Origin of the sequence: Mycobacterium sp. E2699 (genome assembly GCF_001666745.1) — a bacterium.
Classification (GTDB): Bacteria; Actinomycetota; Actinomycetes; order Mycobacteriales; family Mycobacteriaceae; genus Mycobacterium.
The window spans coordinates 1-57249 of sequence record NZ_LZJH01000135.1 but is presented as its reverse complement, the minus strand read 5'-3'; the positions used below and the strand labels follow the sequence as shown (position 1 = coordinate 57249).

Below are 57249 nucleotides of genomic sequence, written 5' to 3'. Positions count from 1 at the left end.
CGCGCCGCATCGAACGCTCGCCCCTGCCGTTCGGCCGCCACCGCTGGGTCGCACCCGCCGACGAGCCCGAGCTCGAGATCGTCGCGACGCCGCGGCCGCGCGAAGAATTCGACGCCTGGCTGCGCGAGCAGGCGGCGACCCCGCTGGATGCCGAGCGCGGACCGGGGTTCCACCTCGCGGTGCTCCCGTTCACCGACGGCGGCGCGGGCGTGAGCCTGGTCGCCCTGCACAGCCTGGCCGACGGCATGGCCGGCTGCCTGGCGGTGGTGGAAGCGGCCTGCGGCTACGACAGCGCCATCGACTGGCCCGCGGCCGGCTCGCGCCGGCGGTGGCAGGCCCTGCGCGAGGACGCCCGCCAAACCGCGCGTGACCTGCCGGGCATCCGGCGCGCGGTGAAAGCCGCGGCGAGCGCGGCCCGACGCGCCCGGCGCGAGGGCGGCGCCGAACAGGCCGGCCCCACCGCCGCGCCGCCCACCGGCGTGGACGAGCCCATCACCATCCCCACGGCGACGGTCTTCCTCGACGCCGACGAGTGGGACGCCCGCGCCGAGGCGCTCGGGGGGACCAGCAACGCGCTGCTCGCGGGGCTGGCGGCCCGGCTCGCCCAGCGAGTGGGACGGGTTGGCGCCGACGGCTCGGTCACCCTGGCGATCCCAGTCAGCGAGCGCACCGCCGACGACACCCGCGCAAACGCCGTCGCGAACGTGGACGTCACGGTCGACCCCGCGGCCGCGGCGACCGACCTGCGGGAGATCCGCGCCGCGATCAAGCGGGCGCTGATGCACCGCCGGGAGGCGTCGGACGAGCGGGAGGCGCTGCTGCCCCTCGTTCCGCTGCTGCCCAAGCGGATCGCCAAGCGGTGCGTGGGCGTCGCCACCGGAACTGCGACCGGCGTCGTCTCCTCCAACCTCGGCGCGGCGCCCGCGGAGGTCAACCGGCCGGACGGAACCGACGCGGACTACGTCTCGGTGACCTCGCTGTACCCGGGCATGACCAAGGCGACGATGGAGCGCATCGGCGGAGTGCTGGCCCTGCTGTCGGCGCGCGTGCACGGGCAGGTCTTCATCTCCGTCCAGGCCTACCAGCCGGGACGGCAGAACTCCAAGAACGCTCTGCGGCAAGCCCTTTCGAGCGCACTGGACGACTTCTCACTCAACGCAACCAGCGGCTGGCCGGCCCCCGTAGCCGCGGCCCGATAGACAAAGGAACTCAAGCGCATGAACACCACACTCGACCTCTTCGACCAGACCTTCGCCACCCTGGAGCGAGCGACGAAAGTCCTCGGCCAGCTGCAGTGCGTCTGGGTCTACGACCGCGCGATCGACCTCGACGGCCTGCGCCGGTTCCACCGCAACCTGCGGCGGGGACGGCTGTCCCGGCGGATCGAGCGCTCGGCCCTGCCGTTCGGCCGGCATCGCTGGGTCTCCGCCGGCGGCCAGTGCGACCTCGAGATCGTCGCGACCCCGCGGCCGCGCGAGGAATTCGACGAGTGGTTGCGCGAGCAGGCCGCGACGCCCCTGGACGTCGAGCGCGGACCCGGCTGGCACCTGGCGGTGCTGCCGTTCACCGACGGCGGCGCCGGGGTGAGCCTGGTCGTCCCGCACGCCCTCACCGACGGCATCGGGCTGTGCGACGCCCTGGCCGACGCCGCCCTGGGCCGCCACGACCCGATCAACTGGCCCGCCGCGGGCTCCCGCCGGCGGTGGCGGGCGCTGCGCGAGGACGCCCGCCAGGCCGCGCGCGACCTCCCGGACATCGGCCGCGCCTTGAAAGCCGCCGCACGACTCGCGCGGCCCGAGGACGACGGCCCGGTCCAGGCCGCCCCGCAACCGGCGTTGTCCGCCGGCCCCGACGAATCCATCACGCTGCCGACGGAAACCATCTTCGTCGGCGCCGACGAGTGGGACGCCCGCGCCGAGGCGCTCGGGGGAACAAGCAACAGCCTGCTCGCGGGCCTCGCGGCCCGGCTCGCGCGGCGCGTGGGTCGGGTGACCCCCGACGGCTCGGTCACCCTGGCGATCCCCGTCAACGAGCGCACCGCGGACGACACCCGCGCCAACGCCGTCGCCAATGTCGACATCACCGTCGACCCCGCCCGCGCCGCGACTGACCTGCGCGAGATCCGCGCCGCGACGAAGCGGGCCCTGACCCGGCGCGCAGAGGTCACCGACAACCGGCGGGAATTGCTGCCCCTCGTTCCGCTGATGCCGCAGCGGCTGGTCAGGCGGATCGTCGGGGTGGCCGCCGGCAGCCCCACCGCGGTCGTCTCCTCCAACATCGGCGTGGTCGACCCGGACGCCTATCGGCCCGACGGCACGCGGGCCGACCAGTTCGCCATCAAGGCTCCCCACCCCGACGTCAGCACGGAAATCATGGACCGGTTCGGCGGAATGTTGTCGCTGGCCTCGGGGCGGGTGAACGGCGAAGTTTTCGTCTCCGTCGTCGCGTATCAGCCGGGCCGTTCGCACTCGAATGCGACGCTGCGGCAGGCCCTTTCGGGGGCGCTGAGCGACCTCGCGCTGACCGCCACGATCGGCTGGCCGTGCCGCGAGCCGGCGGGCGCGGCGGGGTGGTCGCGCGGGTGAGCACAATGCGCAAAACCGGGCAATCGTCGCTAATTCCGACTATCGCTGACAAGCGCGACACCACGCGGGCGGCGCCATAGGTTCGCGGTAACCGATAGTCATACGCAGCCAGATGCGAAGGGTCACAACATGTTGAAGTCCGCCGTGCGAAACACCTCAGCCGCCCCCGCGACGCGCATGGGCGCGTTCCCCATGCTGGGCCGGCTCGTCGTGCGCGCGCCCTGGCTGGTCATCGCCGCCTGGGCCGCGCTGGTCGCCGTGCTGGCCGTGGCGGTCCCCCCGCTGACCAAGGTGGTCGAGGGACGGCCCCTGCAACCGCTGCCACCCGAGGCGATGGCCGCCGCTGAGCAGATGGCGAAGGATTTCGGTGAATCCGCACAGAACGTCCTGGTTGTCGTCCTGACCGACAATCGCGGCCTGCAACCCGGCGACAACGAGGTCTACAGCAAGCTGGCCACCACCCTGCGCGGCGACACCGAGGATGTCACCGCCGTGCAGGACGTCGTCGCCACGCCGGCGTTGCGTCCCCTGCTGGTCAGCGCGGACAACAAGGCGTTCTACCTGGCGGTGAACCTCCGCGCGCCCGCCGGGTCGCCCGAGTCGTTGCGGGCCTACCAGCGGATCACCGAGATCGCCAAGCGCTCCACCGCGGGCTCGCCGCTCACCGCCGAGATCACGGGGGAGGGCGCCCTGGCCGGCGACCTGACGATCGTGAGCACCCGCGACGCGCACGTGATCGAGATGGTCACCATCGTGCTGGTGCTGCTCATCCTGTTGGCGATCTACCGGCGGCCGGTGACGGTGTTGGTCCCGTTGATCACGCTCGGGATTTCGGTGCTGTCGGCGCAGGGTGTGGTGTCCGGGCTGGTTGAGGTCGGTCTCGGGGTGTCGTCGCTGACGATCGTGTTGATGACGGCCATGATCATGGGCGCCGGCACCGACTATGCCGTCTTCCTGATCAGCCGCTACCACGAGTACCTCCGCGCCGGCATCGACTCGGACCTGGCCGTGCAAGAAGCGCTGAGCTCCATCGGCGAGGTCATCGCGGCCTCGGCCGCCACGGTCGCCGTCACCTTCCTCGGCATGGTCTTCACCCGCCTGCCCGCGTTCACGAGTATCGGTCCCGCGCTGGCGATTTCGATCGGGATTGCGTTCCTCGCCGCCGTCACGCTGTTGCCGGCCACCCTCGTGCTCGCCGGCCGGCGCGGATGGGTGGCGCCGCGAGCGGCGCTGACCGGCCGCATGTGGCAGCGGTCCGCCGTTCAGCTGGTCCGCCGACCCAAAACGCACCTGTTGGTGAGCCTTTCGCTGCTGGTCGCGCTGGCGGGCTGCGCGTTCTTCCTGCAGCCGAGCTTCGACGACCGCCTGCAGCTGCCGCAGTCGGCGCCGAGCAACGTCGGCTTTTCGACGATGGCCGCTCACTTCTCGACGAGCGCGCTACTGCCGCAATACATCTACGTCCACTCGCCGCAAGACCTGCGGAGCTCGCGGGCCCTCGCCGACCTCGACCAGATGGCGCAACGGGTCTCGCAGCTGCCCAACATCGCTGCGGTGCGCGGCATCACGCGGCCCACCGGCCGGCCGCTCGACCAGGCCAAGCTCAGCTTCCAGGCGGGGGAGGTCGGCTCCAAGCTGCAGGACGCTTCGACGCAGATCAGCGACAAGAGCGGCGACCTCGACGCGCTGACCAACGGCGCCGACCGACTCGCGGCCAGCCTCGCCCGGGTGCGCGACCAGATCCGCGGCGCCGGCGGACCCGTCACCCAACTCGCCGCAACCATCAACCAGGTGCAGCAGCCGCTGGCCGCGGCGGCCAACACGCTGGACAACCTGCGCGGGCTCGCGGACGGGTCGGTGTCGACACTGGTCGACGGCGTCGCCGCGGCCGCCGGCCCGATGTTCGGCGGTGTGGCCACACGCCCCTCGGTGGACGGCATTCAGGCACAGGTGCAGAACCTGACCGCACTGTTGGCGACGGCGAGCAACGGTCTGCGGACCGCCGGCAACAGCACCGCCGGCGTGCAGCAGAAGGTCGCGCAAATGCAGGCGGCCGCCGACCAGTTGGCCGACGGCAGCCGGCGGCTGGCCGACGGCGTGCGGACGCTCGTCGACCAGACCAAGAAGATGGGGCTCGGAATGAACCAGGCCGCCGGGTATCTGCTGTCGATGAAGCGCGACGCCACGGGACCCGCCATGGCGGGCATGTACATCCCGCCCCAGGTGCTCACCTCGGCCGACTTCAAGAACGTCGCGAAGATGTTCATCGCGCCCGACGGCCATTCGGCGCGCTACCTGGTCGAGACGAAATTCGACCCGTTCAGCGCCGCCGCGATGGATCAGGTGGCGTCGATCCTCGCCACGGCACACGGCGCGCAGCCCAACACCTCGCTTGCCGACGCCTCGATCTCGATGGTGGGCATGACGCCGATGTACAGCACGCTTCGCAGCTACTACGACGACGACTTCCGGCTGATCGTCATCATGACGCTGCTCGTTGTCTTCGCCATCCTGGTCATCCTGCTCCGGGCTCTCGTCGCGCCGCTGTATCTGATTGCCTCCGTGGCCATCTCGTATCTGTCCGCGCTCGGGCTGGGGGTCGTCTTCTTCCAGTTCGTGCTCCACCAGGCGATCTGCTGGAACGTGCAGGCGACCGCCTTCATCGTGCTGGTCGCCGTGGGCGCCGACTACAACCTGCTGTTGATCACCCGAATTCGTGAGGAGTCGCGGTTGGGCATCCGCTCCGGCATCATCCGCGCGGTCCGTTCGACGGGTGGTGTCATCACCTCGGCCGGCATCATCTTCGCCGCCTCGATGTTCGGCCTGCTGTTCGGCAGCCTCTCGACCATGGTGCAGACCGGGTTCATCATCGGCATGGGCCTGTTGATCGACACCTTCGTGGTCCGCACGATCACGGTGCCCGCCCTGGCGGCACTGGTCGGGAAGGCGAACTGGTGGCCCGCCAAGGGGATTCGCGCCACTCGCACCCGCACCCATGCCGTGGCGAAGGCGGTGCCGGCGACCGGCGAATGCGTCCACGGTGAGCTGCCGCATGGCTTGGTCAACAGCAACATTCGCCGCTCCGCGGCGAGCCGGCGGCGGAAACTGGCCCCACCCAACGCGCCGGGCGGCCGCCGCCGCGCCTGCGCCGGGGGCATCGAGCCGGCGTACCGGTCGCGACTGGCCGGCAAGGGCGCGCGCTGACCGCGGTCCCGGCGCGCCCGCGCCCGCCCCTCAGCGGGGTGGGCGCGGCCGTCGCTTGTCGGCCGCGGCGAACTCCTGTTCGGGCCGGCCGGTGGTGCCGTAACGCAAGCCGACGCTGACGTCGCCAGTGGTGGCCAGCCCCGCCAAATACCGTTGGGCGGTTGCCCGCGAGATCCCGATCGCGGCGGACACCTCCGCCGCCGACATCGGCGTGTCCGAGGCGCGCAACGCCTGCAGCACAAGCTGTTTGGTGGAGGAGGCGGCAATGGTGGCGGGCGCCGGGGGAGCGAGCCTGGGACGCAGCGCGTCCAGCGCCGCGTCCACGTCGCCGGAGCTCAGCTCCGGACCGGCCAGGATCTTGCGGTAGCGGGCGTAGCCGGCGAGCCGCGCGGCCAGCTCGGTGGTCGCGAACGGCTTGACGAGGTAGCTCAGCGCCCCTGCCGACATGGCCGCGCGAATGGTGGCCGCCTCGGTCGCGGCCGTCAATACCATGCTGTCGCCGGGCAATTCGCGGACCAGGTCGACCCCGGAGCCGTCGGGCAGATACACGTCGACCAGGGCGAGGTCGATGTCGGGCGCCTCGGCGAGCGCCTTGCGAGCGCCCTCGACCGTGTTGACCGTGGCGGTCACGGTGAAGCCGGGAAGCGTGTTGACGACCTCGGCGTGCAAATTGGCGACCCGGAAGTCGTCGTCGACCACCAGCACCGTCAGGTCTGCGTCGCCCATTGCGCCTCCTCAACCATCACGCCCGGCAGCCGGGCGATGAACTCCGCGCCCCGCAGGCGCAACTCCGCGTTGCCGGCGCTGGCCAGCGAGAGGTCGCCGCCGAGCGCGCGGGTGATCTGCCGCGACAGCGCGAGCCCGATGCCCCGCCCGCCCGGCATGCCCGAGTCGGGCTTGGTCGTGGTTCCCTCGGTGAAGAGTTGGTCGACGAAGCCGGGCGCGACGCCGTCGCCGCTGTCGGCCACCGTGATGTGCAGCGTCGTACCCTCTTGCAGCAGTTCGACTTCGACTTCTCTGACGGCGTTGCCGCTCATCCGGACCGCGTCGATGGCGTTGTCGAGCAAGTTACCGAGGACCGTGGTCACGTCGACCGGCAGGATGAGCCGGCCGGGCACCCAGGTGTTCTCACCGATGGACAGCGTCACGCCGGCCTCGCGGGCGGCCGCGCCCTTGGCCGCCAGGAACGCCTGCAGGTACGCGTCGCGGATGGCATCGATACCGGGCAGCGCGGATCCCAGCGGCCCCGACCCCAGCAGCTCCTCCAGATATTGCAGACCCTCGTCGACGTGACCGCCGTGCAACAGGCCGGTCAGCAGGTGCAGGCGGTTGGCGAATTCGTGGCGCTGGGCGCGCAACACCGTGCTCATCACCTGCACCGCGTCGAGCTGGCGGGTCAGCGACTCCACATCGGTGCGGTCCCGGACCACCAAAACCGTTCCCAGCTGGCGTCCTTCGCGTGCTACCGACCGCGCCGAGACCACGACGATGCGCTCGCCCACCGTCGCCAGACTCGGCGTCGCGTCCGCGGCCCGGAACACGTCGAGCACCCGCGGTGTCAGGCCGATCTCGTCGATGGGCCGGCCCGGTTCGGCGCCGATCTCGAGCAGCCGGCACGCCTCGTCGTTGACGAAGGTGGTCTTCCCGGCCGTGTCGGTCGCCAGCACACCCTCCCCGATGCCCTCCAGCACCGCCGCCTGACTGCGCACGAGTTCGGTGATCTCGGCGGGCCGCAACCCGAGCGTCAGGCCTCGCCAGCGGCGGGCCAGCGCGGCCGAGCCGGCGCCGCCGATCAGGAGCGCCACGCCTCCCAGGGCGGCCAGCACTCGCAGGTTCTTCGAGAACTGATCATCGAAAGACTTCGTGGAGATTCCGACGATGACCACGCCCAGAACGCGGTTCGAAACGGGTTCCAGCACCGGGACTTTGGCGACGATCGCGCGCCCGAAAACCGTCGAGTCGTGCGACACCATCTCGTGCCCGGCGACCGGCTGGGCGATGTCCGCTTGAATATGGGCTCCCAACCTCTTGCGGTCGGGATCCGCGAGCCTGACGCCGTGCGTGCTACCGATCACCACGAACTGCACATGCGTGCGCTGCTCGACACGCGACGCGACGCTCTGGATCGGACCGGTCGCCAGCTCGGCGGTCAGTGCGGGGCTTGCCGTCAGGGCGGGATCGTCGTAGCGGGCGATGTTGTTGATGACGGTCGGCGACGAGGCCACCACACGAGCGATATCCAGCGCGTGGACGTGGTATTGGCTGTCCAGGCGCTGCCGGTTGAACCATGCGAACATCCCGAAGGCGACGATCAGCGTGAGCGTCACGATGACGAGCTGCAGCAGCATCACCTGGGTGGCGAGCCGCAAGTCGATGCGACCCCGGGCGGCCATGCGAAAGACAGTACCGCGCGAGTGAGCACAATGCGCGAAAGTCGGGGATCGCGCCAGCCGCACGGGGATCCGGCGGTGCGGGCGGGTGGCAGCGCCTACTATCAGCGCATGCGCGGCTCAAAGATCCTGATCACCGGTCCGACCGGTCAACTTGCCACCCCCATCGCCCTGGCGCTGGCGGCCGACAACGAGGTGTGGGGCATCGCGCGTTTCAGCGATCCCGCCGCACGAGAAGGCCTCGAGCAGGCCGGGATCCGGTGCCAGGCGGTCGACCTGGCGGCCGGCGACTTCACCGGTGTGCCGGATGACTTCGACTACGTCCTCAACCTGGCGGTGGCCAAGAGTGGGAATTGGGACAAAGACCTCGCCGCCAACGCGGAGTCGGTCGGCCTGCTGATGGCCCACTGCCGCGCCGCGAAGGCCTTCCTGCACTGCTCCTCGGCGGCGGTGTACGACCCGCCCGGCGACGAGGCCCGGGCCGAGGGGGCCGCCCTGGGCGACAACCACAAGTTCCTGTTCCCCACGTATTCGATCTCCAAGATCGCCGGGGAGGTCGTCGCCCGGGCGATGGCGCGCATCCTCGACGTCCCGACCACCATCGCCCGCCTCAACGTGCCCTATGGCAACAACGGCGGCTGGCCCTACTACCACATGGAGATGATGCTGGCCGGCATCCCGATCCCGGTCCCGCCCGGCGGACCCGCGCTGTACAACCCGATCCACGAGGACGACATCATCGCCACCGTGCCCAAGCTGCTCGAGGCCGCGGCGGTTCCGGCGACGACGGTCAACTGGTGCGGCGACCAGGCGGTCAGCCTCCAGGACTGGTGCGGCTACCTCGGCTCGCTGGTCGGCAAGGAGCCGATCTTCGAGGAGAACGCCCACGCGCTGCGGGGCAACCCCACCGACGGGGCGCGGATGCACGAGCTCATCGGCGGCACGACGGTCGACTGGCAGGACGGGTTGCGCCGCATGGCGGCGAAGTTCCACCCGGAGCTGGTCGGCTAACTCCTTACCGCGCAACGGGTTTGACGATGCGCGCCGCCGCTTCGACGGCGGCGGCGCGGCGGGCGGCGACAACCTTGGCGTCCGTGGTCAAGGCGGCGGGGTCGGGCCAATGCGCCCAACCCAGGCCGATCGCGAACAGCAGCACCAGCAGCTGCTCCGGTTCCCATACGGGATCGACGTGGCCGTCGGCCTGCGCCTGCCGCAGCGCGGCGATGGCCGCCTCGGGTGGGTGTTCGCCGTCGAACTCGGGCTTGTCGAGCGGAAACCCTTCCAACTGCGCCCACGTGATCATCCGGATGTGTTCGGGTCGGCTCTGCGCCAAATCGAAGATGCCGCCGACGAACTCGGGCACCTCATCGGGGCGCAGCTCGACGGCGCGGAAGAACTCCGCGCCATCGGCGGCGACCACGTCGCGGAAGAGGGTCTCCTTGTCGCCGAAATGCGCGTACAACCTTTCCTTGCTCGCGTTGGCGCTGCGCGCGATGCGGTCGATGCGCGCCCCGGCCAGGCCGTATTGAGCGAACTCCGCGCGGGCGGAGGCGAGTATCTCGCCGCGGAGCTCGGTCTTCGTTCTCATGAGGAACATCATAGTCAGACGAACTAGTTCGTTTGTTATAGTGGTCTCACGCGGCAGGCGCCGTGGCGGATGAAAAGGAGACGACCTGATGGCTATAACCGGCGCTCTCGACCGGGCCATTGCGACGATGCCCAGGGGCGGTCCCGACGCGTCGTGGTTGGACCGTCGATTCGAGACGGATGCGCTGGAGTACCTCGACCGCGACGACGTTGCGGACGAGGTCAAACAGAAGGTCATCGGCATGCTGGATCGGCTCGGCACCCTGACCGGTCAGCATGAGAGGTACGCCCGGACGGCGCTCGACGTCGTCGCCGACATCCCCAATCCGCGCATCCTGGAGCTCGGCGCCGGGCACGGAAAGCTCTCGGCGCAAATCCTCGGGCTTCATCCGACCGCGACGGTCACCGTCAGCGACGTGAACCCGAACTCGGTCGCCAACATCGCGGCGGGGGAGTTAGGCAACCACCCGCGGGCTCGCACCCAGGTGGTCGACGCCACGGCGATCGACGCCGCCGACGACAGCTACGACCTCGTCGTGTTCGCACTCGCGTTCCATCACCTCCCGCCGGTGGTGGCCTGTCGCGCCATCGCCGAGGCCACCCGCGTCGGCAAGCGGTTTCTGGTGATCGACCTCAAACGGCGGCACCCGTTGGCGACGATGCTGTTTCCGGTCTTCGCCCTGCCGGTGCACCTGGCGCTGGTGCCGTGGTCGTGGATTCAGCCGGGCCTGCACGACGGGTTCATCAGCGCGCTGCGCGCCTACAGCCCGTCGGCACTGAAAGCCCTTGGGCGCGCCGCCGATCCGGACATGATGGTCGAGACGCTGTCCAGCCCGACCCGGCTCGGCCCGCCCGTGCTCACCGTGGTGTTCTCCCGCCCGCAAGGGCGCGACCGTGGCTGATCTCGCGGCGATCACCGAACCGAGCCCGCGGGTGCAGGCCTTGAGTCGCGTTCTGGACACCGTGACCGACCGGCTGCGACCCGTGCTGAACCTCGGCCGACCCTATGTCGACGGCATCGAAAACCTCCCCGACGACGGGCGATTCCTGTTGGTGGGCAACCACACTCAGTTCGGCTCTGAGGTCTTCCTGATCTCCGACACCGTGCGGCGCGCGATCGGAACCCGGGTGCGCCCGCTGGCCGAACGGGGCTTCGGACGGATGCGAGGGCTACCCGCCGACCTGATCGCCGCGTACGGCGCGGTGGTCGGCGCACCGGAGACCGCGCGGGAGCTCATGCGTAACGACGAAACCATCCTGGTTTTCCCCGGGGGCGGGCGCGAGATCGCGAAGTTCAAGGGCGAGGAGTACCGGTTGCGTTGGCAGGGACGCAGGGGCTTCGCGCGCCTGTCGGTGGAAAACGGCTACCCGATCGTGCCGGCCGGCCTCGTCGGCGGCGACGACGTCTACCGCAGCTGGACCACCCGCGACGGCGCTTACGGAAGGCTCAGCGAGGCCTTGGGCCGCAGGCTGAACCTGCGCCCGGACATGGGGATGCCGTTGCTGCGGGGGATCGGGCCGACGCTGATTCCGCGACCGCAGCGCATGTATCTGCGCTTCGGTTCGCCGATCGACACGAGCAGGCCGCCGGGATTGGGCGTGCAGCACTGGGTGGACGTCGTCAAGGAAAAAACCAAACGGGCGCTCGAGCAAATCCTGACGGACCTGCGCGCGCTGCGCGCCACCGACCCTTATCGCAACCTCAACCCGCTGGCCTGGCGCGACGCGAGGATCCCGTAGGCGCTTTCGCGACACATAACCAGTTGCGAAGAAACGCCGACGCGCTTCGCAATGGCTTACGTTTCGGCGCCGCCGGTCCTGGTGGCAGCATGGCAAACGTGACCGCAAGCTCCGCCGAGCAGCGCCTGCGCGACCTGGCGCTGCTGCGCCGGGTCCGCGACCACATCGACCGGGATTACGCGCAGCCGCTGGACGTCGAGGCGCTCGCCCGCGGGGTGCACATGTCCGCCGGGCACCTCAGCCGTGAATTCCGCCGCGCGTACGGCGAATCGCCGTACTCCTACCTGATGACGAGGCGCATCGAGCGCGCGATGGCGCTGCTGCGTCGCGGCGACATGAGCGTCACCGAGGTCTGCTTCGCGGTCGGCTGCTCATCCCTTGGCACCTTCAGCACGCGGTTCACCGAGCTGGTCGGCATGCCGCCCAGCCTGTTTCGCAGGCATGCGGCCGACGCGACGGCGGGCATACCGCCGTGCGTCGCCAAGCAGGTGACCCGACCGATCAGGAATCGAGAAGCGTCCGCCACCGGGCCGCACCTAGCCTGAGGCCATGGACATCACGATTCACTCGAGCTTCCTCCCGCACGACGACCCGGACGCGTCGCTCGCTTTCTACCGCGACACGCTCGGCTTCGAGGTCCGCCTCGACGTCGGACAGGGCAAGATGCGCTGGATCACCGTCGGCCCGCCAAGCCAGCCCGGTACGTCCATCGTGCTGAACCCGCCGGCGGCCAATCCCGGCATCACCGACGACGAGCGCCGCACCATCGCCGAGATGATGGCCAAGGGCACCTACGCGATGCTGCTGCTGGCCACCAAGGACCTCGACGGCGCCTTCGAGCGCCTGCAAGCGGCCGACGCCGACATCGTCCAGGAACCGACCGAGCAGCCGTACGGCCTTCGCGACTGCGCCGTGCGCGACCCGGCGGGCAATCTCATCCGCATCCAGCAGCTGCGCTGACCCGCCGAACGGGAAAAGTCCCGAACCCCAAGGGGATTCGGGACTTTCCAGTGCAGCGTTCACGACCCCTTGAAGTAGCGGGTCAGGAACCCGAAGGCCACGACCCCCGTGATGACGCCGATCACGCCCCACAGCAGCACCTGGGGAATCATGGCGCCGGTGACCCAGCTGAACGTCATTGCGAGGTAAAACCCCCAGATCACGCGGTAGAGGCTCCAGACGGCGACCAACGCGTTGGCGATCCCGATGTACAGGGCGCGCTGACGGTCGACGCGGTTGATCTGCTCTTCGAGGCTGGCGGGTACGAGCTTCATCTGTCTGACTTCCTTTCGGGTGGCGCCGCCTGGTTGGCGTCGTCGTTGCGGTAAGTACAGAACGCCGGATCGGCTACCGATCCCAACAACGCCGGGCCGCGAGCGGGTCAGGCGGCCTGGTTGAGCTCGTCCCGGAATTGGCGATACCGCTCGGCGCGGCCGGGCCGGCGCCGCACGACGAGCCAACCGGCTGCCAGGACCACGAACCACAACGGAAACCACGCCAGGGCGATTGCGGTCTCGGGTTCGGTGCACAGCGTCCAGACGACGAACGCGAAGAATCCGAGGATGGCCCAGCACATCACCGGGCCGGCGGGCATCTTGTAGGACGAGTCGGCGTGGCGTTGCGCGTGGCGGCGCCGGTAGACGAGGTAGCTGACGACGATCATCGCCCACACGAACATGAACAGCAGGGAGGCAACGGTCGTCACCAGCGTGAAGGCATCCATGACGGAACCGCCGACGTAGAGCAGGGGAATGGATGTCAGCAGCAGCGTCGCAGTGACAAAGAGCGCGACCGCCGGCACGCCGCCGCGGTTGAGCCGACGAAACGGGGCCGGGGCGCTTCCCTTGTCGGCAAGACCGAAAAGCATGCGGCCGGTGGAGAAGACGCCGGAGTTGGCCGAGGAGGCGGCCGCGGTGGTCACCACGAAGTTGACGATCGACGCCGCGGCGGCAAGGCCCGCCAGGGAGAACATCGTGACGAACGGCGACTCGCCGCCGGCGATGTGCCGCCAGGGGACGACGGTCAGGATCGCCAGCAGCGCACCGATATAGAAGATCGCGACCCGTAGCGGGACGGCGTTGATCGCCCGGGGCAGGGTGTGGCGCGGGTTCGTCGTCTCGGCCGCCGCGGTGCCGACGAGTTCCACGCCCACGAACGCGAAGAACGCGATCTGGAACCCGCCGACCAGGCCCATGAACCCCGTCGCGAAGAAGCCGCCGTCGTTCCAGAGGTTCTCCACCCCCGCCCGATGCCCTTGCGGCGAAACGAAATCCGTCGCCACCAGCACGGCGCCCACCACGATGAGGCACCCGATCGCGGTGACCTTGATCAGGGCGAACCAGAATTCCATCTCCCCGAAGTTGCGGACGTTGAAGAGGTTGAACGCAAGGATCAGGCAGCCCGTCACCAGCGCCGGCAGCCACAGCGGCACGTCGGGCCACCAGAACCTGGAATAGCCGGCGATCGCGACGATTTCCGCGATCCCCGTGACGATCCAGGCGAACCAGTACGACCAGCCGACGAAAAAGCCCGCGGCGGGGCCCAGCAGGTCGGCCGCGAAGTCGACGAACGACTTGTACTTGAGGTTCGACAACAGCAACTCGCCCATCGCGCGCAGCACGAAGAACACGAAGAAGCCGATGATGCCGTACACCAGCAACACCGCCGGACCGGCGTGGGAGATGGTCCGCCCGGATCCCATGAACAGACCGGTGCCGATCGCGCCGCCGATCGCGATCAGCTGGAGGTGCCGATTCGCCAGGCCCCGCCGCAGTTGTCCGACGTCGTCGGCGGCCTGGGGACCGCTGACTTCATTCAACACGTGCGGCGCCCCCGTCAGCGGGGATCCGTTTTGACCACGAGTTTGCCGACGTTCTTGCCGTCGAACAGCATGTTGATGGCCGTGGGCAACTGCTCGAAGCCCTCGACGACCGTCTCGAGCGGCGTGAGCTTGCCCGCGGCGATCAGGCCGGCGATCTCGTTGGCCGCCTCCGGCGCGCGACCGAGGTGGTCCAGCACGATGAAGCCCTGCACCGTCGCGCGCTGGATGAGCAGGTTGCCGAACGCGCGCGGCCCCGGCGGCGGATCGGCCGCGTTGTAGCCGGAGATCAGACCGCAAAGCGCAACGCGCGCACCAATATTCAGCCGCGCGAACACCGCGTCCATGATGTCGCCGCCGACGTTCTCGAAGTCGACGTCGATGCCGTTGGGGGTGGCTGCGGCGAGCTGGGCCGCCCAGTCGCCGGCGCGGTGGTCGACGGCGGCGTCGAGGCCGAGCTGGTCGGTGAGCAGGGCGCACTTCTCGGGTCCGCCGGCGATCCCGACGACACGCGCGCCGGCGGCCTTGGCGAGCTGCCCGGCGACCGACCCGACGGCGCCCGCCGCGGCCGAGACCACGACCGTCTCGCCCGGCTTCGGCTTCCCGATGTCGCGGATGCCGACCCACGCGGTCAGCCCGGTCGATCCCAGCGCACCCAGGTAGGCGCTCGGCGAAATGCCCTCGGCGACGTCGACGGGCATCACGAACGCGGTGGGGGAGACGACTGCGTACTCCTGCCAGCCGAGCAGACCCTGCACGGTCTGACCGACCGCATAGTTCGGACTCTTCGACGCGACGACTTCGCCCAGGCCGGCCGCGCGCATGACCTCGCCGATGCCAACCGGCGGCAGATACGTCGGGGTGTCGTTGATCCACATCCGGTTCGTCGGGTCGAGCGAGATCCAGTCGACGCGAACGAGCGCCTCCCCGTCGCCGAGCTCGGGTATGGCCTCCTCGCTCAACTCGAAGGTCTGCGGGCCGATGCGCCCGGTGGGGCGTTCGCGGAGCAGGAAGCGGCGGTTTCGATCGGGCATAAGCGCACCGTACTGGACCCGCGTCGAATTGACGCTCTGCCCTTCAAAAACGCGTTCGCCGGACGCAAAATTGGCTCGATGAACGTGGTGTCGCGAATCTTGGTCCCCGTCGCCGGGCCGGCAGTGCTGACAGCGGCGGCGTTGGCGCCGGCCGGGTCGGCCGCCGCGGACCCGCCACCCACCCGGCAGATCACCGTCGTGGCGGTCGGACCCGGTGGCGAACCGATCAACGGTTACAAAGTGGCGTCCGGACCCGGCAACGTCGGCCAGGCCAGCGACTGCACGACGCCGTCCCCGTCGGCGGTGGCCGACAACGTGTACTACTGCTCGCCGACGGCGGCCGGCGCCGGCACCTGTTGGCCGTCGACGCCCGGATCGCTTCTGTGCGTGGACAATCCTTGGGACAAGAGCATGCATCGCGTCACATACAGCGGTCCGCTCCCGCCCGTGACGGCGACCGCCACCCCGGACCCGTTCGCGCTGGCGCTCGACGACGGCACGCACTGCCTGTTCCGCAACGGCGGCGCCTGGGGTGGCCGCGCCGACGGGTATGTCGCGGTTTACGGGTGCGGTCCCGGGGGCGGCGGCAATACCGCGGTGCTGTGGCTGCCCAGCCAGGGCGCCGGCAGTTGCATCGACCGCTCGTCTCCTGCCTGGACGGTCAAGGTCGGCCAGATCGGCGCGCCCGACGCCGTCCTGCCGCCGCCGCAGACCCGGACCGTGACGGAGGCGTGGTTCGCCGGACCCAAGGCCGGTCAATAGGCCGGGGTTGAGTTCGAAGTGCCTCGGCGCGCCAACTTCCTGTAGGTGTTCGTCGGCCCCGAGCGACTCGCGCAGCACCTCGCGGGCAGCGGGGCAGCTTCCCCTGTGTCGCCAATTCGCAACTACTAATGTCAGGCCCATGACCTCGATCACTCACGTCTCGGACACGGCCCGGTGGACGGCGCTGCACCGGGCGACCGAATCTGCCCGCCCCGACGCGCTTTTCGCCGACCCACTCGCCGAGCGTCTCGCGGGTGAACACGGCCGGGAGATCGTCGCCAAGGCGCCGCGATCGACGCGCAGCGGTTGGTGGCTCGTCGCACGCACCAAGATCATCGACGACACCATCGCCGCAGCGATCGCGGACGGGTGTGACCGCGTCCTGAACCTGGCCGCCGGTTTGGACACCCGGCCCTACCGTTTGGCCCTACCGGCCGAACTGACGTGGGTGGAGGCGGATCTGCCGAAGTTGCTCGAGGAGAAGACGCAGCTGCTGGCCGACCAAGCGCCGCGATGCCGGTTGACGCGGACGGCCGTCGACCTCGCCGACGGCGCGGCCCGGGCCGCTTTCCTCGACGAGGCGCTGGCCGGCGCACGCAAAGCGCTGGTGCTGACCGAAGGCCTGCTGATGTACCTGGACGACAGCGACGTCGTCGGGCTGTCGGCGGCATTCACCCGACCCGAGATCGCTTGGTGGATGCTCGACTTCGCCGGTCCCGGCCTGAAGGACAAGATGAACAAGACAATGGCCGGCATGCTGCAGAACGCGCCGTTCAAGTTCGCGCCCCGGAACGGAGTGGCCTTCTTCGAAGCCCTCGGCTGGCGCGCGGTGGACGTGCAAGCGCTCTATCTCGCCGCCCACCGGTTCCGCCGCCTGCCGCTGTGGATGCGCCCGATGCTCTGGCTGCCCGAGCCGGACCCGCGTCACCCGGGCGGCAGGGTCTGGAGCGCGACGGCGCTGCTTACCCACTGACCCGCCCGCCGGCCACCCGGACCGGACAGTTCAGGAGGTGCGATGGAACGACCTGTTTTCGGCGATGACGCCGGAATGAGTCGAGCCGACGACAAGCTCGACGCCAGGATGCTGACGGGCGTCTCGGAAACCGCGCTGTTGACGCTCCACGGCAGGGCCCACCAGGCGGCCCGCCCGGACCCGATCATCGACGACCCGATGGCGATCGAGCTCGTCGAGGCGATCGACTTCGATTTCGAGAAATTCGGACGCAAAGGCCAGGAGATGGCGTTGCGCTCGTTGGCCGTCGACGGGTGCGCAATCCGCTATCTCCGCAAGCGCCCCCAGGCAACGGTCGTCGCACTCGCCGAAGGTCTCCAAACCAGCTTCTGGCGCCTGGACAACGCGCTGCCGCACGCCCAGTTCCGTTGGGTGTCAATAGATTTGCCGCCCGTTATCCAACTTCGACAGCGCTTGCTGCCGCGTTCCCCGCGGATCACCGAACTGGCGCAGTCGGCGCTCGACTACAGCTGGATACCCAGGATCGACAGCAGCGAGGGCGTGTTCATCACCGCGGAGGGTCTGCTGATGTACCTGCAACCGCACGAGGCCATGGGACTGATCGCCCAATGCGCCGAACGGTTTCCCGGTGGCCAGATGTTCTTCGACCTGCCGCCGACCTTCGTCAAGAGGCTTGCACCGCGAGGTTTGCTGTCGTCCCGGCGCTACCGGGTGCCGCCGATGCCCTTCAGCCTCTCGGTGCGTCAACTGGCCGACCTGGCGAACACCATGCCGGGAGTGCGGGCAGTGCACGACATCCCGATGCCGAAAGGCCGGGGAGTGTTCTTCGGGACCTTGTTCCCCGCGTTCTGGCGGTTCGGCCCTACGAAGCCATTCCGCGGGGCCTACACCCTGCTCGACTTCGGCTGAGTGCCGACCGGCTACCAGACCCGGATCCAGTCGACGAGCATGTCGGCGGGGTACGTGCCCGGCCCCGGATCCGCTCCGCCCGACCCGGCGACCGCGAGATTGAAGACCGGGAAAACGGTGTAGCCGGGGCCGTTGAAGGGCCAATCCGGAAGCGAGCTCGCCGGCACGTCGAAGTACGGCTGGGCCCCGTCGGTGTAGTCCTTCCAGAACCGGATGCCTGCGGCGTCCCACTGGGTGCGCCAGGTGTGCCAGGCGCTGTCCACCGCGATGTTGTGGGTCTTCCACTCGCCGCCGTTGGCTTTGGCGTGCACGGTGGTGGCCGAGGGCCAGTTGCCGTTGCCGTACCACTCCATGACGTCGATCTCGCCCTGGTCGTCGTTGCCGAGCCAATACGCGGGCCAGGCGCCGGCGGTCAGGCAATTGAGCTTGATCCGGGCCTCCCAGGTGTGGCCCACACCGCCACGCCACAGGCTTTGCACCTTGCCGCTGTAGTAGGTGGGACCATCTTTCGCCGCACGCAGCACCAGGTTGGAGTTGCCGTCGAGAAAGACATTGCGGCGATCGTCGCGGTACTGCCCGATGTGGTCGGGCTGCTCCCAATATGTCGGGTCCTTGATCGTCTCCCGGGCCTTGGCCACCGCCCACTTCGACGCATCGGGGGCCGAGCCGGCCGGGCCGTCGAATTCGTCGGAGAAGATGTAGCTTGCGGGCTGGCCGCTGGGCGCGGCGGGCGGCGGAACCTCGGGCTCTCGTCGGCGTGGGTAGGCGCGGGCCTCGGCGACCGGCAGCGTGGCTGCCAGCACCCCGATCCCGACAGTCAGCATCATGCGGCGGCGGTCGATCTCCGGCATAAGCAAGGCACGATAGCAGCCGGCGCCCTCCGGGCGCGAAACGGGAAACCTGTCGGTGGCCGTCGTCAGGGTGTGGATCGCGGCCGGCGGAAAGTGGACGGCGGCGGGTAGTGGTTTTGGATTGCGCCAAAATTCATGGCCAATTCTCACGTTGGCGCGTGGTTTGGTCTCAGGATCCCCAGGGCATTCTGGAATCACGAACCGATAACCACTGTTGGTAGGTTTTGCAGGTCGCTCGGGAGGAGATGGAAATCGTGACGGATGCACCGGGGGCGACGGTTATTTTCCTTCAATCCCATCCGGCGTGGATCGCGGCTCGGCGGCAAGAACGAGAGCGCCGGGCGGCAATGCGTCGCCATCCGTCGTCCCTGGCCCGACGCGCCGCCGCCGGCGGCAGGGCCGTGCCGGGCGTCCGCGACTTCAAGCTCTACTCGAACGGCGATACCCCGGCCTGAAGCCGCCGACGCCACATCGCGATAAACAACGCCGCCGCACCTTTTGCGGTATCCGGCATTTCGCCGCCGAGCGTCCCCGATCACCAATAACGGAATCGCGTCCCAGACGGGCAATTAACGAACGCTGCGAGAACGCCGATGCCGGGGGATAATCCTGCGCGTGGCAGAAACACGCAGGACGAAGGCGCTCGCCAACCCGGCCCAACCGCACAGTGCACTTCTGCGCGAACTGGAGCGCTACATCGAGGCGCACAATCCCGGCGTGACGGATGTCAACGTGGTGAGCGCGACGGACACCGGTCAGGCCGACGCCGGCCACAAGCCGGTGCGCCACTGGTATCAGGTCACGTACGAATCCTGAGATCGCCGCAGGCCCGACGGCCGGGAACCGGAAAAACCACCAACGACACGGTGACCATGGTGTATGGTCCAGCCAGTTCTGGGTTGATCAAGCAGTCGGTCCCCCGGGTGTTCATTGACACGCTCCGTGCGGGGCGAGGGGGACCCGATGGCTCTCACAACCGGCGACGCACCCAAGACAGCCATCCTGCCGCTGGGGGCCAGGCTGTCGCGCACGACTATCCGTCTCGCCATCGCGGCACTTCAGCACCGCTATGGGCTGGATGAGCAGGCGGCCTTCGAGGTATTGCGGGACGTCTCGCAGCGTCGCAACGCGAAGCTGCGCGCCGTCGCCTCCGAGTTGCTGTCGCCCGGAGGCGACGGGCGAACGCGGCCCACGGGCCCGCCCCCGCCGTTGCCATTCACGATCGGGGGCCGCGCGTGCTCGAACCGCAGCGAGGTGCTCGCGGAGTTGATGCACGCCGCGCTCACCCGCTGCGGCGCCGAGCGGGCGACCGTTCAGCTGCGCGATCCCCTGCACGGTGGGCTGCAGATCGAAGGCAAGCGGGGTTTCGGTCAGGAGTTCGTCGACGCCTTCAGCTACCTCGACGAACATGGAACGCCGTGTGGGCGCGCGTTCGTCGATGCCCGGCAAGTGGTGGTCGCCGACGTGGACAGCTCGCCGTTGTTCAGCGAATCCGCCCGGGAGATATTGCAGGCGAACGACGTCCGCTCATGCGTGTCCACCCCTATCGTCGACGGCGACGGGAAGGTCCTGGGCATCGTGTCGACCCATCAACGGCGCCGCGATGCCGTCCCGGGCGAGGCCGACCTGCGGCATGTCCGGATGCTGGCCGGCCAGTGCGGTCGCTGGCTGCGGTGGTACGACGAGACGGTGCTGCCTTTGATAGCGGACGAGGTCCATCAGGCCGCGGCCGCCAAAGCCAAGCGCGCCAGCGCCCGGCGGACCCCGGACCGGGTCGACCCGTCGGCCACCGTCGCCGCCGCGGCCCGACTGCTTTCGGACCGCTATGGCGTCGAACCGAGTCACGCCGGCGACGTGCTCGCCTCGCTCGCGGCCCAGCGCGGCATCGCGCTCGAGGAGCTGGCCGCCCAATTGGTCGGTTAGAGCTTGCCGGCGACGAAGTCGGCGGCCTGGTTGGCCATGCCCGCATCGATGTAGGCGCCGGCGAGGTGCTGCGGCCAGTTCTCTTTCCAGGTGTTCGGGTCGGCCGGGTTGCAGATGGGATCCGCACCGTGGCACAACTCGATCGTCCGGTCGTTGTAGATCGGGTTGAAGTTGGTGATCGGACCCACCCACTGGCTTCCGTTGCCGAACAGCGCGACGGCGGCGATGTGCTGATCGATCCCCGGCGGCAGGGGGCTGTCGAATCCGAACGCGCTGATGGGCGCCGCGAGCACCACGTCGGTGACCGCCGCGCCGAGCGAGTACCCGCCCAGCACCAGGCGGGTGTTGGGACAGTCGTTGGCCATGCTCTGGATGTGGCGGCTCATGTCGTTGGCGCCGATGTCGATCTGCGTGTCGGCGGGGTAATTGACGGCGTAGACGCCGATGTTCTTCGACACCTTGGAGCGCAGCGAGCTGATGAACGCGTTGCCGAGCGCCCCTACACCCGGCGATTCGTATCGGCCGCGGGCGAAGACGACCTGCACCGGGGGACAGCTCGCCGCGGCGGCGCGCGGCATCGTGGACGGCAGCGTTGTCAGCCCGGCTGCGATCACTACCACCGCCAAGCCGGCATCAACCCATTTGCGGGCGGACACGCGCACAGCACGATGGTAAAGCGATCGCGACCGGGCCGCTCGCCATTGACCACCCCGAATGGCCGCTGAGGCCGACCGATAGGTTCGGCTGATGAGCCGCGCCGACGTCAGTTCCACCGAGCGCCTGTTCGCGATGGCCGAGCGGGTGCAAGGTTTCATGCCGCCCGACGAGGGGCGCACGCTCTACGACGCCGCGCTGCGGTACCTCAACGGCGGCGTCGGCGTCGAGATCGGCACCTACTGCGGCAAATCCACGCTGTTGCTCGGCGCTGCCGCGCAACACACCGGCGGTGTGCTCTACACGATCGACCATCACCACGGCTCGGAGGAACACCAGCCCGGCTGGGAGTACCACGACGCCTCGTTGGTCGACGACGTCACCGGGCTGTTCGACACGCTGCCCACGTTTCGTCGCACGCTCGACGCCGCGGGCCTCGACGACCACGTCGTGGCCGTCGTGGGCAAGTCACCGGTGGTGGCGCGCGGCTGGCGGACACCGCTGCGGTTCTTGTTCATCGACGGCGGCCACTCGGAGAAGGCCGCGACGGAGGACTTCGACGGCTGGGCGCGGTGGGTGGAGGCCGGCGGGGCGCTGCTCATCCACGACGTGTTCCCGGACCCGCGCGACGGCGGGCGCCCGCCGTACCACATCTATCGCCGCGCGCTGGATTCCGGTCAGTTCCGCGAGGTTTCGGCCACCGGGTCACTGCGGGTGCTCGAACGCACCGGCGGGTGGGCGGGTGATCCCATCACCACCCCGGACCGCTGACCACGCATTCGCAGTCGAAGTCGGTCTGCAGCCCCATCGGCAGCCCGTTCCCCCGGAAAACCCCACTTCCGGCGGTGGTGTCCGACAGCGCGTCGGCGGCCAGGATCATCGCCGCCCCGGTCCAGGTGGTGCGTTCCTCGGGCCAGCGCTTACCGTCGGCGAAAACCAGGCCCGTCCAATAGGACCCGTCCTGCTCGCGCAGGTGCTGCATCGCGGCGAACTGCCGATGCGCGGCCGAACGGTGGCCGATGGCGTCGAGTGCCAGCACCAGTTCGCAGGTTTCGGCGCCGGTGACCCACGGCCGGTCGCCGACGCAGCGAATGCCGAGGCCGCCCACCACGAAGTCGTCCCAGCGCTCCTTGATGCGCGCGGCGGCCGCCGGCCCGCGCAGGGCACCGCCGAGGATGGGGTAGTACCAGTCCATCGAGTAGCGGTCCTTTTCGGTGAACGCCTCCGGATGCGCGGCGATCGCGTGGCCGAGGCGCCCCAGCGCCAGTTCCCACTCCGGCTGCGGTTCGGAGACCAGAGCCGCCAGCGCCAGCGCGCAGCGGATGCTGTGGAACACGCTGGCGCAGCCGGTCAGCAGGGCTTCCGGCAGCGGCCCGTCATCGCTTTGCGCCCAGGCGATTTCGCCGTAGCCGAACTGTAAGTCGATGACGAAATCGATCGCCTTGTGCACCACCGGCCACATCCGGGCCGCGAACGACTTGTCGCCGGTGATCAGGACGTGATGCCACACGCCGGTGGCGATGTATGCGCAGAAGTTGCTGTCGCTGTTGGGATCTTCGACGACCCCGGCGCGCGTTTGCATCGGCCAGGAACCGTCGGGCCGCTGGGTGCGGCGGCTCCATTCGAACGCGGCCCGCGCGGGCTCCAGCAGCCCCGCGGCCGTGAGCGCCATCGCGCATTCCACGTGATCCCATGGGTCGGTATGCCCGCCGGCGAACCAGGGAATGGCACCCGACGGCTCCTGGGCGTCTGCTATCGAGTGCGCGGTTTGCCGGCATTGCTCGGGCGTGAGAACACCCGGAACGGCCGGCGCGCTACCCCGATGCAACTGAATACCCCAGGGCCGCTTCACTTTCCGTCGCAGGCTTTTTGGTGAAATACATGACGACGCTCTTTCCGACGAGCGGATTGAGCAGCGCCTCCGCCAGCTGGGTTACCTTGGGTCGCCGCATCAGATCCCACACCAGCAGCTTGTGGTACACGGCCACCGCGGGATGCTCGGGATTCGACACGCCCACAGCACATTTCAGCCACCAGAACGGGGAGTGCAGCGCGTGCGCGTGATGGGCGTGCATCAGTTCCATTCCGCCGCCGGCGATCCTGTCGCGCAGCTCGCTCGCCCGGTAGATCCGCACGTGGCCGCCCTCGTTGGCATGGTATTCGTCGGACAGCAGCCAGCACACCCGCTCGGGAAGCCAGCGCGGGACGCTGACCGCGAGCGTGCCACCGACTTTGAGCACCCTGACCAGTTCGGCGACGGCGACGCGGTCCTGCGGGATGTGTTCGAGGATTTCGGAGGCGATGACGCAGTCGAACGTCTCGTCGGGGTAGGGCAGGCTCAGCGCATCGCCGAGGACGACCTTCGCCGACGCCGTCGCGGGCGCCTCTCCGGCCTCGGCCATCGCGCGCAGAATGGTGTCGACGGAACGCAATTCGGACGCGTCGCGGTCGAAGGCGACCACGTCGGCGCCGCGCCGGTAGGCCTCGAAGGCGTGCCGGCCCGCCCCGCAGCCGACGTCGATCATCGTGGTGCCCGGCCCGATGCCGAGCCGGTCGAAGTTGACCGTCAGCATCGCGCGATCGCCCGCTCGTAGACCCGCACGGTCTGGGCGGCCACCGCCTCCCAGCTGAACACGCTGACCGCGCGGTCGCGGCCCGCCCTGCCCATGGTGCGGCGCTTTTCCGGCGAGTCGAGCAGCTCGCCCAGCGCGCTGGTCAGCGCGTCGACGTCGGCCGGCGGCACCAGCTCGGCGCAGGCGCCGTCGGTGCCCAGCACCTCGGGCAGGGCGCCGACCCGGCTGGCCACGATCGGTGTCCCGCTCGCCATGGCTTCCACCGCCGGCAGCGAAAACCCTTCGTAGAGAGAGGGAATGCAGGCGACCTCGGCCGAGGCGAACAGGGCGGCGAGCGCCTCGTCGGAGAGTCCGCTGGTGATGTGGACGATATCCGAGATGCCGAGTTCGGCGATGAGTTTGTGGGTGGGGCCGTTGGGTTCGACCTTGGCCACCAGCCGAAGCTCGAGGTCTCGGCGCGTGCGAAGCTTGGCCACCGCGTGCAGCAGCGTGCGGACGCCCTTGAGCGGGGTGTCGGCGCTGGCGATCGCGATGACCCGGCCGGGTTGGCGGGGCTGCGAACCCGGTTGGAAAAGTTCGGTGTTCACCCCCAACGGCACCACGTGGAGTTGCTCGGGGGAGACGCCGAAGTCCGCGACGATGTCGGCGGCCGACGACGACGAGACCGTCAACAGGTCCGGGATCCGGCGCGCCACCTGCTCCTGCATCTTGGAAAACCCATACCAGCGGTGCACCAAGGGTTTACGCCACCACCGCGCGGCCGCCACGTCGAGCACCCGGTCCCGGGTGATGGGATGGTGCACGGTGGCCACCACCGGAAGGCCCGCGTCGGCGATCGCCAGCAGACCGGTTCCCAGGCTCTGGTTGTCGTGCACCAGGTCGAAATCGCTTGCCCGTTCGGCCAGCAGCCGGGCGACGCGCATGGTGAAGGTGCGCGGTTCGGGGAAGCCCGCTGTCCACACCGTCAGGAGTTCCAGCAGGTCGATCGAGTCGCGGATCTCGCTGGGGCGCGGCACCCGGAACGGGTCGGGCTCGCGGTAGAGATCCAGGCTGGGCACCTTGGTCAACCGCACCCGCGGATCGAGCAGCTCCGGATAGGGCTGGCCGGAGAAGACCTCGACGTCGTGGCCGAGCTCGACCAGGCCACGGCTGAGATGGCGCACGTAGACGCCCTGTCCGCCGCAATGGTCCTTACTGCGATAGGACAGCAGGGCAATTCGCATACTCAACTCTTATCCGCCGACGAAAGAACGCGGGCGACCGCCCCCCAATCCATCGCTCTCAACGGACTCCCGAACCCCGCGACAGCAAACTGGACATGTGTCCAGACTATAGTTCGCCGACCTAAATGACGCAACGAGCCCGGACGGCCCCACAACTAGCCCTGATGTGGGGCGACGGCGGACGCATCGCTGTCCCGATGGGCAGCTCTTCGACGGCCCCGCTCCACGGACCGCAGCAGGTTGTCGATGTCGGCGGCGAGGTCGTCGCCGGTGATCGCGACAGCGTGTCGAGTCGCCAGGCCCTTGATCGGTTCGGGCAACAGCGCCGCGGCCGGGACGTCGGCGCCGTCGAGGAGCACCGGGATCACCACGGCTTCCCGGCGTTGCAGGCCCGCCTCGACCTCCCGGCGCACCCAGTCGTTCGGATCGTCGACGCGCCGGGCGCCGGCGCCGGGCTCGAGCCAGTGCGGTCCGATCAGCACGAGCATGACGCTGCAGCCCCTGATCGCACTGGCGATCTGGTCGGGGAAGGTTTCGCCGTATTCGATCGACGACGTGTCCATGAACACGCTGGTGTCTCCATAGCGTCGCGCGAGCTCTCGCCGGATGTCCCGCGCCTGCCAGGTGTTCTGGCCGCGCCGGTAGCTGATGAAGAAGGCGGGGGGGTTCTGCGGCGGCAGGAGGTCCCCGAGCGCCAGTTCGAGTGCCTTCCGCTGCCGCCGCTCCATATATGCGTCGGCGGCGACCATGCCCGCCGTGGCGGCCAGCAGACCGACGATGGGGTAGACGACCGTGACGATCCAGCCCGCGTTGAACGCGAGCTGCGCCCCGAACACGAAGGCGACCAGCAGGACAACCGATCCCGCCAGCGTGTACAGGCTCGGTTTGCGAGCGCCGAGCGCCGCGGGGATCAGGATGAGGGCGAGGACGAGCGCGACGTCCGCCGGCGTCCCCGCCGACTTGAGCGGGAAGCCGGCGAGGACGGTCCACAGCGCGTTGGCGTGGACCTCGACCCCCGGCATCGGAATCGGAGAGACCGAAGTGACGAACACATCCTCGCCGACCGGAAGGGTGACACCGATCAGCACCGCCTTGCCGGTGAACGCGGTCCGCGGGATCGTGCCTGCCAAGACGTCGGAGAACGAGTAGTGCGGGAACGTGCCCGGGGGCCCGCGAAAGTCGATCCAGGCCTCGCCGCCGGGGAAGTCGCCCGGGTTCACCGCCTGTCGGCGATACATCTCGGCGGTGCGCACGGCGAACGTTTGCAGCCGCTCCTGCGCGTACCCCATCCGGCGCAGCACACCGCCGGGGTCCTTGTCGATCGCCACGCTCGCGGCCACCGCTCCCGGCGCGTCGGCCACATCTGCCGGCACCTTGATCGGCCCCTGGGACCCCACGAGGGTGCCCAGGACGACGGGTCCGTCGCGGGAGATGGCGTCCAGCAGGGTCTTATCGTCCGAGGGATCGGACCGCCCGAAGAACTGCGTGTCGATGCCGATGACGCGTGGCGACGCCGCGCGCACACGATCGAGCACCTCGGCATAAGCCGAACGTGGCAGCGGTGGCCGGGTGCCCATCGCCTGCAGCGTGGTCTGATCGATGCCCACGATCACGATGTCGTTACCGGGCGATCTTGTTCCCCGCCATGCGAATCGCTCGTCGACGCTCTGCCGCTCGACATTGTCCAAAACCCCCGCCGCATAGAGAACCAGCACCAGGACCGCGTCGACGGTCGCGACCGCTCCGACGAGCATGCCGCGGCGGGTGGGGCGGAACCTGGACTGCTTCACGTCGTCACGCGGCGACCACCGTCAGACCCCTGACGTCGACCGGCGTGATTCCGCCGACCCACGGCCCACCCGCAGCGGAGGGATCCCAGTGGGCGGTCCCCGGCGATTGGCCGCTGTCGGCGGTCACTTCGAGTGTGGTCGGGCCATGGGAGCGGAGATAGGCGACCGACGGTGCCGGCAGCAATACACCGAGCGTCGACGTCGCGCCCGCGTTCACCAGAAGGTCCGATCGGCCGCGACTGCCGTCGTTGATCGAGTTCAGGTCAACGATAAGCGCACCCCTGCACTGCACCGGCAGATTGCATGTCAAGGTCACGGGTACGTGGCCATCCGCGTCGAGGGTGACGGTTCCGCGGGCCACAATCGTGACTGCCGGCCGACTGGTGCCCCCGGTGCCACCGATTCCGCCGGCGCTCTGGCAATACGTTCCGCACGCGAGGCGAACCTCCGCGCCGGCACTCGCCGGCTGAGCCGGGCTCGAGGAAGCGGGCCCCTGGCCCGCACTGTTAACACCACACGACGCCAGACATCCGGCGGTCACCAGACCAACCGACGCCGCCGTGATCCATCCAATGGCCGGCCGGCGCGAACTCAGGGCCATGAATCACCCTCCACTGGGGGAGCTACCCAACGCGATCGTACCGAGTAAACCCACAGGTGAGTGTGTCCGATTCTCGGTCAGCTCCGGCCTAGGCGAGCCGGCTGGTTGCACCCTTCGCCTCGCCCTCGCGTGCCGCCAGATCTTGGTGTGGGGGCGCGGGCACCGCGGCGACCGGGACCACTTCGACGCCGAAAGCCGCGCAATTCATCCAGGCCGAGCACCGAATCTGACTTTGTTACCATCGCGCCGTGCGATCGGTCTCACGGCGCGACGTCCTCAAATTCGCCGCACCGGTTCTCCTGGGCCTGGGCGCGGCGGCCGCGCCGGACGACGTGGCGCGGGCCGCCGACGTGCGGCTGATCGATTTCGCCGAGAAAAGGATCGCGCCGGACGAGATCAAGGCGGCGGGCTACGGCGGCGTGGTCAACTACGTGTCCGAGTCGCGGCCCGGCGCGAACTTCGAGGCCAAGCCCATCACCCGCCAGTACGCGGACGCGCTGCGGGCGGCGGGCCTTCAGATCGTCAGCAACTTCCAGTACGGCAAACCGGGCTGGCCCGACCCGTCGGATTTCACCCGCGGGTACGACGGCGGCGTGGCCGATGCGCACACCGCCCTGCAATTGCACAACGCGGCAGGGGGGACGGCCTCGGCCCCGATCTTCTTCAGCGTCGACGACAACATCGACGAGAACACGTGGAACGGCCCTGCGGTGCAGTGGTTTCGGGGCATCAACTCGGTGCTGGGCGTGGGCCGCACCGGCGTCTATGGGCATGCCCGCGCCTGCGGGTGGGCGATCCGCGACGGTGTGATAGGGAACTCCAGCACGCCGGGGCACCGGTGGGCGTGGCAAACCAGGTCGTGGTCGAACGGGGAGCGCGAACCGGCGGCGGTGCTCTATCAGGCCGTGGTCAACAGCCCGTCCAACCCGAGTCCGCTGCTGGGCGGGATCAACGTGGACATCGACGACGTGCTCGCGCCCGACTACGGCCAGTGGGACTTCCCGCGCTGAACCCAGACATAAGCGTCTGCGACCGCCGGCGGCGCGTCGTGTGCGTCGTTTACGTGTCGCGGGAACGACCTCTTGACGCACGACGCCCCGCGAACCAGCGGCCCGCGGGGCGTCGCGTCTATCCGGGCGTTACTTGAGGTCGAACCGGTCGGCGTTCATGACCTTGACCCAGGCGGCGACGAAGTCCTCGACGAACTTGCCCTCGTTGTCGTCCTGGGCATAGACCTCGGCCAGCGCACGCAGCACCGAGTTCGACCCGAAGACCAGGTCGTTGGCGGTGGCCGTCCACTTCAGCCGGCCCGACTTGCGGTCGACCACCTCGTAGACGTTCTCCGCCGACTCGGACGTCTTCCACGCGTTGTCCATGTCGACCAGGTTGACGAAGAAGTCGTTCGTCAGGACACCGGGCCGGTCGGTGAACACGCCGTGCTTGCTGCCGCCGTGGTTGGCATTGAGCGCGCGCAGACCCCCGACGAGCACCGTCATCTCCGGACCGGTCACGCCCAGCAAATAGGCCCGCTCGTGCAGCAACTGCTCCAGCGGGGCCTTCTCGCCGGCGCGGATGTAGTTGCGGAACCCGTCGGCCCGCGGTTCGAGAACCGCGAACGACTCGACGTCGGTGTTCTCCTGAGAGGCGTCGGTGCGCCCCGGCGCGAAGTGCACCGAGATCTCGTAGCCGGCGTCCTTGGCCGCCTTCTCGACCGCGGCGGATCCGGCCAGCACGATCAGGTCGGCCAGCGAGATCTTCTTTCCGCCAGACGCCGACGCGTTGAAGTCCTGCTGGATCTTTTCCAGCGCGGGCAACACCTTGTCCAGCTCGGAGGGCTCGTTGACCTCCCAGCTGCGCTGCGGCTCGAGGCGCAGCCGCGCCCCGTTGGCGCCGCCGCGCTTGTCGGTGCGCCGGAAGCTGGACGCCGCGGACCAGGCGGTCTTGACCAGCTGCGGAACCGACAGGCCGGAGTCGAGCACCTTCTTCTTCAGCGCGGCGACGTCGTTGTCGTCGACCAGTTCGTGGTCGACGGCCGGAACCGGGTCCTGCCACAGCTGCGGCTCGGGAACCCACGGCCCCAGATAGCGACTGATCGGCCCCATGTCGCGGTGCAGCAGCTTGTACCAGGCCTTGGCGAACGCCTCGGTCAACTCGTCGGGGTGGTCCAACCAGCGCCGCGTGATGTCCCGATAGATCGGGGACTCGCGCATCGAGATGTCGGTGACCAGCATCGTCGGGGCGCGGCCCGGGCCGCCGAACGGGTCGGGGATGGTGCCCGCACCGGCGCCGTCCTTCGCGACGAACTGCCAGGCATCGCCGGGGCTCTTGGTCAGCTCCCACTCGTAGCCGTACAGGGTCTCCAGGAAGGTGTTGTCCCACTTGGTCGGCGTGGGCGTCCACACCACCTCCAGACCGCTGGTGATGGCGTCCTTGCCCACGCCGGTGCCGTGCGAGCTTTTCCAGCCCAGCCCCTGCTGCTCGATCGGGGCGGCCTCCGGCTCGGGCCCGACCAGGTCGCCGCTGCCGGCGCCGTGCGTCTTGCCGAAGCTGTGCCCGCCGACGATCAGCGCGGCGGTCTCCTCGTCGTTCATCGCCATCCGGCCGAACGTCTCGCGGATGTCGATCGCGGCGGCGATGGGATCGGGCTTGCCCTCAGGGCCTTCGGGGTTCACATAGATCAGGCCCATGGTGGTCGCGCCGTAGGGCTGTGCGAGGTCACGCTTGCCGGAGTAGCGCTTGTCGGTGCCCAACCAGGTGTCCTCTTCGCCCCACAGGATCTCCTCGGGCTCCCAGACGTCCTCGCGGCCGAACGCGAAGCCGAAGGTCTTGAATCCCATCGACTCCAGCGCACAGTTGCCCGCGAAGATGATCAGGTCCGCCCAGGAGATCTTGTTGCCGTACTTCTTCTTGACCGGCCACAGCAGCCGGCGGGCCTTGTCCAGGCTCACGTTGTCCGGCCAGCTGTTGAGCGGCGCGAAGCGCTGCATGCCCTGGCCGCCGCCGCCGCGCCCGTCGAAGATGCGGTAGGTGCCCGCGGCGTGCCAGCTCATCCGGATGAAGAGGCCGCCGTAGTGGCCGTAGTCGGCCGGCCACCAGTCCTGCGAGTTCGTCATCACCGCGATGACGTCCCTCTTGAGCTCCTCGGGATCGAGCTTGGCGAACTCCGCGGCGTAGTCGAAGTCGTCGCCGAGCGGGTTGGCCTGCGGCGAGTGCGGGTGCAGCGTCGACACGTCGATCTGGTCGGGCCACCAGTCCCGGATCGTCAGGGGCGCATGGGCTTTGGGCTCGGGCGCGGGGATTACCGGGTTTTCGCTCTCGGACACAACATTCCTTTCGGGGTTAGGTGAATCGGGCTGTGATCACCGGAGTGATCAAGAATCTGCTGTCGAGCAAGCGGGGCACATGCCCCAGTAGATGACTTCGGCCTCGTCGAGGACGAAACCCTCCAAAGCGTGGTTGTCGTCCGAGGGTGTCAGGCACGGCGCCTCACCGACCGCACAGTCCACGTCGGCGATGACCCCGCAGGAGCGGCACACGACGTGGTGGTGGTTGTCGCCGACTCGCGCCTCGTAGCGGGCGACCATCCCCAGCGGCTGGATCCGGCGAACCAGGCCCACGGCCGTCAGGGCGCTGAGCACGTCGTAGACCGCCTGGCGCGACACGTCGGGCAGATCGTCGCGCACCGCGGTGAAGATCGTGTCGGTGTCGGCATGCGGGTTGGCGTGCACGACCTCGAGCACGGCGAGCCTCGGCCGGGTCACCCGCAGGTCGGCCATCCGCAGCCGGTCCGCGTAACTCGCCGATGAGGACACGTGGTCCATATCACTCTCTAATTTTGAATCAGTCAAGACTTTACAAAAGGAGTGTCGCCGAATAGCCGGTGAACGTTGGCCGCCAACACGCCCAGCGGTGGGCGACGGGCGTTGTGCCCGAGCGCAATTCGACAGCCGGGTCTAGGAGGCCGGCTGCAGGGCGCTGCCCTTGCGCCACTGGTCCCAGTTCAGCGTCCAGTCGCCATTTTGCGCAAGCGTCAACGGCGGTCCGCCGCTGTTGCGGACCTCGACCACGTCACCCGGCACCGAGAAGTCGTAGAACCACTTCGCGTTGTCGGCGTTGAGGTTCAGGCACCCGTGGGAGGTGTCCCGATGGCCCTGCGCCCACACCGTCGCATCGAGCTCGTGCAGGTAGATGCCGTCGGTGCTGATCTTGGTGGCCCAGTTGATGGTCTCGCGATACCCGAGGCGCGAATTCTTGGGCAACCCGAACGTCGAGGAGTCCATCACCACCGGGTTGCCCTTGCCGAGCACGGTGTAGACGCCCGGCGGGGTCCACAACGAGATGGTGTGGCCGGCGACGTCTTCGGTGCCGCCCATCCCCATCGAGGTCGGCATGGTGCGCACCAGCGCCCCGTTGTTGAATACGCTGACCTGGTGGGTGGCGTCGTCGGCGATCGATACGTGCGCGTCGCCGATCCGGAACGACACCCGCGTGTCGTCCTGCCCGAACAGGCCGTCACCCAACGCGATTCCGTAGATCTTGGCCTCGGCGGTGACGGTGGTTCCCGGGGCGTAGTAGTGCTCGGGGCGCCAGTGCGCGTTCTGGCCGTCGACCCAGAACCACGAGCCGGACACCGGCGGGTTGGTCGTCACCTTCAGCTGACGCTCCGCGGCGGCCCGGTCGGCGATCTGCTCGTCGAAGTGCGCGACGACCACGGTTCCGACGCCGTAGGTGCCGCCGTCGTGCAGCGAAGCCTCGGACGTGGAGGTGAACGAGACCTTCGTCTGGTTGGACGGCTTCAGCGTGGAGAACGTCGAAACCTGCGTGGCCGCAGCGCCGTTGGGTCCGCGGCCGTTGACCGTCAGCGTGTAGGTGCGCCCGTACCCGAGCGGAACGGTCGGCTTCCAGACGGTGTTGTCGGGCGTCATCACGCCCTGGACCGATTTGCCGCTCTCGTTGACCATGCTGACGTCGGTCAGCGTCCCGCCGTCGACTTTCACCATGACCGGTGCGAGCGGGTCGACGTCGTGTGCGCCGGTGCCCGGCGTGATCGTTATCTGGGCGGCGGCAGGCGCTTTCGATGCGGCACCGTGGCGCGAGCACGATGCCACCAGGGTCGGGCCGACCACGCCGAGGACCACAAGCAACGCCGACAAGAACCGGCGGGGCCATGGAGCCCAACCCCTGTTTGCGTCGCTTGCGGGCATGAGCATCATGTAGCCCACGGCGTTCGCGGCGAAACGTCAGGCCGTCCGCGGGGGATCATGGCGTCATGGCCGACGACGCACTCGACAGTCTGTACTGGGCGGAGCCCGACGCGTTCACCGCGCTGCGCGCCGAGTTGGTCGCCGAGGCGAAGCGGCAAGGCGACGCGGCGGCCGCCAAACACATCGGGGCGGCGCGCAAACCCACCACGGCGGCCTGGATCGTCAACCGGCTCGCGCTCGACCGGAAGGACACCAAGGCGCGCCTGGCCGACCTGGGTGATCGCCTGCGGGCCGCGCACGCCGAGATGGACGGCGAACGCATCCGCGCCCTGTCGGCCGAGCAGCACAAACTGATCGACGAACTCACCCGGGCCGCGCTGGCAGCGGCCGAGGTGAACCGGCCGTCGGCGTCGGTGCGCGAGGACGTCGCCGGCACGTTGCAGGCCGCGATCGCCGACCCCGACATCACCGAGCGGCTCGGTCGGCTGGCCAAGCCCGAGAGCTGGTCGGGTTTCGGCGTCGGCGAGGCGGCGCCCGCCGAGCGATCAGGCACCGCCGCGGAGCGGCGCCAGGAGAAACTGAAGAAAGGTCTGGCCGACGCCGAGCGGGCCAAGGCAGAGGCCGACGCCACCCTGTCGGAGCGGAAGGCAGACCGCGACGCGGCCCGGCAGCGCCGCGACGAAGCGCGCGCGGTCCTGCGCGACGCCGAACGCCGACTCGACAAAGCCGAAGCCGCCTGTGACGAGGCGCAGCGGGCCGGCCGGGCCGCCGCCGAATCGGTCAAAGAGGCAAAAGCGCAGCTAAAACGGGCGTGACCGCGACCACGCGGGCGGCGGCCAGGTTTTCGCCGGTGATCCGCGGGTATCAGCCCAGCCGTGACTTCTTTATGGTTGGCCGACCGAGCCGAACAGCCTTGGGCTGCAAGCCAGCTTGATGACGGTCCCCGAACCGCCGACGTCATCGTCGTCGGCGCCGGGATCACCGGGCTGACGACCGCCGTCCTGCTGGCCCGCGCCGGCATGGACGTGCTGGTGCTGGAGGCGCGCACCGTCGGTGCCTGCGCCACCGGCAACACCACCGCCAAGATCAGCCTGCTGCAGGGCACCCAGCTGTCGCGGCTCCTGCCCCGGCACGGCCGGGACGTGGCTCGGGCCTACGTCGACGGCAACCGGGAGGGCCAGGAGTGGGTGCTGCAGCACTGCGAGGCGCACGGCATCGCGGTGCAGCGCGAGGACGCCTACACCTATGCCCAGTCCGCGAAGGGCGTCTTGTCCGCCCGCGCCGAGCTGAAGGCCTGCCAGGCGGTCGGCCTGCCCGCGGTGTGGGACGACGACGCGGACGTGCCGTTCCCGTACCACGGCGGCGTGCGGCTGCCCGACCAGGCCCAGTTCGATCCCATGCCGTTCCTCGACTCGCTGGCCACCGAGCTACTCGCGCGCGGTGGACGGCTGGTCGAGCACACCCGGGTCCGGCGGGTGTCCTGGCGCGGCGGGGGCGTGCACGTCGACGACGCCGCGCAGCGCGATGTCGAGCTCGAGGCCGGACAGCTGGTGCTGGCCACCGGAATCCCGATCCTGGACCGCGGCGGCTATTTCGCGCGGGTGAAGCCCAGCCGGTCCTACTGCCTGGCGTTCAAGGTTCCCGGCAACATCACCCGGCCGATGATGATCTCCACCGACTCGCCGACGCGCTCGGTGCGCTACGCGCCCACCGCCGATGGGGAGCGGCTGATCGTGGGCGGGGCCGGCCACACGGTGGGCCGTAAGAAGAGCCCCTCGAAATCCCTGGCGGAACTCTCGGACTGGGCGCGCAAGCATTATCCCGGCGCCGTGCAGACCCACTTCTGGTCGGCGCAGGACTACACGCCCATCGACCACCTGCCGTATGTGGGGCCCATCCTGCCGAACACCGAAACCATCTTCGTCGCAACGGGTTTCAACAAGTGGGGCATGACCAACGGTGTCGCCGCGGCGTTGGCCCTGTCCAGCCGCATCCTGGGCGGACGGATGGACTGGTCCAGGGCGTTCGCCAGTTGGAGCCCCCACGAGCTGTCGGGTCTGCTGACGGCCATGCAGTTCAACGCCGAGGTGGGGTTCGACCTGGCGAAGGGCTGGATCACGCCGGTACTGCGCACCGGGAGTCGCAGCCCCGTCAACGGCGAGGGCGGCGTGGTGAGCGGGCCGCCGTGGCACCTCGAGGCGCGCTGCCGCGTGGACGGCACCGAGCACCGCGTGTCGCCGGTGTGCCCGCACCTGGGCGGGATCGTGAATTGGAACGACGCCGACGAGGCGTGGGAGTGCCCGCTGCACGGCTCGCGGTTCGCGCCGGACGGAACGCTGCTGGAAGGGCCGGCCACCCGCGACCTGACCGCCTAGGTGTCAGACCTGACGCCACGACGGCTGGGCGGGGTCGACCAGCTGCATGTCGACCGGGCCGACCCCGAAAACGGCGATCACGGCCGGGTTGGGCTGATTCGCCGGGACGCCGTCGTAGTGCGGGGTGCGGGCGGTCCGCTTGACGTAACCGCCCGGGCCGACGGGCACCGCGTCCTGAGGCCGAAAGTCATTGCCGCTGTTGACGAACCACGTGCCGAATACGACGACCTGTATCCGGTCTGTGGCATAGGTGTGGGGCGCGCTGAACCATCCCGGATTCCATCTCATCATGACCAGGTAGGGTCCCGGCTGGTTGAAATCCCCGTACAGCATCGCCATCTCGCCGCTGCGGGGCGGCAGGTTGCCCCACGCCTGGAAACCGATCTTGTCGTACGGCAGGACGAAAGTTTCGGCCGGGTCCGGGCCGGTGCCGGGCGGCGGCGACAAATCGATATCCGTCAGGTGCCCCGTGCTGCGCGACTTGTCGCCGGCGGCGACCGCCGCAAGCAGCAATGGCGCCGCCATCAGCAACGAACGCCTGCTCGATTCCAGATCCCGCATCACGCACCCCCAATACCGTGTGCGTCAATGATATTCGAACGATTCAGCCCGATTTCTGGTAGACCAGCCAGCGCAACTCGATCGGTGATTCGTCCCGCTTGACGTCGAAGACGTCGAGGCCGCTGGCCCAGCCCTCGAACCAGCCCGTCGGGGGCCAGGCGCCCTCGGGCAGGTTGGCTTTCTCGTACTCGTAGGCCGAATCGTCGGCGACGAGCGCCAGCGGCAGCTCCGCCCCGGCGCCGGCCACCTCGTCCCGGGTGAAGATCATGGTGTTGCACTGCTGCCCGAGCTCGCGGGCGGTGCTGTCGGGCGTGTAGCCCGGTCGCGCCAGAAAGGCGTTGAAGATCAGGCGTCCGCCGGGGGCCAGGCAGTCGGCGGCCAGTTCGAACAGGCCGCGCAACTCGTGCGTCGTCCGGAAGTCGGGCACCACCTCGGCGAGCACCATCAACTGATACTCGTCATGGACGCCCTCCACGGCCGTGAAGACGTCGCTCTGGATGACGCGCACGCCCAGCGATTCACGTTCGGCCTCCGCGCGCATGAGATCGGCGAACTTCGGCGCCATCTCGACCGCGTCCACGGGGTGGCCGAGCCGGGCCAGGGCCAGCGCGTTGCGGCCCGTTCCGGCGCCGACGTCCAGCACCCGGAACGTCGCGGGGTCGGCCGCCTCACGGGCAAGCGCCACCACGCGTGCGTCGGGCTCGGTGCCGAACAGCGGCGGCGGCCGGGTGGCCACCCAGTTGTCGTAGTCCGCCTCGACCGTCCGCCATTCGGCCTTGACCTGGTAGTTCAGGCCGGTCCCGAAAGGCAGCTGAAACGAGATCGCGATGTCGGAACGCTGGGAGGCCTTGAACGCCTTGGCCAGCTCGCCGTCCAGCACCTTCCTGAGCTGAATCGACTGTTCCGGTGTGTACGGAACGCCCAGGGTGGCACAGAGGTTGGCGCACAACTCGACGTACTCGTCGAGCATGCCCGGGACGGCCGGCACGGTAATCTGGCCCTCGGCCAATGATCGGCGATACATCCGCCTGACCATCGCGTCGCGCAACATCGAGCGATCGAACGATTTGGGGGGTGGCTCGTCCACCAGACTCTTCTACACGACCCGCCCCCCGGGCGCACAGGGACGGGCTCCGACGCCGATCATTCACACGTTTGTTTACCGTGTTAACGGCAACATTCATTTGCCGGACATGTACTACCGACGGAAAGTACTGCGCCGCCCAGCCGCCGAGGCCGTCGATGCGCCGGCGACGTTTGCATCGATCGAAGGGACCGACATGGACTACGCAGCGCTGCCCCCGGAGATCAACTCCGCCCGCATCTACGCCGGCCCCGGGTCCGGGCCGATGCTGGCCGCCGCGACGGCTTGGGACGGGTTGGCCGCCGCGCTGCATTCGGCGGCGAGTTCCTATCAATCGGAGCTCGCGGCGTTGACCGCCGGGCCGTGGCTCGGCCCTTCGGCGGCATCGATGGCCGCCGCGGCTGCCCCCTACGTGGCGTGGACGAGCGTCTCGGCCGCGCAGGCCGAGCAGACCGCCAACCAGGCCAAGGCCGCGGCCGCGGCCTACGAGACGGCGTTCGCCGAGACGGTGCCGCCTCCCGTGGTCGCGGCAAACCGCAGCCTGCTGCTGGCCCTGGTCGCGACGAACATCTTCGGCCAGAACACCCCGGCGATCGCGACGACCGAGGCGCAGTACGCCGAGATGTGGGCCCAGGACGCGGTCGCCATGTACGGCTACGCCGCGGCCTCGGCGCTGGCGACGGCGCTGACGCCGTTCTCGCCGCCGCCGCGGAACACCAACTCGGCCGGGCCGGCCACCCAAGCGGCGGCCGTCGCGGAGGCCACCGGCACCTCCGCGGGCAACGCGCAGGCCGCGGTGTCGAGTGTCCCGCAGGCGATGTCCGCGGTGCCCGGCGCCCTGACCAGCCTCGCGGCGACTCCGGCCCAGGCGACGCCGCTGGACGCGCTCGGCCTGATAAGCGATCTGATTGCGATTTTCCTCGACGCGCCGGCCAGCGTCGCGGGACTTGGTATCGACGCGCCAGGGACGCTCGTGGCTCTTCCCTTCGACGTTGTCGGCGCCCTGACCGGTTTCCACACCGACGACATCGTCAGCGGCTGGGCGGGGATCCAGGCCTGGCCCGGCACGGCGCCGGTGCCGCCCACGCCGTTCCCGGTGATCACCAACCTGGCCGGCGGTTCGGCCGCGACGGCGGGTCTTGCCGAAGCGAAAACGATTGGGGCGCTGTCGGTTCCACCGGCCTGGACCTACGAGACGACGATGATCCGGCCGCTGGCGGTCGCCTTGCCGGCGGCGACCGCGGCCGCCGCGGACGCCTCCGCCGGCAGCGCGGGGAGCCTGTTCAGCCAGATGGCGCTGGCGGGCATGGCCGGGCGTGCGATGGCGGGCACCGGCGGTGCCGGCGGCGGCCCCGGCCGCCGGGAGCGGATCGGGCTGCCCACGACGAGCGGCAAGGCCGACGAGAAGGAGGCGCCGCCGGAGGCTCCGGCCGGGGGCCCGGTCACCAGCATCGCCGCCGAGCTGCGCGAGCTGGCGTCCCTGCGCGATGCGGGAGTGCTCACCGACGAGGAATTCACCGCGCAGAAAAAGCGCCTGCTGGCCCATTGAGCCCGTAGCAAATTGTCGATCAGGGCAATAGTTGCCATTTGACGGCAAATGGCGGCGGGTGGCCGGCCGGTAACCGCGCGTATTCGCTAACGTCGCATTGCCGCCACCGGGTTAACCCGTTGTTGCCACTTCTCCGGCGGCCACGCCGAATATGAGAACCGGCTGTGCGATTTCCGCCCAGGGCGCTTCCGGCGGGGGCGCCCCGACGGCGGATCCCGACCACCACCTTCACGAACGGGTGGCACACGGGCTGGGCGCCGATCGTCGTAACCCCGCAAATCGGCTGCCCCAGGTTTCTTATATTTTTAATATTCGCCCGGCGTGAACACCCATATACTGACGACACCCAGGACGTCGAAGAAAAGAAGGGGCACGAAATGTCTGCACCTCGCTGGCTGACCAAACTGACTATCCCCGTGATGGTTGGCGCCGCGCTGACCGCAAGCACCGCCATTGCGTCGGCCGACGCCACGGACGACGCATACTTCGCCAAACTGAAGAACCTGGGATTCTCGTGGCCCTCGTCGAATGACTCCGACATGATCGCGATGGGGCACGCGGTCTGCGCCGACCGGATGGCCGGCAAGACGCCCGATGCGATCGCCGCCGACTTGCACTCCAGCATGAGTTCGAAGGGCTTCTCGTTCGCGGACATGACCGGCTGGGTCAGCGCGGCGGAGTCGACCTACTGCCCGGGCTAGTCACTTCGCTCCACCCGGCGAACACATACTGTTTCCATCACGGTGTGTGCGATGAGCGCGGGGTGGGGAGGTGCCGATGCGGGTGGAGAGTTTGCGCCGGTACCCGGTGAAGTCCATGCTCGGCGAGAGCGTCGACAGCCTGTTCGTCGACGAGGGCGGCGCCGAGGGCGACCGGCGGCTGGCCCTCATCGACACCGAGACCGGGCACGTGGCGAGCGCCAAACAGGCACGGCTGTGGCGCGGCCTGCTGAAGTGCACCGCCGCAGGCGCCGGGCGGGTGAGCATCCGGCTGCCCGACGGGACGAACGTCGCGTCCGACGACCCCGACATCGACGACGCGCTGTCGAGGTTGCTGGGACGGAAGGTCCGGCTGGTCAGGCAGCGACCGGACGGCGCAACGCTGGAACGCCCGGATCCGGAGAAGCTGCTGGAGTTCGGCTTGGACGCGTCGGACGCCGAGGTCGGCGGCCGGATCCTCGAGATCGCTCAGTCGACCCCGGGTGACTCGTTCACCGACGAGGCCCCGCTGCACGCGATCACGACGGCCACCCTCGACCACATCGGCGTCGAGGCGCTGCGCTACCGGCCGAACCTGGTTATCGCGACGCCACCGGGCTACCCGCCGTATGGCGAAAGCGACTGGATCGGAAAAGAAATCGCGGTCGGGGAGGCGCGGCTGCGCGCCCTGACGTCCACCTCACGGTGCGTGGTGCCCACGCTCGAGCACGGCCCGCTGCCGCGTGCCCCGCAGGCGCTTCGCATCCCCGCGACCGAGAACCGTTGGAACACCGGCGGTCACGGACCGCAGCCGTGCGCGGGCGCCTACCTGCAGGTGCTGGCGCAGGGCGTCATCCGCGTCGGCGACCCCGTCACCGTTGGGACATAGCCGCTTTCAGTCGGTGATCGCGGCGAAGTCCACCCACAGGTGTCGCGGCCCGCGGAACACCTGATTGTGCCGATACGGCGGCGGGTCGACGACCAGCTTCGGAGATTCGACGCGCCGCAGGAAGGCTTCCAGCGCCAGGTTGACCTCCAGACGCGCCAGCGGGCCGCCCATGCAGGTGTGAATGCCGCTGCCCCAACCGAAATGCTCGTTGTCCTCCCGCAGCGGGTCGAAACGATCCGGGTCGTCGAACCGCCGCGGATCCCGATTCGCCGCCGCGTAGACGAGGTGCACCGCCGAGCCGGCCGGGATCACCGTGCCGCCGATCTCGATGTCGGCGGTGGCGCTGCGGCTGGGGAAGAACTGCACCGCCGACTGCAGCCGCTGCACCTCCTCGATGGCGCGCGGGATCAGCTCCGCACGCTGCCGCAGCAGATCCCACGAGCCGGGGTTGCGCAGCAGCGTCATCACGCAGTTGGTGATGGTGTTGACCGTGGAGTCGTGGCCCGCGACCAACAGCAGCATGGCGTTGGACGTCGTCTCCTGCACCGACATCGGGCCGTCGGGCCCGTCGTCGTGCAGCAGCTTGGACAGCAGGCCCTCGCCGGGCGTCTGGGCGTACCTGCCCACCAGGCCACCCAGGTAGTCCTGCAATGCGGCGGTACCGGCGCGGCCCTTTTCGGCCAGCGCCCGGCCCTCTTCGGTGGCGCCCTCGGGGCCGAGGTCGCTGCCCATCATGAAGTCGAAGATCCAGGCGTGAAACATCGGCTCGTCTTCGACGGGCACGCCGAGAATTTTGCAGATGACCGCGACGGGAATCGGGTAGGCGAATTCCTCCACCACGTCCAGGCGGGTCTTGCCGCGGGCCTTGACCTTGTCCAGCATCTCATCGGCGAGCCGGGCGACGAACGGCTCCATGCCCGGGATCAGGTCGGGGGAGTGCGGCGGGCCGAAATGACGCATCACCTGCCGGCGGGCCCGGTCGTGATCGGGCGGATCGGAAACGATGATGCTGGGGGCGCGACCGTAGGCCTGCATGTGTTCGCTTCCGGCGGCGGGCTTTTCGCCGCCCAGCCGCGCCGGGCTTCGGCTGATGTCGGAGCTGATCCGCGGGTCGTGGGCGAGCGCGAGCAGCTCGCGATAACCGGTGACGACGTACGTGTCGTCGGCGACCTTGGCCACGGGCGTCCCGCGCAGCTCGCGGAAGTAGGGATAGGGGTTGGGGCGGTTCTCGAATTTCATCGCCTCGGCCCAGGCGGTTTCGGCATCCATCGTCGGCTCCTCGAGTCAGCGGCCTCTGGGCCGGAACTCGGCGCCGCGGGAGGTGGGATCGTGGCCGGTGAGCACCACGTCGGGCAGGGCGGTCGGCTCGCGGGGGTCGGGGAACCGGGCCGGCATGGGCTCGAAGATGACGGGGCGGTCGTAGCCCGGCGGGGGCGGCGGGAACGGCGCGGACCGCTCGATCAGCGACGCGTAGTACGGCAGCCACTTGCCGTGGTTGAACGTCACCGCCCCGACGATGCGGCCGCGGTGACCGTAGGCGGCCGCGAACCGGCGTTGCGCGGGCGAGCCCTGGGTGAACACGATCTCGTCGCCGAACGAGCACACCCCCACGCTCTTGATGTTGACGCCGAACTGGCCGGACCAGAACGACGGCAGCGGCAGGTGCGGTCGGCGTCCCAGCTCCAGGCTGATCATGTTGTTGGCCGCCACCGCGGCCCCGAAAACCGCGTTGTCCCAATGCTCTTGAGACATGAACTGGTACTCGTACAACACGTGTGGGGCGCGGGCCACGTCGCCGGCGACGAAGATGTTGTCGGTCACCACACCGTTGATGTCGAAGGCGCGGCACCCGGCGTCGCACGCCACCCCCCAGAACCCGCTCGCCAACTGCGCGCCCTCGAGCCATTCCACGTTGCGGATCGAACCCAGGCAGGCCACCACCACATCGACGTCCAGCACGGTGCCGTCGGAGAGCCGGGCCTGGCGGACGTGGCCGTCCGCGTCGCCGTCGAGGCCCTCGACCGCAACCCCGGTCCGCAGGTCGACGCCCGCGTCGATCTGCAGCTGGGCGGCGATGTCCCCGATGACGCCGCCGAGCGCGCCGGACAGGGGCGCCTTGCCGCGCTCGGCCACCGTCACCGGAAGATCGAGATCGCGGCACACGGAGGCGATTTCGGAGCCGACGAACCCCGACCCGACGATGAGCACGCGGCGCGGCCGCTCCCGCAGCGCGGCGGCCAGCTTCGCGGCGTCGTCACACGTGCGCACCGTGAACAGCCCCCGCAGGGCGGCCTCATGCGGGTTGAACCACGGGCGCGCCCTGGTCCCGGTGGCGATCAGCAGGCGGTCGTAGTCCACCGTCTTGCCGTCGGCCAGCAGCACCTGACGATTCGACCGGTCCAGGCCCACCGCCGCCACGCCGAGCCGCCACTGCGCGTCGACGGGACGCAGGCGGGGCAGCTTGGTGTGGTCGGCGGGCACCCAGCCTTTGAGGACCTGCTTGGACAGCGGCGGGCGGTCGTATGGCTCGTGCGGCTCGTCGCCGACGATCGTGAGTGGCCCGCGAAAGCCCTTCTCCCGCAGGGCTTCCGCTGCTCGCAGGCCGGCCAGCGACGCGCCCACGATGACTATGCGGCCCTCGGCCTTGAACGCGTCGACGAGCCGGCCGACGAGCGGAGCGGCCGTCACGCGGTGTCCCGGTCGGCCGGCGGATCGACTTCGAGGATGATGGCCTGCACGGGGCACGACGCCGCCGCACGCAGCACGCGCTGGCGCTGGGAGTCGTCGGGGTTGGGGTCGTAGGCCAGCGCCTCCTCGCCGACCATCTTCAGCACCTCGGGCGCAAGCGGGACGCACTGCGCGTAACCCTGGCACTTGTTGAGATCGACTACCAACCGCATATCCGAGCCTTCCGCCCGCGGGCTACCTGACCCCTCGCGCGCAGATTACTTGGCCGGGGGCGGGCCGCGACAGCGATCGCCGGAATTCGGCCGGCCCGGTGTCCTCAGCCGCCCAGGTTGCGCAGCGCGGTGTCGAGATCCTCGGCCTGCTCGGCCAGCTCACGATCCGACAGCCGCGCGCCGCCCGCCCGCTGCACCACGTCCTGGCGGGTCGCGATCTGCAGGGCGCCGCGGTAACCCGCCGAACTCAGCTCCGCCCGGGTGGCGACCTCGATGCGGCCCTCCAGCGCCACGAGCGCCGCGTCCTCGTCGTGGCAGACCAGCAGCCGCCGGACGTCGTCAGCGGTGATCGTCATGCCCGGCATCTCAGTGCACCCCAACGATTTTCATCACCAGCAGCACCGCCACCGCGATGAACACCACTGCGAAGACGCACACGCCGATGATGGTCAGCACGCCGCTGGGCGGCATCCGCCGGGGCGGTTGAGGCTCGGCCACACCGGAGGTCTGCGGCGCCGCCGGCGGGGTGGTTCCCGGTGCGACGCCACCGCCGGGCTCGAGGCCCGGGGTATGCGTGGGATCGGGGTCGGGGGGTTGCGCGGTCATAGATCCCTTGGCGATACCCGCCGACGCGGTAACCAAACCGACCGAGTCGCGACCTACCTCGCGCCGGCCGCGCGCGCCGGGCTCAACGCCACTTGATGCCGCACCCGATCGACGGCCGCTGGTCGGGGTCGACCGGCCGCCCTGCCAGCACGGCGTCGACGGCCGCCCGCACATCGGCGGCGGTCACCGGCTTGCCGTTACCCGGGCGGGAGTCGTCGAGCTGACCGCGGTAGACGAGCCGGCGCTCGCCGTCGAAGACGAACGTGTCGGGCGTGCACGCCGCCGAGAAGGCGCGCGCGACATCCTGCGTCTCGTCGTACAGGTACGGGAACGTCCAGCCGTGGCCGCGGGCCTCGGCGACCATCTGTTCGGGCCCGTCCTGTGGATAGGTGGCGACGTCGTTGCTCGAGATGCCGACCATCGCGACGCCCCGGTCCGCGAGGTCGCGCCCCAGCGCCGAGAGCCCGGCGGCGACGTGCTTGACGTACGGGCAGTGGTTGCAGATGAAGGTGACGACCAGCGCGGGACCCGTGAGGTCGTCGAGGCTGACGGTGGCGCCGGTGGCCGGGTCGGGCAGCGTGAACGACGGCGCCGGGGTGCCGAGGGCGAGCATGGTGGACTCGATGGCCATACCGGCCAGATTAGCCCGGCGCTACAGCTTGGAGCCCAGCCCCGCGACCAAATTGATGGTGACGGCCAGGACAACCGCGCCCAGCAGGTAGGACAGCAGCGCCTGGCGCAACACCGTCGCGCGGATGGACGTCTGCCCGATCTCGGTATCCGACACCTGGTAGGTCATTCCGACGGTGAAGGCCAGATAGGCGAAGTCCCGGAATCGGGGCAGCTCCGGGTCGTGAAAGTTGATCCCGCCCGGTTCGTCGACGTAGTAGAGCCGCGCGTAGTGCACGGTGAACAGCGTGTGCACCGAGAACCACGACGCCGCGACGGCCGCGATGCCCAGCAGGGCGGCCACGACGGCCTTGCCGCCGGAGTGCGTCCCCGCGGCCACCACGTAGCCGACCCCGGCGAGGCTGGCAACGCTGGCGGACACGATGACCGCGTCGGCGACCCAGCGGGTCGGGTCCTCGCGGGTCACATACGCGCGGGTTTGATCGGCGTCCATTCCGGCGAGGAGCAGCCACGTCCACCCGACGTAGACGCCGGCGGTGACGACCCAGCCGACCAGCGCGAACCGCCAGCCGACCGTGTTGCCCACCACCAGCGCGACCGCGACGCCGAGGAGCACGGCGATGAAAATCCGGACGGCGACGGTGTCGCGGGACAACGCGACGAGGGATCTCACCGTTCCGGCCTAAGCGTCATCGGAAGCCGCCCGGGCGGAACTAGCCGTTCTGGGCCCGTTGCGGCGCCTGCCCGATTTTGTTGACCGCGAAGGTGGCGGCCTGGTTGACCATCCCGTTGTCGATGTACGACATGTGCGACATGATGTTGCCGCCCGGGGAGCAGATCGGGTCGTCGGGGGCGCACAGGCTGATGGTCCTGCCGACGAGCGCCGGGCTGATCGTCGGCAGCGGCTGGCCGCCCCACAACATGCTGGAGAACCCGCTGGTGGGCTCGCCGAACAGGGCGACGGCGGCGACGTGATCGGTCACCGGACCCGGGAGCGCCTGACTGGCGAGGTCGATCACCGTCGAGCCCTGGGAGTACCCGCCGAGCACCATCTTCGTGTTGGGGCAGCTGGCGGCGACGTCCTGGATGTGCGCGCTGGCGTCGTTGGCGCCGGCCGTCGCGCTGTTGTGGTAGTCGTCGTTGGCCGGGTAGTTGACCGCGTAGGCGCTGATGGACCGGCCCCCGAGCTGTGCGGTGAGCGAGTCGACGAATGCCTGTCCGACGTTGGCGAGGCCGGGCTCCTGGTGGGTGCCGCGCGCGAAGACCACCGCGACGTCGGTGCAGGGGTCGGCGGACGCGGCCGGAGCGACGGAAGTGAAGGCGGGCCCGGCCAGCGCCGCGCATGCCGTCACGGCCGAAACACCGACGAGGCGGGCGAGGCTGCGTGAATTCATGCCCAAATCCTGACATACCGCGGGCAGCGCGACCGCCATGGCCGGCTCGAAGCATTTGCTGTCCGCGATCAAGCAGGATACGTACACTGTACTAAACGCGGCGGGGCCCGACCCGCGCGTTACCTGCGGTTCGCGTTGGCCGAGCGGATTATTCGAGAGGGGAACGGTGAGGTGCGGGCCCGTTTCACGGCCGACGAGATCGCCGAGTGCGCGCTGGAGATCGTGGAGCGCGACGGGGTAGCCGGGCTCAGCATGCGGGTGGTCGCGTCGCGGCTGGGAACCGGGCCGATGACGCTGTACAACTACGTGAACGGCCGCGACGGCCTGGAAGAACTGGTCGTCGATGCGGTCATGAGCTCTCTGCGTTTACCGGCGCCGACGAAGGATTGGCGCGCTGATCTGATGGCGACTGCGACGGCGCTGTGGGAGACCCTGCGGGCGCATCCCAACACCGTTCCGTTGATCGTCACTCGAAGACCCGTGACAGCACGGAGTTATGCCCCGGCGGAGCGGATGATCGAGGCCCTGTCACGATCGCATCTGGACCAAGTCCAGATTCTTGCGGCGTTCCGGGCGACGCTGGCCCTCGTCACGGGGTCGGCGCAGGCCGAGTTCGCCGGCATCTTCGCCGGGACGCCCCTTCACGAGGAGGCGAATCGCGCTGGTGCGGCGCGAATCAAAGAGCTTGCTCGCAAGGAATTCCCGCACATAGCCTCGTTGGCCGATGTGGCCCGACGGTCGACTGCCGCACAGGATTTTCGGCGCGGCCTGGAAATGTTCGTCACCGGACTGGAAGGGACACCGGGCGGGTCGCGGCGGCGCCTGCAACCGAGAAAGCGCTGAAAGTCGTTTCCGCGCATCCGATCTCGTGGGCTAGATAAGCCTGTCCGTCAACCGGGCCACCCCCGCACCCCCGAGTAAGGGCAACGCGAAGCGACGTCCGCCGAGCGCCGCGGCGACATGGATGCCGTGCCCCTCGACGAGGGAATCGGCGCCGGCCCTGCCATCGGTGAAGCTCCATCCGGTGTCGGTTGTCCGCAGCGACAGCCCAGCCGCGTTGCTTTTAGCGGGCACAAAGGGATTGGGAACCCGCACCTCGATGTCGAGAACGGCATCGACGATGCGGCCGGGAATCAGGATTTCCCGGCCCAGCGGCAACGCGATGTCCAGGTGATGCAACACGTGGTCGCCCAGGAGAAGACCGGCGGGGAACCGCTTCCCGATGCCCTTCGGATGCTCGATGAGCCCGGCAAACGTATCGATCAGCTCCGCCGGCGTCTGCCGGCCGGCCAGCCGCCGGGCCACTGCCGTGTTGGCGCGGTCGAAGCTTCCCCGGTTTGCGAATAGCGCCGACCCCAACGAAGGCAGCGAGATGCTGTACCCCTTGACAAGGTGCGCGAGCACGTCGTGGTTGCTCCATTCACTGCAAAGACTCTGTCGCTTCCAGTCCGATGGTGCGAGCGTCCGCGCGAACTCGACGAACATCCGGTCGTGTTCGGCCAGCATCTTACGAGCCGACATGGAGTTCCCTTCGCAGGAAAGCGATTTGGTCCGTCAGGAGCTCCGCCACCAGTGGTGGGTGGTAGATCTCGAAGTGATCGCCGTCGTAGGCGCGGATGACGGCGTTGGGTATTTTGCGCGCGACGTCGTACACATGCTTGACATCCATCAGCGTCTCATGCCTCGAAACACATACCAGCACAGGAGCTTTGATTCGCGCGGCCTTCTTTGTGGCGCTGATCATCGCGAGCCCGAGGACGTTGGCCGCCGCAATTCGGTTGTCGAACGTCGCTCCCTCGGTGGCGGTCGAATTCCATCCCTCTTCGGCACCGGGTACCGTCACAACGGCCGACGAGCCGGGCGGGCCCACGATGGGCACGTATCGTCGCGGCAGGCCGAAGGCGGCTCGACACAGATCCTGCACGACGGGCATCGTCATGCGAAGCAGGGGAGCGATGCCGGAGCGCAGTGCGGCGCCCGGGCCATGCACGATCGGGCATTGAACGACAACCGCCGCGACGTCGGGACGTTCGGCCGCCGTCCGCAGCGCATGCGTGGCGCCGAGGCTGGTGCCCCACAGGCCGACGCTGTTGGCGTCGATGCGGCTGTCGGCCTGAAGAAACTCGAGCGCTGCCGCGACGTCCTCGTGCTGGCGCCGCATCACGATCCGCTGGCGCGGGTTTCCCTCCGACTCGCCGGTATTCCGGTAGTCGAAAGCCAAGGTGGCGATCCCCGCTCCGGCAAGCGCTTGCTCATACTGGCGCAGCATCATCTGGTGGTTGGCGCCCAAGCCATGAATGAGAACCACTGCGGGGTAAGCTTTTTCGTCACCCGGATAGGTTACCCAGGCCGCGCAGCGCGTGCCGTGCGAGTCGAAGCTGACGCGGTTCGTCGGCGCGATCTTGCCATGCATCCAGCACCACTCCTCATAAGTACGGTGTACGTGAGCCACTATACGTACGCCGTACCTATAGGCGTCAAGCGGCGCGGGCGACGCCAGCTGTTGCGGGTCAGGTACGGCGTACGTATGGTGGGACGCGGCCTACGTAGGAGTAGTGCCATCCGGACGGCGGATCGCCGCCCGTCGCCCACTCGACGATTTGGAGGCGGTATGACCACTGTCCGTGAGGCCATCCTGGACCTGCTCCGCAAACACGGGCTGACGACCTGCTTCGGCAACCCGGGATCGTCGGAATTGGCTCTGCTGCAAGACTTCCCAGACGATTTCCGCTATCTGCTCGGGCTGCAGGAAATGGTTCCGATGGGGATGGCCGACGCGTACGCGCAAATCACCCGTCGGCCCGCACTGGTCAACCTGCACACCGCCCCGGGGATGGGCAACGCTCAAGGGCAGCTTTACAACGCATTCGTCAACAAGACCCCACTCATCGTCACGGCGGGAAACCAGCGGCGAACGATGCAGAACCAATACTGCCTACTCACCAATATCGAGCCCACCATCGTGCCCCGGCCCTTCGTGAAATGGGCGGCCGAGCCGGCCATTGCGAGCGAGGCCCCTGCTGTGCTCGCTCGCGCGATCCACCTGGCGACGACGCCACCGATGGGGCCCGTATTCGTCTCGCTGCCGATGGACGACATGCCGGTCGAGCTCGACGACACCCAGGCGGCCGATATCGCGGCGGTGCGCGAGCGCTCGGTGACTTCCGCCGCGGGCTTCCCCACCGAATTGGCCGAACAGATCTGCGCCCGACTGGAATCCGCGGCATCGCCGGCGCTGATCGTGGGCGGCGACGTCGAACGCTATGGCGCATGGGACGCGGTCATCGGGTTGGCCGAACGCACGCAGTCGGTCGTGTGGACCGCCCCCCTGACGGGCTGGAGCGGATTCCCCGAGGACCACGCCCTGTATCAAGGCGCATTGCCGCCGGGCGCCGGCTGGATCTCGCAGATACTGGCCGGACACGATCTGCTGCTCGCGATCGGCGCCCCGGTTTTCCGGTATTACCCGCAGGTGGCCGGCCCCTACCTGCCCGAAGGCGCGAGCCTGATCCACATCACCAACGATCCCGACGAGGCGGCCCGCGCCCCCGTCGGCGACGCGATCGTCGCCGACCTGGCCAGCGCGGCCGCGGCGCTCTGCGCCGCCGCGAAACCAAGCCAGCGGTCCGCCCCCGCGCCGCGCGCCCCGATCCCGACTTTCGAAAGCGCGCAAGCACCGCTCAAACCGGAAGCCCTGTGGACGGCCGTCGGGCGAGCCGCGCCCCCGGAGACGCTGTGGGTCAGCGAAGCGGGCAGCAACGAACTCGCCATCACCAACAGCATTCGGCCCGGCAATCCCTTGTCGCACCTGTCGGCCGCCGGCGGTGGGCTCGGCTTTGGACTGCCCGCTGCCGTCGGCGCTCAACTGGCGGTTCCGGATCGTCCCGTCGTGGCCCTGATGGGCGACGGTTCGATGCATTACGCCATCACCGCGCTGTGGACCGCCGCGCACTACAAGATCCCGTTGACCATCGTGGTCGCGTCCAATGCCGAATACGGTGTGGTGAAAGAGTTCGGCATGTGGGAGAAGACGCCGGGGGTCCCGGGACTCGACTTACCGGGTCTCAACGTCGTGGCAACGGCCGCCAGCTACGGCGTCGACGCTTACGAAGCGGACACGACCGATGACGTCATCCAGTTGGTGAAGGCCGGCATCGCCGACCGCGAGAGGCCCACCCTCATCAACGCGCGCACCACGCCGGTCAACGTCTGATTCGGTCGGCCCGCCAACACCGCGCGTGCATCGGGACGTCGATCACGTCGGCGCCGGGGAACCGCGCCTCCAACGCGGCGCGCGCTTCGGCCAGCCTGCGGGCGCGGTCATCCGGTGACGCGACGATGACCCGGCTGTAGGTGCCCAGCATCGCGACCGCGTCGTCGACCGTCATGGTCCGCACGAACCGGAACGTCTCGCGGGCGACGTTGCGGAAGATCGCCGGCTCCGGGAGGACGACCTCCAGGCGCCGGCGAGCCCGCGCTGCCGACTCGGCGGCCGCGGCCTCGTCCCCCGGCAAGCGGTCCAGGTTGCGCACCCAGTCGACCTCGCGGTCGCGGCTCGTCCAGATCAGCCCGAGCCGACCGCCGTCGCGCAGCACCCGGCCGATCTCCGGGACGGCCCGTTCGTGATCCATCCAGTGCCACGCCGACGATACGAACACCGCGTCCGCGGAAGCGTCGGGAAGCGGGATCGACTCGCCACTGCCCTCGACGACGCGCACGCCGGGGGATCGCTCCGCAAGCACCCTGCGCATCCGTGCGTCGGGTTCGACGGCGAAGACCTCAGCGGCCCTGCCGACCAGCGTGCGGGTGAACAGCCCGGTGCCCGCACCCACGTCGACGGCCACGCCACAATCGGAGGGGACCAGCCAGTCCACCGCCTGATGCGGGGGTTGGGGCCGCAGCCCGTCGTAGTCCTCGGCGATCGACCCGAAGGACATCGCGCGTTCTCGGCGATCGGTCACAGCGCCACCGTAGTCGCGTGGGCGGCCACGGCCGTCGGCGCGCAAACGTTTGGTGAATACCGAGAATTTTGGCCGGGATTTTTCTAGAGTCGGGCGTACCGGCCTGCGGCGTGACGTGCCCGTCCCCGGTACAGAACGTGGTTGTGGGGGTTAGAGGGGAAGGACATCCGGGGCATGAGTTTTCTGACGTCGCCGCCAGAGATTATCTCGGCATTGCTCCACTCGGGCGCCGGTCCGGCTCCGATGCTGGCCGCGTCGGCGGCGTGGGACGGGCTGGCCACCGAATTGGGTTCGGCGGCGCAGTCGTTTTCTTCGATCACCTCCGCGTTGGCCGGTGACGCCTGGCAGGGGGCCGCCTCCACGGCGATGCTGTCCACCGCGGCGCAGTACACGAGCGTGTTGAGCACGGCGGCGGCGCACGCGCAGACGGCCGCCGCGCAGGCCCAGGTAGTGGCGGGTGAGTTCGAGTCCGCGCTGGCCGCCACGGTGCACCCGGCGTTGGTCTCCGCCAACCGGAGCCAGTTGCTTCAGCTCGTGTTCTCGAACCTGTTCGGCCAGAACGCCCCCGCGATCGCCGCCACCGAGGCCGAGTACGAGCAGATGTGGGCCGCCGATGTGTCCGCGATGGTGGGCTACCACGGCGGGGTCTCGGCGGCCGCGGCCCAGCTGTCGTCCTGGGCGGCGACTCTGCAGAGCCTGCCGGCCCAGGCCGCCGCCGCGATCGCCAGCAGCCCGGTGGGCCCGCTGACCTCGGCGGCCAGCAGCCCCCTGGGCGCGGCGGTGAGCTCACTGAATCCCGCCGCGTCCCTCAGCAGCCCCTTCGGCGGCGCTCTCACGGGCATCGAGCACTATGCCATCGACGTCATCAACGCGCCCACCGACCTGTTGTTCGGCCGTCAGCTGATTCCCTACGGCCCCCAGTCGACCGGCGGCAGCGCGACGATCAACAGTGGTATAGCCAAGGCGCCGCTGACGATGGTCGGCGGCACCGAGCCGATCGTGAACGCCTCCGTGGGCCCCGGGTCGGCCATCCCGCTGCTGGTCGACACCGGATCGACGGGCCTCGTCGTCCCCTTCACCAAGGCCGGCGGGCTGCTGGGAATGCTCGAGATGGGCATCCCCAGGGGAGCCGGTATCGGCGGGTACAGCGGCGGACTGGACTACCTTTACCTCACCTACAACGCGCCGGTGAATTTCGGCGGCGGGCTCGTGACCGGGTCGACGCCCGTCAACATCGAACTGTTCGCCTGGCCGGTGTCCATCCAGTCCGCAATGACCAACGGCCTGACGTTCCAGTCCTTCTTCGCCTCCGACGGTGCGGCGGGCGTCCTCGGCGTCGGACCGAACGCGGGCGGCCCCGGCCCGAGCATCCCGCTGCAGGCGCTGCCTGGCACGTTCAATCAGGGCCTGCTGATCAACGAACACACAGCCAGCCCCTATCTGCAGTTCGGTGCGGCGCCAACAAACCTGGGGTCTCCTATCGCCACACTTAACGGATCGCCCATTACCAACCTGGAGGTGAGCATCGATGGCGGGCCTCTGCAAACCGTCTCGTCGATCGTCGACTCCGGCGGCGTGGAAGGAACGTTCCCGACGGGCTTGAACGCACAGCCAGGACAGAACATTGCTGTCTACGCCCCTGACAACCTGACAACGCCGCTGTACTCGTACGGCTATCAACAGACGTACTTCCCCACTCCGATCTCGAGCGGGTTGATGAATACCGGCAACCTGGTATTCCAGCAGAATCCCATCTACATCGATTACCTCACGGGCAACTCGAACGTTTACTAGTGATCTGAGGCCCAACCCGTCGCCTCGATGTCGGTGGTTCGCTGAAATTCGAGATTTTCAGCTCCGACTTTCCTAGAGTGCCTACTGGCTGTGCCGCGCCGGTCCTCTGACCTGCGGCGTCACGTGCCATCGCGGGGGAGAAGCGTGAGCTGAGAGGACACCCCGCGGGTTGAGTTTCCTGACGTCGCCGCCTGAGGTCATCGCGTCGTGGCTGCATTCCGGGCCCGGCTCGGCGCCGATGCTGGCCGCCGCGGCGTCATGGGACGGGCTGGCCACGGAGCTGGGCTCCGCGGCCCAGTCGTTTTCCTGGATCACCTCGGAGCTGGCCGGCCAGGCCTGGCGAGGACCCGCGGCGGCGGCGATGATGCGGACCGCCGCCCGGTACACGGCGTACTTGAGCGAGGCCGCGGCCCAGGCGCAGACGGCGGCCGCACAGGCGCGGGCGGCGGCGGACGCGTTCGAATCCGCGATCACCGCCGTCGTGCACCCCGCGTTTGTCGCCGCCAACCGCAATCGCCTTGCGCAGCTTGTCATTTCGAACGTGTTCGGGCAGAACGCCCCCGCGATCGCCGCCGCCGAATTCGACTACGAGCGGATGTGGGCCCAGGATGTGGCCGCGATGATCGGCTACCACGCGGCGGCCTCGGCCGCGGTGGCGCAATTGGGGACTGCATACCTCCCTTAGCGCCGGCTTCGCGCCCGCCGTCCCGAATGTCGTTGGCGGGCAGCCACAGCGTGTGGCGTGGGGATGACCACCTTGTACCACCGAGCCCGTAGCGTTTCGCCCCCCGGAGACACCGGGTACCTGCAGGGTCATGGGGTGGGTGACGCAGCATGCGGTGGCGATCGTGGCGGCGTTGCTCGCCGCGTTCTGGGCCGCGGTGGGGATCGTGGTCCGGCAACGCGTCGCCCAGGGCGTTTCCGCCGACAAGGCCATGTCGACGGCGGTGACGACGACCGTGGTCCGCGATCCGCTGTGGTGGGCCGGTACCCTCGCCGCCGCCGCCGGCTACGTCTTCCAGGCGCTGGCGCTGGCCCACGGATCCCTGCTGTTGGTCCAACCGCTGCTGGTGTCGTCGCTGCTGTTCGCGTTGCCGATGAGCGCGAGGCTCTGCCACCAACGCATCACGTGGGCCGAGTGGGGCTGGGCGGCGCTGCTCACCGCCGCGCTGGCGATGTTCGTGCTCGTCGGGCAGCCGCGCGAGGGCCATAACCGGCCGCCGGTCCCGGCGTGGACGCTCGCGTTGGTGCTGACCGTGCCGCTGGTGACGGCGTGCGTGCTCGCCGCCCGCCGCGCGCTCGGGCGCCCCCGCGCCATGCTGCTGGCGGTGCCGGTGGCGGTGATGCTGGGGATGATCGCCGTGTTGACCAAGATCTGCACGCACCGTCTGGCCGTCGGTGGGTGGCACGGGCTGCTGACCGTGCCGGCCCCTTACCTGCTGGTCGCGCTGGCGGCCGCGTTGACGGTGTTGCAGCAGTTGGCCTTTCATGCCGGCGCCCTGCAGGCGTCGGTGCCGATCATGCTGGTGGGCGAACCGGTCGTCGCGGTGGCACTGGGCGTTGTGGTGCTCGGTGAGCATGTGGCGGTACGCGGACCGGCCGCGGTGGTCCTGGCGATCGCTGTCCTGGCGATGGCGGTGTCCGCCGTCGCGCTGGGCCGCGGTCAGGCAGCCGAAGCGGAGGCGTCGGCACGGCCGCCGTTGTCCCCGGTGTCGCCGATGGCCGCCGCAGGGGCGGGAAGGGCGAATAGGGCATAGAGTCCGGCGTGATGAACGCGCGAATCCCGCGCGAGCAGTCGCAAAAGCCCCCGACACGCCGGGCGAAAAGGGGCTTTACTGTCTGCTCGCGAAGCAAGAGTGGGCCGGTTCGGGCGTGCTGCGCGGTGTTCGCCTCGCTGCTGTCGGGGCTTGCCGCGCTCGCCTTCGCACCCGCGGCGTCCGCCGAGCCGGTCGTCGCGGCACCCGGCGAACGGCTGATCGGCTGGGACATCTACCGGCGACTGGATCGCCTGCCGTATCTCAGCACCGACACCCAGAGCCTGGAGGTGTCCAGCTTCGACCGCAGCGGCGGGGATTTCGACATCTCCACCGGCAACAAGAACGGCAGCGGCGGCTGCTTGGCTTCCGGCGGTGCCGGCTGTGTGGTCGCCGAGGATCACGGTGCCGGAGAGGTGGATTCGATCTGGTTCACCCGCGACGGCGGCAACGTGCGCGCGATGGGAACGATCCGCATCGAGTTGGACGGTCGGACGGTGCTCGACGCGCCGCTGCAGTCGGTGGTCGACGGCGCGTTGGGTGCGCCGTTCGCGTGGCCGCTGGTGGCCAACGCCGCACAATCGCCGGGCGGGGTGTACATCAAGGTGCCGATGCCGTACCGGCAGTCGATGCGGATCAGCGTCGCATCGCATTTGGAGTACTACCACGTCGACTATCGGCGGTTCTCCACCGCCGACGGCGTCCGCACGTTCTCGCCGTCGGATCGGGCGCAAGACGTCCTGGCCACGCTGCGCGCCGCGGGCAGCGTCGACCCCAAGCCGGTGGAACCCGAAGCGGTGCATGCCAATCGGGTCGTCGACCTGCCCGCCGGCGCCGCGGTGACGCTCGCGGAACCGGTTGGCCCGGGCACGATCTCGGCGTTGCGCCTGCGTTTGCCGGAGCCGGCGGACCAACTGCTCTCCGGGTTACGGCTGCAGATCGAGTTCGACGGCCGGACCATGGTCGACTCGCCGGTGGGGGAATTCTTCGGCGCCGGGCTGGGCACCAACGACGTCCGGTCGCTGATGTTCGCGACGAGCCCACAACCCGACGGGTCGGTGTCGTTATCTGCTTGGTGGCCAATGCCTTTCGCCCGCAACGCCAGCATCACCCTGGTCAACACGACCACGGATCCGGCGCCGCGGATCGACAGCGACGTCGTGTCGACCGCCGACCCGCAGTGGGCGCCCGCGCTGGCCACCGGCCGCGCCGGGTACTTCACCGCGCGCTCACACGCCGGACCGACCGCTCAGGGTCAGGACTGGGTGTTCGCCGACGAGCGCGGTCACGGCAAGTTCGTCGGCGTCAGCCACACCATCCGCGGTTCCCGGATCAGGACGTCGTTCAGCGACGACGCCCCATACTTTCTCGAAGGGGCCGAGCGGGTGTACACCGACGGTGCCCTGTCGCCGCAGTGGTACGGCACCGGCACCGAGGACTTCTACGAGGGCGGCTGGTATTTCAAGAACGGCAAGCACTTCAGCGCCCCGCTGACCGGGCAACCCGACCAACGCACGACCACCGGCGGATGCGCGGACTACTGCGTCGCCGCGTACCGGCTGACGCTCGCCGAAGCCGTCGACTACCACTCCGCGCTGCGCTTCGGCATCGAGCACGGCAAACGCGACATGGTCCAACCCGACTACAGCTCGACCGCGTTCCTGTACACGCAGCCCGGCGACACCGTCGCACCCGGTGACGACGTCTACCCGAGCGATCCCGTGAGTCGGCTGTTGCACGGCTACCGCGACGACGCCGCCACCGATCAGCTGCTGGTCAGCCAATACGAGGGCAACGACGACGCCCGCCCCATCGCCGGGTTGGTCCGCGCCACCGGCGCCGCGATCGCCTTCGACGTCGCCGTCGCCCCGGACAACCGCGGGTTGCTGCTGCGCCGCACGTCGGACCAGGCGAACGGCTACCAGGCGGCGGCGGTGGCCGTCGACGGCGTTCCCGCCGGACTGTGGCTGCAGGCCCGCAGCAACGCCGTTCACCGCTGGCTCGACGACACCTACCTGGTGCCCGAATCGCTCACCGCGGGCAAAGATCGCGTCACCGTCACGCTGGCGCCGCTCCAAGGCACCCTGCCCTGGACCGCCAGCCGCTATCACGTGGACGCTCTGACCGGGTAGTAGAGCCCGCTTCGCATCGCCCGCCGATGTCGTTACGGTTGACACCATGAGCCGCAACCGTGCGGGCGCCGCGCCGCTTGTCGTGGGAGCGATCGTCGTCGCGCTCGCCGGCTCCGCAGGGCCGACGCCGGCGGTGGCCGCCCCGACGACCGTGCTGGCCGAGGCGCCGAGCATCGCCACCGGCGCGCAGCCCCAGCTGGCGTCCGACCCCGCGCAGCTGGCCGACGACCTCGTCGCCGACGAGCACGCGCTGCACGACCCGTCGACGGCCGAGCCGGCGCGGACGGCGGCGGCCAAGCGCCAGCAGGCCGCCTATCGCGCCATCGGGCAGCACCCCGAATGGGACGCGACCACCCGACCGCGCATCCCGTCGGCGCTGCTCGACGTCTACGACCGCAACGTCGACGCCCGCCGGCAGCTCACCGCGATGACGCCGGTGCGGGACACCCTGCCCGCCTGGAGCATCGAGCCACCCGCCCCGGCCGACGAGCTGCTGGGCTACTACCACCAGGCGGAGGCGGAATCCGGCGTCGGCTGGAACTACCTCGCCGCGATCAACCTCATCGAGACCCGCCTCGGCAGCATCCACGGCGTCAGCACCGCCGGCGCGCACGGACCCATGCAGTTCCTGCCCGCGACGTTCGCCAGCTACGGGCAGGGCGGCGACATCGACTCGCCCCGCGACAGTATCGCGGCGGCCGGGCGCTTCCTCGCGGCCAACGGCTTCGCCACCGACCGCGATCACGCGATCTATCAGTACAACCACGCCAACCAATACGTTCGCGCAGTGGACCAATACGCTTCGCTGATGGCCAGCGATCCATCCGCCTTCGGCGCGTATTACCGGTGGGACGTCTATTGCCGCACGACCGCGGGCGACGTGTTACTTCCGATCGGCTACGCCGCGACATCGCCGATCCCGGCCGCGGAGTACGTGGCGAACCATCCGCAGTAGCCCGCCGCTCGCTCCCGCGCGCGGGTTTTTGTCGTACCCGGCTGTGATGATGGGGTCATGTTGTCGACGGCGCCGCCTCGGTTGGGGGTGAACCATAAAGAGCGGTTGGCGGTGTTGTTTGAGGAGTTGGCGGAGTTGGCCGGGCAGCG

The 57249-nt window shown here is 69.2% G+C and carries 55 protein-coding genes and 1 pseudogene (1 of these 56 only partly in view); 27 read left to right on the top strand and 29 right to left on the bottom strand.

Going from position 1 to position 57249, the window contains the following annotated elements; genetic code table 11:
* From A5696_RS23190 to A5696_RS23180, 3 genes are all read left to right on the top strand, one after another.
* On the top strand, window positions 1-1199 hold the 3' portion of the coding sequence (locus tag A5696_RS23190) for a hypothetical protein (protein ID WP_067883331.1). Its footprint begins 157 nt before the window's first position; the window shows 1199 of its 1356 coding nt (coding positions 158-1356); its start codon lies off the left edge, out of view; it ends in the stop codon at window positions 1197-1199.
* An 18-nt stretch (window positions 1200-1217) separates the two neighbouring features.
* Window positions 1218-2585: a hypothetical protein gene (locus tag A5696_RS23185; RefSeq protein ID WP_067883330.1), complete on the top strand. Its 1368-nt coding sequence runs from the start codon at window positions 1218-1220 to the stop codon at window positions 2583-2585.
* 129 nt (window positions 2586-2714) lie between these two features.
* Complete coding sequence (locus A5696_RS23180; RefSeq protein ID WP_082969112.1) at window positions 2715-5786, top strand: RND family transporter; 3072 nt, start codon at window positions 2715-2717, stop codon at window positions 5784-5786.
* Window positions 5787-5816: 30 nt separating this feature from the next.
* Here the strand turns inward: A5696_RS23180 and A5696_RS23175 are convergent, their stop codons facing one another.
* Together A5696_RS23175 and A5696_RS23170 are read right to left on the bottom strand one after the other, a co-directional pair.
* Window positions 5817-6512, bottom strand: a complete 696-nt coding sequence (locus A5696_RS23175) for a response regulator (protein WP_067883329.1) — start codon at window positions 6510-6512, stop codon at window positions 5817-5819.
* Window positions 6494-8179: an ATP-binding protein gene (locus A5696_RS23170; RefSeq protein ID WP_231964569.1), complete on the bottom strand. Its 1686-nt coding sequence runs from the start codon at window positions 8177-8179 to the stop codon at window positions 6494-6496. The genes A5696_RS23175 and A5696_RS23170 overlap by 19 nt, the downstream gene beginning before the upstream one ends.
* 108 nt (window positions 8180-8287) lie before the next feature.
* Here A5696_RS23170 and A5696_RS23165 point away from each other — a divergent pair, with 108 nt between their 5' ends.
* Window positions 8288-9187: an NAD(P)-dependent oxidoreductase gene (locus A5696_RS23165; protein ID WP_067883359.1), complete on the top strand. Its 900-nt coding sequence runs from the start codon at window positions 8288-8290 to the stop codon at window positions 9185-9187.
* Window positions 9188-9191: 4 nt separating this feature from the next.
* Here the strand turns inward: A5696_RS23165 and A5696_RS23160 are convergent, their stop codons facing one another.
* Window positions 9192-9764 (bottom strand): TetR family transcriptional regulator, encoded by a 573-nt coding sequence (locus A5696_RS23160; RefSeq protein ID WP_067883360.1) that lies wholly within the window; start codon window positions 9762-9764, stop codon window positions 9192-9194.
* A gap of 88 nt (window positions 9765-9852) precedes the next feature.
* On the opposite strand from A5696_RS23160, the gene A5696_RS23155 reads away from it, so the two are divergent.
* From A5696_RS23155 to A5696_RS23140, 4 genes are all read left to right on the top strand, one after another.
* Entirely contained in the window at window positions 9853-10665 is an 813-nt protein-coding gene (locus A5696_RS23155; RefSeq protein WP_067883328.1) for a trans-aconitate 2-methyltransferase, read from the top strand.
* Entirely contained in the window at window positions 10658-11503 is an 846-nt protein-coding gene (locus A5696_RS23150; RefSeq protein WP_067883327.1) for a lysophospholipid acyltransferase family protein, read from the top strand. The genes A5696_RS23155 and A5696_RS23150 overlap by 8 nt, the downstream gene beginning before the upstream one ends.
* Window positions 11504-11601: 98 nt before the next feature.
* Window positions 11602-12048, top strand: a complete 447-nt coding sequence (locus tag A5696_RS23145) for a helix-turn-helix transcriptional regulator (protein ID WP_231964568.1) — start codon at window positions 11602-11604, stop codon at window positions 12046-12048.
* A 4-nt stretch (window positions 12049-12052) separates the two neighbouring features.
* Window positions 12053-12463, top strand: coding sequence for a VOC family protein (locus A5696_RS23140; protein WP_067883325.1), 411 nt, complete (start codon window positions 12053-12055; stop codon window positions 12461-12463).
* Between the two features lie 59 nt (window positions 12464-12522).
* Here A5696_RS23140 and A5696_RS23135 read toward each other — a convergent pair whose 3' ends face one another.
* The 3 genes from A5696_RS23135 to A5696_RS23125 all read right to left on the bottom strand — a co-directional run bounded on the left by A5696_RS23135 (window position 12523) and on the right by A5696_RS23125 (window position 15355).
* Entirely contained in the window at window positions 12523-12777 is a 255-nt protein-coding gene (locus tag A5696_RS23135) for a hypothetical protein (RefSeq protein WP_067883324.1), read from the bottom strand.
* 107 nt (window positions 12778-12884) lie between these two features.
* Window positions 12885-14324 (bottom strand): amino acid permease, encoded by a 1440-nt coding sequence (locus A5696_RS23130; RefSeq protein ID WP_067883323.1) that lies wholly within the window; start codon window positions 14322-14324, stop codon window positions 12885-12887.
* Window positions 14325-14338: 14 nt separating this feature from the next.
* Window positions 14339-15355 carry an NADP-dependent oxidoreductase gene (locus A5696_RS23125; RefSeq protein ID WP_067883322.1) on the bottom strand — a complete coding sequence of 339 codons (1017 nt, stop codon included), beginning with the start codon at window positions 15353-15355 and terminating at the stop codon, window positions 14339-14341.
* A 78-nt stretch (window positions 15356-15433) separates the two neighbouring features.
* On the opposite strand from A5696_RS23125, the gene A5696_RS23120 reads away from it, so the two are divergent.
* The 3 genes from A5696_RS23120 (at window position 15434) to A5696_RS23110 (ending at window position 17999) form a co-directional block, all read left to right on the top strand.
* Complete coding sequence (locus A5696_RS23120) at window positions 15434-16117, top strand: hypothetical protein (RefSeq protein WP_067883321.1); 684 nt, start codon at window positions 15434-15436, stop codon at window positions 16115-16117.
* Window positions 16118-16256: 139 nt separating this feature from the next.
* The gene (locus tag A5696_RS23115; protein ID WP_067883320.1) at window positions 16257-17090 is read left to right on the top strand and encodes an SAM-dependent methyltransferase; all 834 of its coding nucleotides are present in this window, start codon (window positions 16257-16259) and stop codon (window positions 17088-17090) included.
* 42 nt (window positions 17091-17132) lie between these two features.
* Complete coding sequence (locus A5696_RS23110; RefSeq protein ID WP_369803383.1) at window positions 17133-17999, top strand: class I SAM-dependent methyltransferase; 867 nt, start codon at window positions 17133-17135, stop codon at window positions 17997-17999.
* Between the two features lie 11 nt (window positions 18000-18010).
* On the opposite strand, the gene A5696_RS23105 is transcribed toward A5696_RS23110, so the two are convergent.
* Window positions 18011-18850 carry a family 16 glycosylhydrolase gene (locus A5696_RS23105; protein ID WP_067883318.1) on the bottom strand — a complete coding sequence of 280 codons (840 nt, stop codon included), beginning with the start codon at window positions 18848-18850 and terminating at the stop codon, window positions 18011-18013.
* A gap of 615 nt (window positions 18851-19465) precedes the next feature.
* Between A5696_RS23105 and A5696_RS23100 the strand changes: the two genes are divergently transcribed.
* Both A5696_RS23100 and A5696_RS23095 read left to right on the top strand, forming a co-directional pair.
* Window positions 19466-19666, top strand: a complete 201-nt coding sequence (locus A5696_RS23100) for a hypothetical protein (protein WP_067883317.1) — start codon at window positions 19466-19468, stop codon at window positions 19664-19666.
* Window positions 19667-19813: 147 nt separating this feature from the next.
* Window positions 19814-20773 carry an ANTAR domain-containing protein gene (locus A5696_RS23095; protein WP_067883316.1) on the top strand — a complete coding sequence of 320 codons (960 nt, stop codon included), beginning with the start codon at window positions 19814-19816 and terminating at the stop codon, window positions 20771-20773.
* Here A5696_RS23095 and A5696_RS23090 read toward each other — a convergent pair.
* Window positions 20770-21351, bottom strand: a complete 582-nt coding sequence (locus tag A5696_RS23090) for a cutinase family protein (RefSeq protein ID WP_156738556.1) — start codon at window positions 21349-21351, stop codon at window positions 20770-20772. The two genes, A5696_RS23095 and A5696_RS23090, sit on opposite strands and share 4 nt — an antisense overlap.
* Before the next feature lie 169 nt (window positions 21352-21520).
* Between A5696_RS23090 and A5696_RS23085 the strand changes: the two genes are divergently transcribed.
* Window positions 21521-22198, top strand: a complete 678-nt coding sequence (locus A5696_RS23085; RefSeq protein WP_067883314.1) for a class I SAM-dependent methyltransferase — start codon at window positions 21521-21523, stop codon at window positions 22196-22198.
* On the opposite strand, the gene A5696_RS23080 is transcribed toward A5696_RS23085, so the two are convergent.
* The 5 genes from A5696_RS23080 to A5696_RS23060 form a co-directional block, all read right to left on the bottom strand.
* Complete coding sequence (locus A5696_RS23080; protein WP_067883313.1) at window positions 22179-23255, bottom strand: prenyltransferase; 1077 nt, start codon at window positions 23253-23255, stop codon at window positions 22179-22181. The genes A5696_RS23085 and A5696_RS23080 overlap by 20 nt on opposite strands.
* Complete coding sequence (locus A5696_RS23075; RefSeq protein ID WP_067883312.1) at window positions 23242-24000, bottom strand: class I SAM-dependent methyltransferase; 759 nt, start codon at window positions 23998-24000, stop codon at window positions 23242-23244. Before A5696_RS23075 ends, A5696_RS23080 begins: the two co-directional genes overlap by 14 nt.
* Window positions 23994-25223 (bottom strand): glycosyltransferase family 4 protein, encoded by a 1230-nt coding sequence (locus A5696_RS23070; RefSeq protein WP_067883311.1) that lies wholly within the window; start codon window positions 25221-25223, stop codon window positions 23994-23996. Before A5696_RS23070 ends, A5696_RS23075 begins: the two co-directional genes overlap by 7 nt.
* Before the next feature lie 155 nt (window positions 25224-25378).
* Window positions 25379-27013, bottom strand: coding sequence for a CHASE2 domain-containing protein (locus A5696_RS23065; protein ID WP_067883310.1), 1635 nt, complete (start codon window positions 27011-27013; stop codon window positions 25379-25381).
* 4 nt (window positions 27014-27017) lie between these two features.
* Complete coding sequence (locus A5696_RS23060) at window positions 27018-27374, bottom strand: hypothetical protein (RefSeq protein WP_067883309.1); 357 nt, start codon at window positions 27372-27374, stop codon at window positions 27018-27020.
* A 488-nt stretch (window positions 27375-27862) separates the two neighbouring features.
* Between A5696_RS23060 and A5696_RS23055 the strand changes: the two genes are divergently transcribed.
* Window positions 27863-28624, top strand: coding sequence for a DUF1906 domain-containing protein (locus A5696_RS23055; protein WP_067883308.1), 762 nt, complete (start codon window positions 27863-27865; stop codon window positions 28622-28624).
* Window positions 28625-28753: 129 nt separating this feature from the next.
* Here A5696_RS23055 and katG read toward each other — a convergent pair whose 3' ends face one another.
* The 3 genes from katG to A5696_RS23040 form a co-directional block, all read right to left on the bottom strand.
* Window positions 28754-30937: a catalase/peroxidase HPI gene (gene katG, locus A5696_RS23050; RefSeq protein WP_067883307.1), complete on the bottom strand. Its 2184-nt coding sequence runs from the start codon at window positions 30935-30937 to the stop codon at window positions 28754-28756.
* Between the two features lie 48 nt (window positions 30938-30985).
* Entirely contained in the window at window positions 30986-31426 is a 441-nt protein-coding gene (locus A5696_RS23045; RefSeq protein WP_197517055.1) for a Fur family transcriptional regulator, read from the bottom strand.
* Window positions 31427-31567: 141 nt separating this feature from the next.
* Window positions 31568-32818 carry an Ig-like domain-containing protein gene (locus tag A5696_RS23040; protein WP_067883357.1) on the bottom strand — a complete coding sequence of 417 codons (1251 nt, stop codon included), beginning with the start codon at window positions 32816-32818 and terminating at the stop codon, window positions 31568-31570.
* A 65-nt stretch (window positions 32819-32883) separates the two neighbouring features.
* Here A5696_RS23040 and A5696_RS23035 point away from each other — a divergent pair, with 65 nt between their 5' ends.
* Together A5696_RS23035 and A5696_RS23030 are read left to right on the top strand one after the other, a co-directional pair.
* Window positions 32884-33633: a hypothetical protein gene (locus A5696_RS23035; RefSeq protein WP_067883306.1), complete on the top strand. Its 750-nt coding sequence runs from the start codon at window positions 32884-32886 to the stop codon at window positions 33631-33633.
* Between the two features lie 60 nt (window positions 33634-33693).
* Window positions 33694-35193 carry an FAD-dependent oxidoreductase gene (locus A5696_RS23030; RefSeq protein ID WP_067883305.1) on the top strand — a complete coding sequence of 500 codons (1500 nt, stop codon included), beginning with the start codon at window positions 33694-33696 and terminating at the stop codon, window positions 35191-35193.
* Between the two features lie 3 nt (window positions 35194-35196).
* Here the strand turns inward: A5696_RS23030 and A5696_RS23025 are convergent, their stop codons facing one another.
* Window positions 35197-35754 (bottom strand): tat pathway signal sequence, encoded by a 558-nt coding sequence (locus A5696_RS23025; protein ID WP_067883304.1) that lies wholly within the window; start codon window positions 35752-35754, stop codon window positions 35197-35199.
* Between the two features lie 43 nt (window positions 35755-35797).
* Entirely contained in the window at window positions 35798-36841 is a 1044-nt protein-coding gene (locus tag A5696_RS23020; RefSeq protein ID WP_067883303.1) for a bifunctional 2-polyprenyl-6-hydroxyphenol methylase/3-demethylubiquinol 3-O-methyltransferase UbiG, read from the bottom strand.
* Between the two features lie 193 nt (window positions 36842-37034).
* On the opposite strand from A5696_RS23020, the gene A5696_RS23015 reads away from it, so the two are divergent.
* From A5696_RS23015 to A5696_RS23005, 3 genes are all read left to right on the top strand, one after another.
* The gene (locus A5696_RS23015; protein ID WP_067883356.1) at window positions 37035-38387 is read left to right on the top strand and encodes a PPE domain-containing protein; all 1353 of its coding nucleotides are present in this window, start codon (window positions 37035-37037) and stop codon (window positions 38385-38387) included.
* Between the two features lie 377 nt (window positions 38388-38764).
* Entirely contained in the window at window positions 38765-39088 is a 324-nt protein-coding gene (locus A5696_RS23010; RefSeq protein WP_067883302.1) for a DUF732 domain-containing protein, read from the top strand.
* Between the two features lie 76 nt (window positions 39089-39164).
* Window positions 39165-39974 carry an MOSC domain-containing protein gene (locus tag A5696_RS23005; protein WP_067883301.1) on the top strand — a complete coding sequence of 270 codons (810 nt, stop codon included), beginning with the start codon at window positions 39165-39167 and terminating at the stop codon, window positions 39972-39974.
* A 6-nt stretch (window positions 39975-39980) separates the two neighbouring features.
* Here A5696_RS23005 and A5696_RS23000 read toward each other — a convergent pair whose 3' ends face one another.
* From A5696_RS23000 to A5696_RS22965, 8 genes are all read right to left on the bottom strand, one after another.
* Window positions 39981-41243 (bottom strand): cytochrome P450, encoded by a 1263-nt coding sequence (locus A5696_RS23000; protein WP_067883300.1) that lies wholly within the window; start codon window positions 41241-41243, stop codon window positions 39981-39983.
* Between the two features lie 15 nt (window positions 41244-41258).
* Window positions 41259-42662 (bottom strand): NAD(P)/FAD-dependent oxidoreductase, encoded by a 1404-nt coding sequence (locus tag A5696_RS22995; protein WP_067883299.1) that lies wholly within the window; start codon window positions 42660-42662, stop codon window positions 41259-41261.
* Window positions 42659-42874, bottom strand: a complete 216-nt coding sequence (locus A5696_RS22990) for a ferredoxin (protein WP_067883298.1) — start codon at window positions 42872-42874, stop codon at window positions 42659-42661. Before A5696_RS22990 ends, A5696_RS22995 begins: the two co-directional genes overlap by 4 nt.
* A 104-nt stretch (window positions 42875-42978) precedes the next feature.
* Window positions 42979-43230 (bottom strand): hypothetical protein, encoded by a 252-nt coding sequence (locus A5696_RS22985; protein WP_067883355.1) that lies wholly within the window; start codon window positions 43228-43230, stop codon window positions 42979-42981.
* 10 nt (window positions 43231-43240) lie between these two features.
* Window positions 43241-43480, bottom strand: coding sequence for a DUF6480 family protein (locus A5696_RS22980; protein WP_067883297.1), 240 nt, complete (start codon window positions 43478-43480; stop codon window positions 43241-43243).
* A gap of 82 nt (window positions 43481-43562) precedes the next feature.
* A complete protein-coding gene (locus tag A5696_RS22975; RefSeq protein WP_067883296.1) occupies window positions 43563-44111 on the bottom strand; it encodes a thioredoxin family protein in 549 nt (182 codons plus the stop codon).
* A gap of 21 nt (window positions 44112-44132) precedes the next feature.
* A complete protein-coding gene (locus A5696_RS22970) occupies window positions 44133-44783 on the bottom strand; it encodes a DUF1345 domain-containing protein (protein ID WP_067883295.1) in 651 nt (216 codons plus the stop codon).
* Between the two features lie 40 nt (window positions 44784-44823).
* Complete coding sequence (locus A5696_RS22965) at window positions 44824-45504, bottom strand: cutinase family protein (RefSeq protein ID WP_067883354.1); 681 nt, start codon at window positions 45502-45504, stop codon at window positions 44824-44826.
* A 135-nt stretch (window positions 45505-45639) separates the two neighbouring features.
* Here A5696_RS22965 and A5696_RS22960 point away from each other — a divergent pair, with 135 nt between their 5' ends.
* Window positions 45640-46347, top strand: coding sequence for a TetR/AcrR family transcriptional regulator (locus A5696_RS22960; RefSeq protein WP_231964567.1), 708 nt, complete (start codon window positions 45640-45642; stop codon window positions 46345-46347).
* Window positions 46348-46377: 30 nt separating this feature from the next.
* Here the strand turns inward: A5696_RS22960 and A5696_RS22955 are convergent, their stop codons facing one another.
* Both A5696_RS22955 and A5696_RS22950 read right to left on the bottom strand, forming a co-directional pair.
* A complete protein-coding gene (locus A5696_RS22955) occupies window positions 46378-47010 on the bottom strand; it encodes a maleylpyruvate isomerase family mycothiol-dependent enzyme (protein WP_231964566.1) in 633 nt (210 codons plus the stop codon).
* A 1-nt stretch (window position 47011) separates the two neighbouring features.
* On the bottom strand, window positions 47012-47917 hold the full coding sequence (locus A5696_RS22950) for an alpha/beta hydrolase (RefSeq protein ID WP_067883292.1): 906 nt from the start codon (window positions 47915-47917) through the stop codon (window positions 47012-47014).
* Window positions 47918-48115: 198 nt separating this feature from the next.
* Between A5696_RS22950 and mdlC the strand changes: the two genes are divergently transcribed.
* A complete protein-coding gene (mdlC, locus tag A5696_RS22945; protein ID WP_067883291.1) occupies window positions 48116-49717 on the top strand; it encodes a benzoylformate decarboxylase in 1602 nt (533 codons plus the stop codon).
* Here the strand turns inward: mdlC and A5696_RS22940 are convergent.
* Entirely contained in the window at window positions 49707-50465 is a 759-nt protein-coding gene (locus tag A5696_RS22940; RefSeq protein WP_067883290.1) for a class I SAM-dependent methyltransferase, read from the bottom strand. The genes mdlC and A5696_RS22940 overlap by 11 nt on opposite strands.
* Window positions 50466-50639: 174 nt before the next feature.
* Between A5696_RS22940 and A5696_RS22935 the strand changes: the two genes are divergently transcribed.
* The 5 genes and pseudogenes from A5696_RS22935 (at window position 50640) to A5696_RS22915 (ending at window position 57100) form a co-directional block, all read left to right on the top strand.
* Complete coding sequence (locus A5696_RS22935; RefSeq protein WP_082969110.1) at window positions 50640-52259, top strand: PecA family PE domain-processing aspartic protease; 1620 nt, start codon at window positions 50640-50642, stop codon at window positions 52257-52259.
* Window positions 52260-52428: 169 nt separating this feature from the next.
* Window positions 52429-52923, top strand: a pseudogene (locus tag A5696_RS22930) (PPE family protein); the annotation flags it as partial.
* A gap of 151 nt (window positions 52924-53074) precedes the next feature.
* Window positions 53075-54016 carry a DMT family transporter gene (locus A5696_RS22925; RefSeq protein WP_067883287.1) on the top strand — a complete coding sequence of 314 codons (942 nt, stop codon included), beginning with the start codon at window positions 53075-53077 and terminating at the stop codon, window positions 54014-54016.
* A gap of 125 nt (window positions 54017-54141) precedes the next feature.
* On the top strand, window positions 54142-56145 hold the full coding sequence (locus A5696_RS22920; protein WP_067883286.1) for a glycoside hydrolase family 172 protein: 2004 nt from the start codon (window positions 54142-54144) through the stop codon (window positions 56143-56145).
* 46 nt (window positions 56146-56191) lie between these two features.
* Window positions 56192-57100 (top strand): lytic transglycosylase domain-containing protein, encoded by a 909-nt coding sequence (locus A5696_RS22915; protein ID WP_067883285.1) that lies wholly within the window; start codon window positions 56192-56194, stop codon window positions 57098-57100.
* The last annotated feature ends 149 nt before the right edge of the window (window positions 57101-57249 follow it).

Bases quoted from the DNA above. Each gene is read 5' to 3' on its own strand.
- A5696_RS23185 (WP_067883330.1), top strand. From the start codon at position 1,218: ATGAACACCACACTCGACCTCTTCGACCAGACCTTCGCCACCCTGGAG.
- A5696_RS23180 (WP_082969112.1), top strand. From the start codon at position 2,715: ATGTTGAAGTCCGCCGTGCGAAACACCTCAGCCGCCCCCGCGACGCGC.
- A5696_RS23175 (WP_067883329.1), bottom strand. From the start codon at position 6,512: ATGGGCGACGCAGACCTGACGGTGCTGGTGGTCGACGACGACTTCCGG.
- A5696_RS23170 (WP_231964569.1), bottom strand. From the start codon at position 8,179: ATGGCCGCCCGGGGTCGCATCGACTTGCGGCTCGCCACCCAGGTGATG.
- A5696_RS23165 (WP_067883359.1), top strand. From the start codon at position 8,288: ATGCGCGGCTCAAAGATCCTGATCACCGGTCCGACCGGTCAACTTGCC.
- A5696_RS23160 (WP_067883360.1), bottom strand. From the start codon at position 9,764: ATGAGAACGAAGACCGAGCTCCGCGGCGAGATACTCGCCTCCGCCCGC.
- A5696_RS23155 (WP_067883328.1), top strand. From the start codon at position 9,853: ATGGCTATAACCGGCGCTCTCGACCGGGCCATTGCGACGATGCCCAGG.
- A5696_RS23140 (WP_067883325.1), top strand. From the start codon at position 12,053: ATGGACATCACGATTCACTCGAGCTTCCTCCCGCACGACGACCCGGAC.
- A5696_RS23135 (WP_067883324.1), bottom strand. From the start codon at position 12,777: ATGAAGCTCGTACCCGCCAGCCTCGAAGAGCAGATCAACCGCGTCGAC.
- A5696_RS23125 (WP_067883322.1), bottom strand. From the start codon at position 15,355: ATGCCCGATCGAAACCGCCGCTTCCTGCTCCGCGAACGCCCCACCGGG.
- A5696_RS23120 (WP_067883321.1), top strand. From the start codon at position 15,434: ATGAACGTGGTGTCGCGAATCTTGGTCCCCGTCGCCGGGCCGGCAGTG.
- A5696_RS23115 (WP_067883320.1), top strand. From the start codon at position 16,257: ATGACCTCGATCACTCACGTCTCGGACACGGCCCGGTGGACGGCGCTG.
- A5696_RS23110 (WP_369803383.1), top strand. From the start codon at position 17,133: ATGGAACGACCTGTTTTCGGCGATGACGCCGGAATGAGTCGAGCCGAC.
- A5696_RS23105 (WP_067883318.1), bottom strand. From the start codon at position 18,850: ATGCCGGAGATCGACCGCCGCCGCATGATGCTGACTGTCGGGATCGGG.
- A5696_RS23095 (WP_067883316.1), top strand. From the start codon at position 19,814: ATGGCTCTCACAACCGGCGACGCACCCAAGACAGCCATCCTGCCGCTG.
- A5696_RS23090 (WP_156738556.1), bottom strand. From the start codon at position 21,351: ATGCCGCGCGCCGCCGCGGCGAGCTGTCCCCCGGTGCAGGTCGTCTTC.
- A5696_RS23085 (WP_067883314.1), top strand. From the start codon at position 21,521: ATGAGCCGCGCCGACGTCAGTTCCACCGAGCGCCTGTTCGCGATGGCC.
- A5696_RS23075 (WP_067883312.1), bottom strand. From the start codon at position 24,000: ATGCTGACGGTCAACTTCGACCGGCTCGGCATCGGGCCGGGCACCACG.
- A5696_RS23070 (WP_067883311.1), bottom strand. From the start codon at position 25,223: ATGCGAATTGCCCTGCTGTCCTATCGCAGTAAGGACCATTGCGGCGGA.
- A5696_RS23040 (WP_067883357.1), bottom strand. From the start codon at position 32,818: ATGCCCGCAAGCGACGCAAACAGGGGTTGGGCTCCATGGCCCCGCCGG.
- A5696_RS23035 (WP_067883306.1), top strand. From the start codon at position 32,884: ATGGCCGACGACGCACTCGACAGTCTGTACTGGGCGGAGCCCGACGCG.
- A5696_RS23025 (WP_067883304.1), bottom strand. From the start codon at position 35,754: ATGCGGGATCTGGAATCGAGCAGGCGTTCGTTGCTGATGGCGGCGCCA.
- A5696_RS23015 (WP_067883356.1), top strand. From the start codon at position 37,035: ATGGACTACGCAGCGCTGCCCCCGGAGATCAACTCCGCCCGCATCTAC.
- A5696_RS23010 (WP_067883302.1), top strand. From the start codon at position 38,765: ATGTCTGCACCTCGCTGGCTGACCAAACTGACTATCCCCGTGATGGTT.
- A5696_RS23005 (WP_067883301.1), top strand. From the start codon at position 39,165: ATGCGGGTGGAGAGTTTGCGCCGGTACCCGGTGAAGTCCATGCTCGGC.
- A5696_RS23000 (WP_067883300.1), bottom strand. From the start codon at position 41,243: ATGGATGCCGAAACCGCCTGGGCCGAGGCGATGAAATTCGAGAACCGC.
- A5696_RS22990 (WP_067883298.1), bottom strand. From the start codon at position 42,874: ATGCGGTTGGTAGTCGATCTCAACAAGTGCCAGGGTTACGCGCAGTGC.
- A5696_RS22985 (WP_067883355.1), bottom strand. From the start codon at position 43,230: ATGACGATCACCGCTGACGACGTCCGGCGGCTGCTGGTCTGCCACGAC.
- A5696_RS22980 (WP_067883297.1), bottom strand. From the start codon at position 43,480: ATGACCGCGCAACCCCCCGACCCCGATCCCACGCATACCCCGGGCCTC.
- A5696_RS22975 (WP_067883296.1), bottom strand. From the start codon at position 44,111: ATGGCCATCGAGTCCACCATGCTCGCCCTCGGCACCCCGGCGCCGTCG.
- A5696_RS22965 (WP_067883354.1), bottom strand. From the start codon at position 45,504: ATGAATTCACGCAGCCTCGCCCGCCTCGTCGGTGTTTCGGCCGTGACG.
- A5696_RS22955 (WP_231964566.1), bottom strand. From the start codon at position 47,010: ATGCTGGCCGAACACGACCGGATGTTCGTCGAGTTCGCGCGGACGCTC.
- A5696_RS22950 (WP_067883292.1), bottom strand. From the start codon at position 47,917: ATGCATGGCAAGATCGCGCCGACGAACCGCGTCAGCTTCGACTCGCAC.
- mdlC (WP_067883291.1), top strand. From the start codon at position 48,116: ATGACCACTGTCCGTGAGGCCATCCTGGACCTGCTCCGCAAACACGGG.
- A5696_RS22935 (WP_082969110.1), top strand. From the start codon at position 50,640: ATGAGTTTTCTGACGTCGCCGCCAGAGATTATCTCGGCATTGCTCCAC.
- A5696_RS22925 (WP_067883287.1), top strand. From the start codon at position 53,075: ATGGGGTGGGTGACGCAGCATGCGGTGGCGATCGTGGCGGCGTTGCTC.
- A5696_RS22915 (WP_067883285.1), top strand. From the start codon at position 56,192: ATGAGCCGCAACCGTGCGGGCGCCGCGCCGCTTGTCGTGGGAGCGATC.